This is a genomic window from Ruegeria sp. HKCCD8929, assembly GCF_013031405.1.
In the GTDB taxonomy this organism is placed as follows: Bacteria; Pseudomonadota; Alphaproteobacteria; order Rhodobacterales; family Rhodobacteraceae; genus Ruegeria.
Genome location: NZ_WPZY01000014.1, coordinates 57,672 through 115,342, shown reverse-complemented (window position 1 = coordinate 115,342; position 57,671 = coordinate 57,672). Strand labels below are relative to the sequence as shown.

Below are 57,671 nucleotides of genomic sequence, written 5' to 3'. Positions count from 1 at the left end.
ACACGCGGCGGCTGGTGCGGCGCGGCATGTCCTACGGCCCGGATTTCGACCCCCAAAACCCCGATGACCGAGAGCGCGGGCTGCTCGGCAGCTTTATCGGCGCCAATATCGGCGCGCAGTTCGAGGCGGTCATGTGCGACTGGATCAATCTCGGCTTGCATGATCCGACGATCACCGGCGCAAACGACCCGCTGCTTGGGGCAAACACGCCCGAGACCAGCTGGTTCGACATGTCGCTGCCCGACGGCAAAACGATCCGCCTGCGCGGTTTCCCGCGTCTGATCAAGGCGCGCGGCGGGGCCTACACGTTCCTGCCCAGCATCGCCGCCATCAAATACCTGTCGGAACTGACCGACTGAGCGATCCGCTTGGCCTGGACGCGTCAGGCCAGCTCCGCCAGCGCCGCGTCGATACGTGCAAGCATCGGCGACTGCCCGGCGGTTTCGACAATCAGACGCGCGTCGGTCAGGTGCTGCACGGCCAGAGGCTTTTTCTTCTTGGCCTTGTAGAGAAGGCCCATGATCATGTCGCAGCGGGCAATGTAATGGCCCTTGGTGTCGAATTGCGGGTTCTTCCGCACCCGCTCGATCAGGGAAATCAGCCGTTTCTCACCGGTCAGCATCACCCGGATGATCGTCCGGAGGTTCCTGAGCAGAACACCGATGGACCCGCCGCCCTCGCCCGTGAGAATGGCCAGATGCATTTCACACAGAAACAGCCGGCCCCAGTCGGCGGCAACCTGCGTTCCTTCTTCGTCGCGCCTCTGGATCACGTCCTCGATCTGACGCAACCCTTCGGCGATCTGCCCGTTCATGGCGTAGGCCACGCCCAACATCGTCTCGGGCCCCGCCGTGAACAGGGCCCAACCCTTGGCGCTGCACTCGTCTACGTGCCGCTGAACGGTCTCGAGCGCGCCCGGCTTCTCCAGCGGCACCAACGAGCCGACCCGCGCCGCTTCGGCGATTGCCAGCTCAAACTCGACCCTCGATGCGTTGCGCGCCTCTTCGGCCATCCTGAGCGCAAGTTCATGGTCGTCCGTCACCATCGCGATCAGGGCCTTCATCGCGGTGCCATAGCCCAGCGCGCGCGGGTCGTTCTTGGACGTGCCAAGGGCGATCATCTGGTCTGCGGTTTCATGCGCCTTGGCAACCCGCCCTCGGGTGAGCTCGTTCCACCCGACGGTGGCCAGAAAGAAGTTCTGGATATAGGCATCATCAATGCGCTTCAGAACCGCCTCGATTTCCCGCTTTTTCGCCTCGAACACCTCATTCGCGATGGGCGAATAGTAGATCGACACCGACAGCTCGTTCACCATGGCATAGGCCTTGGACGCCGGATCGCGAAGACGTTCGGCCATGGCCGTCAGTTCCTGCTGGATGCTGTGCGCCGCGTGATATTTGCCGTTGCACACAAGGCAGGACACGTAGTGATGCAGAAAGAGCGCGTGGTGACGATTGTCACCGACCTGTTCGAGGATTGGCCTGACCTTGTCCGCCAGCTCGATCATCGCCGTGACCCGCAGCGAGATATTCGAACACAGCGCGAAATCCGACAGGAACTCGGCGAATTGCTCTTTGGTCGCGCAGCCAGGGTCGCTTTGATACAGTTCCAGCGCCGAGACAAAGTACCGGTTGGCCTCGTCCAGTGAGTAAATACCAAGAGATTTGGCACCCGCCATCGCGCTATAGGTAAAGGCCAGATCCGTGCGATCCGTGTGGCGATAGTGATACGCCAGGGTTTCCGCGGCTTCCTGAAGACGGTTCGAGTTCCGTATCTCAAGGGCTTGGGCGATCGCCAGATGCAGTTCGGTCCGGCGCGTCGAGACCAGGCTCTGATAGACCGAATCCCGCAACAGGACATGCTTGAAGATATAGTCCGACGAGTTGATTTCGCGGTGCACGATGTCGAGTGTCTGCAACCTTTCCAGCGCCGCACCGGTATCGTCCGCATTGTCGACCAACAGGGACAACAGGCCCGGGTCGAAACGCCGCCCGATCACGGCCGCAGCCTGCAAAAGCTCCCGGTCTTCGGGGTGCAGCCGTTCCGTTCTGGCCGTGAGCAGGCTTTGCATGGTGACCGGCAGACCGCTTTCGCCCAGCTCGGCATCGAAATCCGCAGTACCCGCATCGATCCGCAAGGCGCCCTGATCCAGCAGAAAGCTCAGTATCTCTTCGCCAAACAGAGGATTGCCCCCCGCGCGTTCGGTCAACTGACGTTTCAGATCATCGGGCAGCAGGTCCACGCCCAGCCGCGTCTGAGCCATATGCGCGATATCGTCCGGCGCCAGCGGTTCCAGCGCGATGGTGGTCACTCTGGAATTGTCCAGCCAATCGGGCACATATTCTGGCCGCCGCGTCTGGATGATCAGCAGATTGTCCTGCTCGCCGCTCTCTATCAGCCTGCGCAGGATGTCCTCGGACGCGCTGTCAATCCAGTGACTGTCCTCGATCAGCAGAATTGTCTTGCCCTGGCTGCACTTGGCCTTCAGCAGCGCACGCAAAAGGTCGCGCGTGCGCAGGCCGATCAGAACGCCGTCCAGCCCGTCCAGCGCTCCACTCGGCGGTCTCAGGCCCAGCAGATTCAGCAAAAGGCCCAGATTCTCTTCCGAGTGCAATCCGGAAACCTGCAAACCCGCGTCCAGCTTGCGCGCCACTTCCGAGGGATCATCCGCATCCCTGATCCGGAACGAGCTGCGCACGATTTCGAGCAGCGGCAGAAACGGAACCTGCTGGCCGTCGGCAAAGCAATGCCCCGTGATGACCGAGGCTTCCTCGGACGGGACCCGTTTGAGAAACTCAAAGACCAGGCGCGTTTTGCCAAGCCCCGGCTCGGCAACCAGATCGATCACCGAAAGCGTGTTCTTGGCCCGCACCAGCGCGGCGGACATCGCCACCAGCTCGCCCTCACGCCCGACATAGCTGCTGAGCCCACGTGCGAGCGAGGCGTCAAAGCGCGTGGCGCTGTCGCGGATGGACTGGAGGTTCCACAGCTTCTGCGGCTTGGCCAGACCCTTGATCTGATGCTCGCCGTTAAAGCTCAGCTCGGCGACCCATTCGACCAGCCGCCGCGTCGTGTCGCAGATCAGGCTGCCACCGGGCGGTGCCAGGCTTTCGATGCGCGAGGCCAGGTTGACCGTGCTGCCCACCGCGGTCGCCGGCCCGTGTTCTCCGGTCACAGCCGCCATCAGGACGGTGCCCGAACTGATGCCGACCCGCATGCTGGGACGCACGCCGAACCGGGCTTCGATATCGTCAGCGGCCACCGCAAATGTCGCATGGATCGACAATGCCGCGCGGCAGGCGCGCAACGCGGCGTCCTCCAGCGCTTCGGGTATCCCGAAAAGGGCCATGATGCTGTCGCCGGCAAAGTCGCGCACCGTGCCGCCATGGTCCTCAACGGCGCTTGTCAGCTTCTCATAGACCAGACGGATGAATTCGAGCGCCTTTTCCTCGCCCAGCTCCGAAACGATGGCGGTGTAGCCAACCATATCAGCAAACAGAACCGACACCTGGCGCCGCTCGCCAAGGTTCTCCGGTTGTCGTGCTGTTATGTTGGTGGCTTCCCCCATTTGGGCGGCGAGCTTACAATACGAAATTTCGTCCGGCCACCATGCGCGGACATCCTGCCGCAACGGCACGAAAAAAAGGCAGCCAAAATGTCACGCCGCACACATCCTTGGGTTGAGCCCGTGATGACCCGCTCCGAATAGGTCCGGACCTCAGGCGGTATATGCCAGCTTCAGTCCCGGGCGCGGCCATCTGACCTTGTAGATCTTGCCCGTGCTCGACGCCGTGATCCACAGGTCGCGCATGTCGCTGCCGCCAAAGCACATGTTGGTTGTGAAGAGATCGGGGATCTCCACATGCTCGGTCGTGCCATCCAGACTGAAGACGGTTATGCCACCATTGAAGATCGTGCCGACACAGACCCGGCCACCCTCTTCGACCTTGAGGCTGTCGAGCCACTGATAGCCCGGAAGCGTCTGCACCACGTTCCCCGGCATTCCCGGCATCGGCCCCGGTTTTAACTCTCCCGGTCCGGTGATTTCCATGGCCCAGAGCCGCCCGTAGACCGTGTCGGACACATAGACCGTCTTGCCATCCGGCGACAGCCCGACACCGTTCGGCATCGGGATCGTCGCGGCCTTGACCAGCGTGCTGCCGTCGATGCTCGCATAATAAAGCCCGCCATAGCGCGTGGATTCCTCGTCCTGAATGCCGGTATCGGTGAACCAGAAGCCCCCGGACGTGTCGAAAACGATGTCATCCGGCGCAATCAGGCGCTTGCCTTCGTAGGCGTCGAAAAGAAGCGTGACCTCTCCGGTTGCCAAATCGACCCGGTGTACGGAGCCACCCGTGTAGTGCGGGCGGATCGGGGCAGGGACGGTGATCTGTTCCGGCCCGTAAGGCACGAAACTGTAAACGCCGCCGTTGTTGCAGACATAGGCCGCGCCATCAGGTCCGATTGCAACCCCGTTGGGCCCGCCCGGGATCTCGGCCACCACACTCAGCTTACCGTCGGTTCCAAGGCGCTCCAGCGTCTGGTTCTTGATGTCAACGAACAGCAGCGAGCCGTCATCCATCGCCACGGGACCTTCGGGAAATCCCAGGCCGCTGCACATTTCTTCCAGTTTCAATGACATCCTGTTGCTCCTCTGACCTGCCGGTTTTGGGTTCCGCATGTGACGGCGGAAGTGGAAATTCGTGTCTCGGCCCCCGCCTGGCAAACGCCAAAGGTTGAGCCTTTCCAGCAGCCTAGTTTCTGATCGCCGGTCGGGCAATGACTTGCGGCGTGGCCAGGCGACCTTTCCCAAACCAGCCGGTCCGGCACGGAAGGAGCATCAGGCCGCATGCGGTCAGCTTCGGTACTGGATCACAACCTTGGCTCGAAAATTGAAGGAACGGCCCAAACAGGTTATTTTTGCCAATCATATACTCGATTTTTGCGCACGCAGGCCTAGCTCCATGATCAAACCGGAAGGCTGGCACTTGCGTGCTGAAAAGGAGAAATCGACATGAGCATCCTGCGCCCGACCCGCCGTGAAATGATGGTGCTGACCGCCGCCGCTGCGGCTTCAGGCATCCTGGGTATGAGCGTGCCCGCCCGGGCCGCGGGGCTATCGCCGACGCGGACCATGCGCGGCGGGGCCAACAACTACCGCCCGGGTGCGCCGATCGTGGATCGTATTGGGGGCGGGGGGTTCTGGATGTCGGGGACCGTGCGCCGCGCCGGTGATGGCGCGCCGCTTGCCGGTCAGCGCATCCAGATCTGGGCCCATACGACTGAGGGGCATGAACGTGACGCCCGCAGTCATGGCGCGACGCTTACCAATGCAAACGGCGAGTTCCGCCTCGAGATGCCACAGATCGTTCCGGCATTCGGTCAGGCGCATGGCCACCTGGCCTATGACAGCGGCGATTTCAAAACCGTGTTTCTGCGCCCGGTAATGGCCAGCTCCAAGGATACCTCGCTCAGCGCACATTTCGTTCTGGAACCCGTCTGAGCCTCATGCGGACGGAAAAAAGCCCGGTGCGGGCCCTGCTGCCCTGGATCGGCCTGACCGTCGCAGTTCTGACGCCCCTCGCGCTGGCGTCCATGAGCCCACTGCTGCAATGGCGCGGACCGGTCTATATCGCATCCGGCTTCGCAGGCATCCTTGCGATGGGGCTGATGCTGGTCCAGCCGGTTCTGGTCGCGGGATACCTACCGCGCCTTGGCCCGATCATCGGCAGACGGGTGCATCGTTATGTCGGCGGTTGTCTGGTTCTGGCCGTCGTGGCGCATGTTGCTGGCCTGTGGATCACCAGCCCGCCGGATGTCATCGACGTGTTGCTGTTCCGGTCGCCTACCCCGTTCTCTGTCTGGGGTGCCCTCGCGATGTGGGCGCTGTTTGCTGCAGCCGGATTGGCCGTTTTGCGCATGCGCGTGCGTGTGCCCTTGCGGTTGTGGCGGCGGGGGCACGTCACACTGACCCTGGTCGCAGTTGGCGGCACAATCGCGCATGTGCTGCTGATCGAAGGGACCATGGAGACCGTGTCCAAAGTCGCCCTGTCGGTCCTGCTGGGTGTCATCGTCGCAAAAGCGGTCCGGGACCTGAAGATCTGGTCGCTGCGTCGATGATATCAGCCGGATCACCGGCGCCAGAAGAGAGACTTCACCCGCGCGATCCATCTGAATAGCCAAACCCTCAGGCAACGGGCAGTTCCCCGGCAAACTTGCTGCAACGTCTCGCGGGCAGTACCATCGTGAGCGGAAACGGAGTGTCATCAATGCGCATGATCACCCGAACTAGGTTTGCGCTCCGGCAGGTGCTGCGTCTGGGCACCGCCCTCTGCGCGTTGTGCCTTGCGCCCGGCAACCTCCGGGCAGAGGGGAGCACCGTTCAGACCGATCCGGCCGTATTTGCCGCCCCGGACAGCCCGTTTGCGCTGGTCCAGCTTCCCAATGGCGACCGGTTGCATATCGACCGCATGACCGGGCGCGCCACGGGCATCGTTTCCGATGCGCTGGGAGCCGAGGCATACGCAACCCGGATGCTCACGATAGACAACGCCGGTATGCGTGGTTTCGCCCGCTATGACGACACCGGACGCCTGTTCGAACTCGCGCGGCCCGTCGAAGGATTGGAATCCGCCAAAATCCCGCGCGGTGCGATGCAGGTCGGCGCCGACCCGGCGGGCAGGATCACCCATATTCTGGGCTCCGACGGGCAGGCGCTTGTGTTTCACCGGAACGCCGCTGGCCGGTTAACCTCCATCACGACACATTGGGGATATCTGGCGCTTGGCCCGCAAGGCTTGCCGCAAGAGGCGTGGATCTATCCCGGCATTCATGTGCGCCCGTCAACCCCGGGGGTGCACATCTTCGAAGCACCCGTCCTGCCGCGGCCAAACCCGTTGCAATTTATGTCGCTGTCGAACAATGACCGGTTCATCCGGCAGGCCTTCGCGCTGATCGACAGCAATCTCAGGAAACTGCCGCCCGAGCAAGCAATCGCTGACTGGGAGACCTACTGGACCTCTGGCCGCTACCTGGTCGAGGATTCCTATTACACCAAAACCATTGCTTCGCTCGGCCCGGTCAGGCCGCTGGAATACTGGGCATCGGGCGAGCCGTTGAAAGAATACATCGCGCTGCAAGCGGCGATGTTTGCAACGCTGCAGGCGCAGTTCGCCTTTTCATATTTGCAGACCGTCTCGTTGCGGACCGTTGGTGGGACAATCGGGTTTCAGGTCGGGCGTATCTTGGCCCGCGATCAATACATGTCTCACGTGTTTTCAGGCGTGCCCGGCATCGCTGATCCTGATCATTTGCGACAGTATTTCGATCGAACCGATGACTTCACCGACCTCGCCTCCAGCATGTGGGCCCTGTCAGTCGTCTGGCGCCGGGCCTTTCGTTACAGTGCTCGCCTGGGCGATGAACTACCAGAGCCGAGCCGTATCGTGCGGCGACAAAAAAAACGCATTGAAGCCCCCGACCAACCGAACATCCAACAAATCACGGCGAACGACCTCATTTTGGAGAGTGAAGCGGCGGAATTGGTCGATGGACAGCTCTATGCGGTCAACAGGGCCAATTCCGGCTTGTATGTCGCGACGGGAAAGCCCAGCACTCCTACGCCAATGATCGTTTCAGGGTCCAACTTTCTGCCGGATATCGAGATCGACGGAATTGCATATCGCCCTGTCGATTTCACCGAAGGGAGATTGCTCTACCGGTCATTCACTCCTTCTGAACGACTGCTGGCATTCTTGGACAAAGCCTATCCGGACACCAAAGGGATCATCCGCGTGGAAGCCGCGAAATACTTCACAAAGAGACTGATATCACCTCCGAAAGCGGAGGCTGCGGACGGCACCGCGCCAACCATCGGCGCACATCACGCGCCTGACCGGATATCTGAAGCAGGGTTCCTGACCCTGACAAAGCGCGGCGAAAACGGGCGTGGCGGCGTCCGCATCTCTCCGGTTTTCACAACCGGTGAACCCGGCACGACGGCCGGTGTCCGTGCCCTGCTGGGCCAGTGCGATTTCAACGCAAACGCGTCTTGCGACCTCAAGCCGTGACCTGGCGCGCGGTCTGCATATGCGCCTGTCTTGCTGCGGGTCTCAGCGCCCCGGTGAACTCACAGGACACCGCCTGCGAACCGCCCGAGATCAAGCGGCCCGAGATCGACCGCGCCGTATCGCTCAAGGGCCTTGAACGCGAGCTTGTCGAGTGCGGCGGCGATGCAGCTTGCACGGCCCCGGGCAGGTCGCTCTATGATTTGACTTCGATTGACGGGTTCGTTGTCGATACACAGGCGCAGGACATCATTCTGGTTGGCCACCGGGCCGAGGGCGGTCGCCCGCTCGACCTCGATGATTTCGTGGTGATGCTGCGCAATGCGCTCAACCTCTATGCGAGGCGTGAGGGCAATACGATCTGGTACACCGCGCCCGGCGTGTCGATCGATCCGCGTCCCGAGACAATCGCGCGTCTGCAAGAGCTCGACCAGCTCACCGGCGGGCTTGAAGACTACGCAGACGAATGGCCCGAGTTCTGCGAGGTGCCGCAGGATGTGCGCATCCTCGGAGTACCCGAAAGCCGCGCGGCGGCAATCATGCTCGAGGCCGACTACAAGATGAAGCGTTTCGTCAACGGTCAGGTCGCAATCGCCCTGCCGGGGTACGCATCGCTGTCGGATCTGTCCCTCGAGGCCGCGCGGAACGCCGCGCAGTTCGGCGAGGCAGAGCACGCAATCGGCGGGCTGACCCGGTTCTGGTTCTCCGCCGGCACCCACCGTGTGACGGCGGATGACCACGTCATCATGCTGGAAACCGCCAATGTCGTGCTGCTCGATGAGGCCGAGTTCCTGACCCGTGAAGGCGAAGTTGTCGCCGCGGCTGAGCCCAACGACCTCGCCCGCCAGTTTTCCTGCGCCTTCTCACGCAACTACCGCGCCATCGCGGCTGAGCCTGAGCACGCCGTTTATGCCGATCTCGAAGAAATCTTCCGCTGGGCCGCGCTCGCGCGGTTGATGGTCGACAGGGATGCCTTCGGCGCCGCCGGGTTTCGCCCGCGCTGGTTGATCGAAGACTATTCCGTGAGCCCGCAATCCTTGCCCGCAACCCTGGATGGGATTTCCGAAATCCGGCGCTGGCCGGAAAAGGACGACCCGGAATACGGGCAAAGCCGGGTCCGCCTCGTGCTGCCAAGCTGCGGCGGTGTCGCGGTTGACCACTCCGGGCTGCACGCCAGCGTACTGCCGGACCTCTCTGGCCGGCTTGCCCATATGGGGCAGATCGTCACCTTTTATCGTGAGACGCTGACCCAGGTGTTCTGGGATGTATTCCTCTGACCTTAATTCTCCGACGTCTCCGCAACCTTGGCGTGGCCCGCCTTGATCAGCCAGTCACCGACATCCGTGCCGCCACGCCGGCAATGGGCCAGTGGCCGGCCGGTGGCGTCGCGGCCCTGACCTGCCGACTCGCAGATAACGTCGGACCCGTCCAGCCACTCCGCCAGGCGCATCGCCGCAATGCGCCCGCACGGGCGCAGCGGACCCTGCGCATCGCGACAGGTGGCCTCGATATCCGGAGCTTCGACGTTGGACAGCCTCAGCTCGGCACTTTCCACCGAGATCACGCCCGCCTCGACGACCCGCGCCGGACCCGCATAGCGCGGCTTGATCGGCGGCAACTCCGGTTCCGGTTCAACCCGCGCCGGTGGCTCGGACGCGGGAGCCACTGCAGGCGCAGCCGGGGCCGGTTGACCCGCGATATTGCGCTTGATGTCTTCCAGCACCTGCTGCTTGTCGGTCTCGAAGCCAAAGACCACGCGGCGGCTGCGCACCCGGTCCTCCTCTCCGTTCTGCAGAACCGGGCGCGACGACGAATGACCGACGGCCACCAGCCTCGCGCGCGCCCATCCCGCAATGCCCGGCGACATCGGCTGTGACAGGCAAAACTGCACAACTTCCGCAGAACGCCGTTGCGAGAGGTCGAGATTGTTGAGATAGGCCGTGCCCGGCGTCGTGGCGCCAAACCATTCGGACGAGGCATGCCCCTCGATGCGCAGCTCGGCGATCCGATCGCTGAAACCGTGAATGGCGTTGATCCACGGGCCGCAGAATTCGATCAGAAATGAAAGCGTCTCTGGTGTGAGTTCGGCAGAGCCCGGCTCGAACAGAACGTCGTCCGGCAGCGATATCGAACCGCTGGCGCTGTCTATACTGCCACCTTTTTCGCTGACCAGATCGCCAAGCGCACGTTGCACGGCACCGGTGACGTCATCGCGCAGGGCGATGTCGCGGCCCAGCACCTCGCGGATACGGTCGATGGCGCGCTCATCGGCGCCGCGGGCAATCTCAAGCGCCAGATCCCGCTTTTCGGGCTCAAGGATCAGCCAGTCGGCTAGTTCGCCCGGAACCACACCCTGGGCCTTCTTGCGAATGAACTCGCCCGCTTCCAGGTCCGAGCGGACAAAGTCGATATCTTCCGGTGGGCGGTCGGCAACCGCCGACAGCAACTGTTCGAAGCGGTCGGGTTCGATGCCCTGGCTCCGCGCCGTCGTGATCGTCCGGCTGTAATCTGCAACCATCTCCGGATCCCTGAGATCCTCGGGAGCCAGCCCCTCGATGAGATGTTGCAGCGTTTTCGGGGGCACGTTCCTTTCCGTCGCGGCCTCGACCGCAGGTTCAAACGGGCGCAGGCCCGCAAGATCGGTACGATCGGCGCGGCGCTGAACTTCGAGCAATCCAAGCAGCAGCAGCAGGACAAAAGAAAGCAGCAGAAAGACCTCGCCAAAGGTCAGCCCCAGAACAGAGCCGCGCCGGAATTGGGCATCGTCTCGGTGTGCCGATCGGTCAAATCGCTGGCGCCACATGTTACCGCCCCCGCGAAATCCATCTGAATGGCCAGCGCCCCCGGCCCGCTGGTTCCGAGTATGGCAGATCCCGCTCGATCTGATCGGCGTGGCTCCTCAAGGTGGCCATTCGCGCGGAAACCGTCTTGCTCGCCGCCTCCAGATCGTCCAGCGCTTTCGAGATTGCATCGATATTGGCCTGCACCGCCGTCACAAGATCGCCGGTGCGCCGTGGAACACTTTCGGACAGTGTTGCCGCCGACGCATTCAGCTTGGTTGTCGCCTTGTCGAGCTTGGTCAGCATTTCGCTCAGCGTATCCACCGTCTCGGTTGCGCCCGATGCCGTGCGTTCCATCGCGTCATTGCAGTCTTCTCCAGTGGCCGCCGCTGCGGCCCGAAATTCGCGCATGGTCGCCGCAAGACGGGTGCGTGCCGTGCGCGATGCGGCCGAGATCGCCCGGTCGGTCGCGCCCTCCGCCTCCTGCCCCATGCGGGTGACCGCGCTGGTGAGTTGCTCGTTGAGTTCGGAATCCAGTTCGGCCAGCCGCGTCTGAAATCGCTTTTCGGCGTCGCCGATGATCTCCAGCGTCGTTTTCGTCCGCGCCTCGGCCTCGGTGCGAAGGTCGGCGTGGAACGCCTGGCGGAACTCGTTCAACGAGGCTTTCAGCCCCAGCGCGAACTGCTTGTTGGTCGCCGTCAGCGATGCGAGATCGCGCTGCATCAGGTCGTAATAGTGACGGATCGAGTTGAACGCCGCCTGTTCCTCTTCGACCATATCGACGCGGGCCGGGTTCAGGGCCACACGCAAAACGACACCGACTGCCGTGGTCAGCAGCGCTATGCCAAAGCCCGACACCACATTCAGTACAAAGTCCTCGCGCTCCTGCCCCTCGGACCCGACGCCATAAAGCGACCAGGCCAGCGAGGTCAGGGTGAAGATGAACCCCAGGTAATAGCAGTTGTCCCCGATCACGCCGGTCGACAGGGCCTTGGGTTTCAGCGGCATCGCCAGCAGTGCATACAGAAGGATCAGTCCACTGCCCGTACCGGCCGCAACCAGCGGATGGTAACCCAGCATCCGCAGGCTGATGATGACGGCACCGCCAGCGACTGCAACAACGACGAACAGCACGGCAATGCCGCGTCCTGTTGCGCGCTCCTTGCGCTTCGTTGTCTCTCGTATCGCCATGTCAGTCCGCTGGTATCCGCGCAATTGTCTTTGCTTCACTAGCACCGCCCGAAGCCAGAAGCTCGCGCCAGAAGAGGTTTACATCGTCCGTGTCGAAACCGGGCGAGCGGTCCCAAAACCCGGGCCGCAGCACACGCACAATCTCGACCCTGCTGCCCGCAAGCGGGATGCCAAGCGCCTCGCGGCTCTCGCCTTTTGTATCTTCCCATTTGTCGCCGCGGAAAAAGCTGAACCGCTCGCTGTTCTGTATCATGTCGGACACAACGATGATCTTGCGCGGGGCGTCGCTCTCCCCGAACGGCAGCAGATCCGTCGTCGCAAGCTGGATCGCCTCTACGATGGGCGAGGTGTCGGCCGCCTCGACATCAAGCATGCCGGACAGCTCCGCGCGCACAGGGGCCACGAACCCGGACTGAAAAACCTCCTCGGCCTCGGATTTGCTTTCCAGCCAGATATTGACGTCGGCACCGCTGGCCGGCCGGCACAGGGCGGTCACGCGTGCCGCGCCGTCGGGGTTGTCTCCGGTCTCATCGACCACAAGATACAGCCCGAGCTTGGTGCCCAGTGGCAGGCCGTTCACAGAGGCCTCCAGCACCCGCTCGACCTCTTTCTGCGCGCGCGATCCGATCTTGTCGGTGGTATCGATGACAATCGCCAAATAGCCCGTCGGCCCCGTGGGCGGGCAAAGATCGGCGGGCAACGGCGTCGGAAAACAACCTCCCAGGACGACGCAGACACCCGCAACCGCTGCGATCACACCCAAAGCGACCGCCCCCATAAGCAGCCCGAAAGCGGTCTCTACGGCAGTGCTCTTTCCCAGGGATCTGGATTTTCCTTTGCCGTAGCGTGCCATTGCCGTTACTCCCGTGCCCGATCCAGATCATCGAATTGAGGGATGCTCGTAACCGCACTTTGATAGGCTTCTTCAATAGCCTTGCGCGCCTTTTCGAGCGCCTTGTCGAACCCTTTCTTCAGCTTCTCCGACTCGACCGTGACATGTTCCGTATTGGCGACCTTCTGAGGTTCCGGCAGCTTGTGCAGCCGGTTGAAATACTCCGGCGGCGGGCAGTTGTCGGGGCGCGCGCTGCGATTGGCCTCGCGATAAACGCTCAGCGCGTAGTTGGTCGCGTCCTGAAGCTGCTGGTGGTAGGTGGCGTATTGCATCGCCAGCGAGCTTTGCTCGGTCAGGATCAGGGTCGTCTCGTTGAGCCCGATGATCAACCGCTCACGCGCGGCCTGCAGATCGTCCCGGCGCGCGGCGCGCACCGACCTGATCTCATCCATGGCCTCACTAGCCATATCCGCGAACCGGTCATTGGCCGCTTCACGGCGCCGGGCCAGGCTCCCGAAGCCTGGATAAAAGTCGTCCCACAATACCCCCTTGATGAAAACGATGACCGAGATCAGCGCGCCCAGCAGGGCCAGCATCCAGCTTTGAAAGTTTTCTAGGGTCCACGGCGACGCGATGAAATTCTGCACCGAGACAATCAACGCCTGTTCCCATTCGATGCCCTCGGCCGCATCGCGGAAATTGGCCACAAACAGGTTGTAGCCCGCCGCCCAGGCCAGAAAGAACAGGATCGCGACAAGACCCAGCAGACGCTTCACAAAACCGACATGTTGTACGTAGCGTGAGAATATCCCGCAGAGCAGCGACGCCAGCACGTTCACCGCCGAGATGCCAACGGCAAACAGGAACGCGATCAACAGCGCGCCACCAAAGATATGCGCAAGAAACGCACCGTTCAGAACGCTTTCGGCGACGATTGCAAACAGTAGCACGCCGACATTGAAGACATGGCTACGCCGGGGTAGGGCGGTGCGCTGCAACCGGTTCGCCTGACGAAAATGGCGGTATTCGTCCTCGAGGTCGGAAACCAGCACGCTTTGATTGTGAAGATGCAGCGCGGCTTCCTTGGTGATGGCAAGGAAGTCGCCGACGCTGCCAAGCGCCACCTCCTCGACGTTGCCCGCCATGTCGATGGCAAGATCGAGACGCCGCCGATACTGCGCCACATATGCGTGATAGGCCTCGCTCGCCGCCTGCCAGCGCTCTCGGAAATGGGCGGTAATCTGCATCTCGACAGCGTCGTCGGATGTCTGTCCATGCGGCGGTTCACATTTGGTGCCGCGCTCTTCACCCTTCTTTTTCACACCCAGCGAGGCGACTTCCTTTTCGACGTTCAAGGGGACGAAAATCTGCCCAGCCTCCGGTGCTGCCGGAAACAGTTTATCAATAAGTTCAGACAATTTACTCATACTAAAGCGCCACCCAACTGCCGCTCGATCCGTCTGCCAGACTATCGCCCACAGGGGCGAATTGACAACTTTCATTGCAAATCCGTCAATTTCGGACCCGATCTGTTCCGGGGTCCGAGCACTTGTCGGAGCGGTTTCGTCGCAAGAGATTTCGGAATGCGACGGCGCTCAGGTCGTCGTGACGATCAACAGCCGCCACGTTTCATCGACACGCTGCGCGCACCGTTTCACCCGACACGCTTGGCCAGCAGATTGGCAATCAGCCGAAACGCACCGGGGGTCAGTGTTTCCATCTGATGATGCAGGATCAGCGAGGTATGGACGTGCCGCCCGCGCCCCACATCGGCAGCCAACAGGGCCCCGCGCAGAGGCGCCTCCCCGGCATCGTTCATCGCAACAAGCGGGATGTAAGCCGCATCCCAATCCTTGGCGAAATACAGCCCCCGCTCCTTATCCCACCCCGCCCAGTCTGCGGCGGCAATGTGGTTCGGAGTGGTCAACAGCGGATGATCCGGGGCCAGTACTGTGACCGTGGCGTTTTCATCTGTCACGCGCCAGCGAAGAGAGGGCTGACCAATCTCCAGCCGGTAAGGGGCGGTCCGGTCAGGGTCCCAATTGTCCCAAGGGCGATGATACAGGGTGACCAGAGTGCCGCCCGCGCGCACCCACTCATGTATGCGCGGCATGGCGTCGGCCAGATCGGGGCAGGACTTCATCGCAAAAATACCGATCACTAGCGTGTCGCAAGCCGACAGCGCGGCATCGGTCAGTGGTGCGCTCGACAAATCCGTGACCGTCAGCCCCATCCGGCCCAGCCAGAGCCCCACCCGATCGTTCCCACCGCCGATATAGCCGACCGTTACGTCCGGAAGCCTGTCATCGACCACGCGCACCTGCGCAACCGCCGGGCGCGCCACGGCCCGGGGCGCCGTGTGATCGCGTCGTATCAGGTCCACGCTTTTCGCATCTTGCCCATCCAGCGTCAGCGCCAGTTCATAGAGCCCGGGCGCCACATCGACGGGTGCGGTCACGGTCAGGCGCCCTTCGTATTCAGTGACGCTCCAACCGCTTGGCACACGCAAACCCGGTTTCGCTGCGGATGGCGCGGTGCCACTGACCGCAATCTCCACCGTTCGGCGCGTATCGTCGAGATTGATCAAATCCGTCTCGGGTGAGACCGCAGCGGAGCGCCCTGGCAAGACCACCGGTGGCACCTCAAACGGCACCCCAAGGGTCGTGGTGACGCCATGCACCGTCAGGTCCACATCGACACGAGGGGCAGCCGCGCGGCCCGGCAGATAGACAGTCGGATACGGGTTACTGATGGCAGTCTCTGCGCTCAGCGTCACGGTCTCATCGCTCACCGACCACCCCTCCGGCAAGTGAGGGGTCGCCGTGACCTCACCGGTTTCTGCCGTGATCTCGCTCAGCCAATTCGTTCTGTCGCCGGGGTGTAGCACCTCGTCCTGCAAGGCCGCGCGCGCGTCCACGCCCGCTGCCAGATGGATCACGCGGGTCAATTGCTCGTCTTTTCGGGCCAGCTTGTGCCCGACCTCGCGCAGCGCCTCGGCGGGGCAAGCCTGCACTGCCTCGCGGAGCGCCTGCACCGCCGCACACGCATGGCTCAGAACCTCCGCGGTGTTTGGAAACGCCGCCATCGCGGCGTAGCACGCATCCTGCACCGCAACCAGCCCGGGCACATCCAGATCCCGCAAGGTAAGTGCCAGACCCGCGCCCAGATCCTGATCAGGCCCGGCCACATGGGATCGGGCCAGATGCAGGGGAAAGTCCGTTTCTGCCCCCGCCGGAACCCACCGGCCCATCCCCTGCGTTGCATGCAGCACGCGGCTTTGCTGGCTTATGCGGGCATAGCTCCACCCGGTCACGGGGTCCCGACCGGAGGCCGGAACGGTCAGGGTCGCAGGCGGCGGTGGCTCATCGTCGTCATAGGATTGCCCCGCCCCGGACCATGCAGGCAGATACATCTTCCTGACCTGCCACACCGGCAGATCGCTGCCCGTGAAGCCGGGATCGGCGGCAAGATCCATGACCCGATGCGCGGCTTCGGTCATCGCGCGGTGGTGACCGTGCTGGCCGGGCACATCGAGGAAGGTCGGGCAGATGATATCGGGCCGCTCGGTGCGGATCACATCGACGAACCGCGCAAGCGTCCGGCCGCGGTCCCATTTGGCCAGCGTCTCATCGCCCGACTTGGAAAACCCGAAATCACAGATCGAGTCCTCCGGGCCGGTCGACAGCCAGTACATCCGCAGGTCAAGCCGGTCGCAGGCAGCCTCCATCTCGGCGGTCCGCAGGGCACCAAGGGCCGCGCCGCTTTCCGTCCCGATGTCGTTTTGCCCGCCTTCGCCCCGGGTCGCGCAGGCATATGAGATGTCCACCCCGTCCCGAAACCGCAGGGCGGCCAGCATGGCCGAGGTTTCGTCATCCGGGTGCGCGCCCGTGTTCATGAAGGACACCGTGCTTTGCAGCGCGGTCAGCGCCTGCCACAGGGCGACAATGCGCGGGCGGTCCCGTTCTGCGGCAATGCGGGCCTGATCTGAAAGCGGCATGGCGGGTCCTTCAATGTATGTTGGAACCGGGCGCACCAAGCGCCCGGTTCAGGATCAGTGCCGCCGCCCCCAAAGTCGCCGTCATCCGCCCCGAGGCGCCGCGGATCAGGCGGGGATGAGGGGCGTGCGGACGGTTTGAAACCGACAGATCCGGCAAGGGTGTCCGGGTCACCAGATGATCCAGAATAGCGTCCGGCATGGCGCCGCCCAGCACCACGGCCTGCGGATCAAACATATTCTCGACAATCGCCATCGCGTGCCCCAACGCAGTGGTTGCGGTCTCAAGCCATGCCATCAGGTCGGGGTCCCGCTGTTGAAACAGCCGATCCAGCATATCGATGTCACGCGCCTCTTTCCCGGCGCGCCGCAGATGGCGCTGCACGGACAGGCGGCTTAGCGCGTCCTCCAGCTTGCCGCCAAGCCCCGGGATCGGGATATGACCGATCTCACCCGCGTTGCCATAGGCGCCGCGCACAAGCTGGCCATCATGCACCAGCCCCAGCCCCAGCCCGGCGCCAAAATAGAGATAGGCAAATGACGCGATGCCCTGCGCAACCCCGTTGATCCGCTCGGCCATTGCGGCGGCATTGGCGTCATTGCTGAGAACCACGGGCAAACCAAGCCTCTCGGCAAACAGGGCCTCGGCATCGATCTCCTGCCAGCCGGTCAGATCGGATCCCATCCCGGTTATCCCGGTCACACCAAACGGACCGGGCATCACCACGCCCGCGCCCAGCATCCTGTTTCGGGCCACAGGCTCCTGATCCAGCATCTGGGTGTGCAGGTGCGCGACATGGTCCATCACCGCGTCGGGCCGGTTGCCCCGCAGCGCAACCCGTTCGGTTGCCACCGCATTGCCCTGCATGTCCAAAAGCGCGGCAAAGATCGCGTCGGGGCGCACCTCGATCCCCAGCGCATAGCCGCCCTTCGGGTTCAGCGCGTATTGCATCGCAGGCAGACCGCGCCCGACACTCAGGCGGCCCTTCTCCAGCAGCATTCCATCCTGGCACAGCTCGGCGATGATGTTGCTGACGGTCTGCGTGGTCAGCGACAGGGCGCGGGCAATCTCGGCGCGGCCAATGGCGCCAGCCTCGCGAACCTGCCCCAGAACCGCTTGCCGGTTGCGGTACCGGGATCGCTCGGCATTGCTGCCTTTGGGTTTGGTTTGGACGATCATGTGACCGGATTAACTCAAATCATTTGAATTATCAATTCAATTGAGTTAACTCTGATCCATGAGTTCGAAAACGAACCGCGACGGCCATATGGGAGACTTAAGATGAAGACGCATTTCAGACGCCTGGCGCTGGCCGGGCTGACAACCTCTGCCGTGTTATTTTCCAGTGCCGCAAGTGCTGTTGAGATCGAATACTGGCAGTATTTCTTCGATGCCCGGGTCGAGGCGATGGAGACGCTGATCAAGAATTTCGAAGCCGCGAACCCCGACATCACCGTCAAGATGACCCACTTCCCCTACGCGGATTACCGCACCAAGGTCGCGGCGGCGATTCCGGCAGGTGAGGGGCCGGATGTGGTGCAACTGTTCTATGGATGGCTGAACGACTATGTCGATGCCGAGCTGATCCAGCCGCTGCCCGCCGACAGCTTTCCGGCAGACAAGATCGATGCCGAGTTCTTCCCGATGGTGCAGGCCATGAAAGACGGTGACGCCTATTGGGCACTGCCGACCGCCGTGCGCAGTCTTGCGTTGTTCTACAACCAACGCCTGTTCGACGAGGCCGGTATCGGCAGCCCGCCCGAGACGCTCGACGAACTGATGGAGGTCGCCCGCGCCCTGACCAAGACGGATGCGGCCGGGAACATCACGCAGGTAGGCATCACCGCCGGTATGACCGCGCAGGATCATCATTGGTGGCGCGAGGGCCTTGTGCGTCAGTTCGGCGGCGAGCCTTACGCCGATGACTACAAGACCGTGAACTACAACAACGAGGCCGGTGTTGCCGCCCTTGGGTTCTACACGGATATGTTCCTTGGCGATCCGCCGGTCACCGCCATCGGTTTCATGGATGAACCCCAGGCCGCGTTCAAAGCCGGGCGCGCCGGGATGCATATCGACGGGTCGTTCCGCATCGGGTCGCTGAACGGCACGCGCGGCCTCAAATGGGGTGTCACCGAGCTGCCCGCCAATGCGGACGGCACCCGGTCGAACTATTCGTCCTATTGGGTGAATGCGATCACCACCAAGGCCGAGGGCGAGAAATACGACGCCTCGGTCAAATTCATGGAATACGTCACGTCAGACGAGGCGATGCAGATCTGGCTGGATGTGGTGGGTGAGCTGCCGGCCAAACCGTCGGTCGGCCTGACCGATGCGAACAAGAATGACGAGACCTTTGGCCCCTTCATTCGCGGCCTGGCCTATGCCAACACCACCAAATTCGCCAACGAATCCGATCAGCGCCAGTTGATGGTGGAAATGGTCGAGCGGATTCAGCTTGAAAACATGGACCCGGCCGAAAGCCTGGCCATCGCTGCCGAAGCTGAACAAAAGTTGCTCGACGAATACTACGCCGACTAGGCGGACTTCGCCGCCCCGGTCTCTCCCGCCGGGGCGGTGTTCCATCAGGGCAGGGCATATGTATCAAAAACTGACCATCCGCCAGAAACAGATCGTCTGGGCCTGGGCGTTTCTCGCAGTGCCGGTTCTGTTTTACTGCGTGATCCGGTTCTACCCGACCGCCAACGCGATGCTGATCTCGTTTCAGGACTGGAACCTGCTGGGTGACCGGACATGGGCGGGCTTTGAGAATTACCAGAAGCTCTGGAACGATCCGGTATTCTGGAAGGTCTTCAGGAACACGTTTGTCTATCTGCTGCTGGGCACACCGGTCAGCCTCGTGCTGTCCTTCGTCATCGCCTACCACCTCGACAAGCTGCGGTTCATGCACGGCTTTCTGCGAATGCTCTACTTCCTGCCCTTCATGACCTCTGCCGTGGCCATGGCCTGGGTCTGGCGCTGGTTCTATCAGGACGTGCCGATCGGGCTGTTCAACAACATACTGGCGGGCTTCGGCATCCCGCAGATCTCATTCCTGAATTCCACCACCAACGCGCTCCCGGCGGTTCTGGCCCCCGCCGTGTGGGCCGGGCTGGGGTTTCAGGTGATCATCTTCATGGCCGGGCTGCGCGCGATCCCCACCAGCTATTACGAGGCCGCCAAGATCGACGGCGTGGGCTGGTTCACGGTGCTGACCCAGATCACCCTGCCGCTTTTGCGCCCAACCATCATCTTCATCGTGGTCTTCTCGTCTATCGGGTTCCTCCGGATTTTCGATCATGTCTTCAACATGACAACCAACAATCCCGGCGGGCCGCTGAACTCGACCAAACCCCTTGTCCTGATGATCTACGACACCGCCTTCAACGGTTTCGACATGGGCTATGCCGCGGCACAGACCGTCGTGCTGTTCACCATCCTGCTGATCGTCTCGCTCATTCAGCTGCGTCTGCTGAGGAGCGAATAGATGGCCGATATCGTCCCCTCCGCCGAGGCTCTGCTGACCACCCAACCCGCCAAACGCCCGCGCAACATGGGGCAGATCATCCGTTGGTTGCTGCTGTTCTTGGGCGGCGTGCTGATGGTGATGCCCCTCGCCTACATGATCTCGACCTCGCTGAAATGGCCGCATGAGGTCTATAACGTCAACCTCATCCCTGAGGAACCGACGCTGGAGAACTACACCTTTGTTCTTGAGGATGGCCGGTTCTACCTGTGGTTTCTGAACTCGATCATCATCGCCACGATCACGACGATCTGTAACCTCCTGTTCGACTCGCTGGTGGGCTACACCCTGTGCAAGTTCCGCTTTCCCGGGCGTCAGATCGTGTTCATCGCAATCCTGTCGACGCTGATGATCCCGACCGAGATGCTGGTGATCCCGTGGTACCTGATGTCCCAGGCCTTCGGCTGGCTCGACAGCTACTGGGGCATCATGTTTCCGGGGTTGATGACGGCCTTTGGCACCTTCCTGATGAAGCAGTTCTTTGAGGGCGTTCCCGACGATTTCATCGAAGCCGCACGGATCGACGGCCTGAATGAGTTGCAGATCTGGTGGACTGTCGCCATGCCGCTGGTGAAACCGGCGCTGGCGGCCCTTGCCATCTTTGTGTTCCTCGGCAACTGGACCGCGTTCCTGTGGCCGCTCATCGTCACCAATTCGGTGGACATGTACACGATCCCCGTGGGCCTGTCGGGCTTTGGGGACGAGGCCGACGTCGCATGGGAACTGATCATGACGGGCGCGGCAATTTCCACCATCCCGACCCTCGTCGTGTTCCTGATCTTCCAGCGGTTCATCATCCGAGGTGTTGTCATGGCGGGGCTCAAAGGATGACCGACGACAGCAAATTTCCCGACCCCACCTACAAGGACACCGTGCTTGCGCCGCTATTCGAAGGCGTCAAAACCCACTACGCCGCCCATATGATGGCGATCAATCAGGCCCATCTGGTGATGCTGGTCGAAACCGGAATTCTGACCCGGACAGATGGCGGCCTAATCGCCCATGCGCTTGACGCAATCGACAAGGAAACCGACGTCCCCGCGCTCGTCTACACCGGCGAGCATGAGGATTACTTCTTCTATGTCGAGGCCGAACTCAAACGCCGTTTGGGCGATCTTGGCGGCGCGCTTCACACGGCCCGGTCGCGCAACGACATGGACCACACCGTGTTCAAGATGGCGCTGCGGGAACGGGCCGAGGCTGTGCTGGCGCAAATCACGTCACTCACCGAGGCACTGATCGCCAAGGCCCGGGACGAGGCCGACACCCTGATCGTCGCCTATACTCACGGCCAGCCCGCTCAACCCACCACATTCGGTCACTACTTGGGCGCAATGATCGAGGTGCTGAACCGCGACGCACAGCGACTGTCTGCGGCCATCGACACCCTCGGGCACTGTCCCATGGGGGCCGCCGCCATCACCACATCCGGGTTCCCCATCGACCGCGCCCGCATGGCGAAACTGCTGGGCTTCGAAGGCCCGCAAGTGAACTCCTATGGCTGCATCGCGTCCGTCGACTATGTCACCGGGCTCTACTCGGCCATCAAACTGGTGTTCCTGCATCTGGGCCGCGTCGTGCAGGATCTGGCCTTCTGGTCCAGCTTCGAGGTCGGGCAGCTCTACGTCCCCAATGCGCTCGTCCAGATCAGCTCGATCATGCCGCAAAAGCGCAACCCGGTGCCGACCGAACATATGCGCCACCTTGCCTCGGTCACCTGCGGGCGCTGCGACATGGTGGTGAACACCATGCACAACACGCCGTTCACCGACATGAACGACAGCGAGGGCGAAGTGCAGCAGGCCGGGTACGCCGCGTTTGAAAGCGGCGGCCGGGTGCTTGAGCTGATGGCCGCATTCCTGCCCGCCTGTTCGATCAACTCGAACAGAGTGCGCCGGAACACGGATGCGGCCAGCATCACCATCACGGAGCTTGCCGACACGCTGGTCCGGGACGAGGGGCTGACCTTTCGCCAGGCGCATGACATCGCCGCCCATGTTGCACGGGATCTGGACGGCAAGCCGCTGTCCGGGGGGTTCGGCGCGTTCCAAACGGCCTTCCGCGCCGCCACCTCCCGCGCGCCCGCGACGGACGAGCAGGGGTTCCGAGCCGCCGTCAGCCCCGAAACCTTTGTTGCGCGCCGCGACCGCATTGGCGGCCCCGCCCCGGCGGCTCTGGACGCGGCCCTTGTGCAATACAGCACCGATCTCGATGCCCTGCGCGCACGGGCGAGCCAACGGGCAGCGCGGGTCTCGGCCGCAGCCACCGCCCGCGCCACCGCCTTCGCCCAATTGCTGGAGACCTGATTTTGGCCAACCTCGCCCTGCGCAACCTGACCAAATCCTATGGCACGACAGAAGTGCTGCACGGCATCACTCTGGACGTTGCCGACGGCGAATTCGTGGTCTTCGTCGGCCCGTCGGGATGCGGAAAATCCACCACGTTGCGGATGATCGCGGGGCTTGAGGAAACCACCAGCGGCATCATCGAAATCGGCGGGCGCGAGGTGAACAACCTTGAACCCAAAGAACGCGACATCGCGATGGTGTTTCAGAACTACGCCATCTATCCGCATATGTCGGTCAAGAAGAATATCGCCTTCGGCCTGCGATCCTCCAAGATGCCAAAGGCCGACAAGGAAAAGCGAATTCAAGAGGTTGCCGGCATCCTCGACATGACCGACCTGCTGGACCGCAAGCCCAGCCAATTGTCCGGCGGCCAGCGTCAGCGCGTGGCCATCGGGCGCGCCATGGTGCGCGACCCGGCGGTTTTCCTGTTCGATGAACCGCTCTCGAACCTCGACGCCCAGCTGCGTACCCAGATGCGGCTTGAGATCAAGAAACTGCACCAGCGGGTCGGCAACACGATCATCTTCGTGACCCATGATCAGGTCGAAGCGATGACCATGGCGGACCGGATCGTGATCATGAAGGATGGCCATATCCAACAGGTCGGCACCCCGACCGAGGTCTTTCACAAACCGGCAAACACCTTTGTTGCGCGTTTCATCGGAGCCCCGTCCATGAATCTGCTTTCTGGAGAGTTGGACGGTACTCTGGTGCGCCTGAACGCAGATCGGCAGGTCCGCATCCCCGGGGTGGCTGCCGGGGGCGCAACAAACATCCTGCTTGGCGTCCGGCCCGACGATCTCCACCTCGACAGCGCCAACCCGATCCTGTCCGGCAAGGTCACGCTGCTCGAACCCTTGGGCGCCGAGACCCTGATTTACGTCGACACCCCGTCGGGCGAAATCATCGCCAAGGCGGATGGCCGAAACCCGCCGCAGGTCGGCGACGCGGTGCAGCTGGGCGCCGCGCCTGAAAACCTGCATGTCTTCGACAGCGCAAGCGGCGAGGCTTTGACGTGAAAAAGCCGATCCTCTGCGCGGGCAGGCTCTATTGCGACCTGGTTTTCGTCAACACACCCCGCCTGCCCACACCGGGGACCGAGGTTTTTGTCCCGGGTCTCACGCTGCACGCCGGCGGAGGCGCGTTCATCACCGGGGCGAACATGGTGGCGCTGGGCCATGCGGTGTCGCAGTTTTCGACCCTGCCCGCAGCGCCCTTCGACGCCGTTGTCCGCGCGGACATGGCCCAATATCGCGTGGATGCCAGTGCCTGCGCGACAGCGGCGGACGGGATCGACCCGCAAATCACGGTGGCGATCTCCTGCGCCGAAGACCGCGCCTTTCTGACCCGGTCCGATGGCCCGGCAACGCCCGATCCCGCTGAAATCGACCTCGGCCAATATGCACATCTGCATATCGGCGAGTTACGCACATTACAGGAACAGCCCGATCTTTTGCGTTTGGCCAAATCGGCCGGTTTGACCGTCTCGCTCGATTGCGGATGGCAGGACGCATATGCCGAAAACCTGTCGGAATTGATCTCAGCGGTCGATGTGTTCCTGCCCAATGAGGCCGAAATGACCGCGCTCCGCGCCGCTGGTACTGATGCGCTCTGCGCACCTCTGACCGTCGTCAAAAACGGCAAAAACGGCGCCCGCGCACGATCTCGGTCCTGTAACGCATGGATCCTCAACGGCGCCACGCCCGTTGAAGTGTTGGACGCCACAGGGGCAGGAGACGCGTTCAACGCCGGGTTCCTTTCATCCTGGCTGGAGCGGGCACCGCTGGAGCAGTGCCTTGCAAACGGCAACGCATGCGGTGCGGCTGCCGTGCAGGCACTCGGCGGCGCGGGAAACCTGAAATAGCGGCGCACGGCTACGTCCAAGCAACGCCACTCCGCGTTCAAATCCGCATGCGTTCCCGCACGAAATCTTTTGATCTTCGCGCGCATTCCTATATAGAGGCGCATCCCTGCGACCAGCCCGAGTCCTTACCCATGTCTGCCAAAGCGCCGATCACTCAAGATGTCATGACCATCCCCCGCAAATTGCCCGAGGGGAAGTTGAACCTGGTGGGCCTCACCCGCGATCGTCTGCGCGAGGTGCTGATCGAACATGGCACACCCGAGAAACAGGCGAAGATGCGGGTGAACCAGATTTGGCAGTGGATCTACCAGTGGGGCGTGCGCAACTTCGCCGAGATGACCAACCTCGCCAAGACTTACCGTGCGCAACTGGCCGAGAGCTTCGTCATCGAAATCCCCGAGGTTGTGACCCGCAAACTGTCCGAGGACGGCACCCGGAAATACCTCGTCCGTATCGCAGGCGGGCACGAGGTCGAGGTCGTCTATATCCCCGAAGAGCGGCGCGGGACGCTGTGCATCTCGTCTCAGGTGGGCTGCACGCTGACATGTACATTTTGTCATACCGGCACTCAGAAACTCGTACGAAACCTGACAACTGCCGAAATCGTCGGCCAGATCATGATGGCGCGCGACGATCTTGACGAATGGCCGGTTCCGGGTGAACCCAAGGACGAAACCCGCCTTCTGTCGAACATCGTTCTGATGGGTATGGGCGAGCCGCTCTACAATTTCGAGAACGTCCGCGACGCGATGAAGATCGCGATGGACCCCGAGGGGATCTCGCTGTCGCGCCGCCGTATCACGCTGTCCACCTCGGGCGTAGTGCCCGAAATCGCGCGCGCAGCCGAGGAAATCGGCTGCCTGCTGGCGATCTCGTTCCATGCCACGACAGATGAAACCCGCGACGTTCTGGTGCCGATCAACAAGCGTTGGAATATCGAAGAGTTGCTGCAAGCGCTGGCCAGCTATCCCAATGCGTCGAACTCCGAGCGGATCACTTTCGAATACGTGATGCTGGACGGGGTGAACGACAGCGACGAGGATGCACATCGTCTGATCGAGCACATCAAGCGCCACAATATCCCTGCCAAGATCAACCTGATCCCGTTCAACGAATGGCCTGGCGCGCCATACAAGCGCAGCTCGAACAACCGCATCCATGCCTTTGCAAACATCATCTACCAGGCGGGATATGCCTCACCCATCCGCACCCCGCGCGGCGAGGACATCATGGCCGCCTGCGGTCAGCTGAAGTCGGCCACCGAGCGCGCCCGCAAGTCGCGCAAACAGATCGAGGCCGAGGCGGGTCTTTGAAAAACAAGGTGAAATCGGACTGAGGCCGGTCTAGTCTCGCATTCAACATTTATGCGAATTGAATGCGAGGTATCGTCTCATGTCCCGACGCATCATGTCGGTGCTTGCCCTGCTGGCGGGTAATGCCATCGGTCTGCTGCTGGCCGCATTTCTGCTTGACGGGTTCAGGATCGCGCCACTGTCGCTGATCATCGTGGTGGTTGTTTTCACGCTGGTGCAGGTGGTTGCCGAGCCGCTGATCGCGAAGCTGAGCGAGCAGAACATCCCGGCGCTCAAGGGCGGGATCGCACTGGTGGTGACTTTTGTGGGGCTGCTGGCGACCGACCTGATCACGACAGGCCTGACCATCGGCGGCATCGCCAACCTGTTGGCGGCGACGTTGCTGGTGTGGCTGGGCGCGCTGATCGCGGCGGTGGTGCTGCCGATCTATGTGTTCAAGGAGTTGCGGGCACCGAAAGCGAAATAACAGAGCGCGGCGCGGCGGTTACGTCGGTGATAATGCGAGGCTCTGCCTCGCGCTCCGGGATATTTTTGAACAGAAGAAGGGGCGGGCGAGTGCCCCTGTTCATATGGTGTCGAGGGCGTGTTTGATCGCTTGCCACAGTTCCTCGACCGGTTCGCACCCGACTGACAGGCGGATGAAGGCGGGATCGACCGCATCGCCCCAGCGCAGGCGGCGCTCGGCAGAGGTGTGGACGCCGCCAAATGAGGTGGCGGGCCGGATCAGAGGGCAGGCGTTGATGAAAGCCTCGGCCTTGTCTTCGCTTTCCAGCGTGATCGACAGCAGGAAGCCGAAGCGGATGCATTGCGCCTTGGCCAGCGTATGTGATGGGTCGGTTTCCAGACCGGGATAGCGGATCTGTTTCACCGCCGGGTGGGCGGCCAGACGCTTGGCCAGCACCTGCGCCGAGCTGCACATGCGGTCGAACCGGACATCCAGCGTCTCAAGCCCCCGGTGCAGGAGCCAGGCCTCATGCGGGCCGGGGATGCAGCCCGAGATTCTGCGCCAATCTTCAACGGCTTGCATGATCTCGGCATTGCGGCTGGCCACATGCCCCATCAGCAGGTCGGAATGGCCGCCCATCGCCTTGGTGTCCGAGGCCACAACCACATCCACGCCCAGATCCAGCGGGCGCTGGCCCAGTGGGGTCAACGTGGTGTTGTCGGCGATGGTGATGCCGCCGGCCGCGCGCACGGCCTGCGCCACGGCGGAGAGGTCGATCATGTCGAGGCCGGGGTTCGACGGGGTTTCAAGGAACACAACGTCGAACCCGTCAAAGCCGCCCTCGGAGAAGGCCGTCGTCGGGCGCTGCTCGACCGTCACGCCCAGATTGAACAGGAACCGTTCGGCCAGCAATCGGGTGACGTAGTAGCCGTCGGACGGGATCAGCACCCGGTTCCCGGCCTTGAGCGTGGCAAAGAGGGCTGCCGAAATCGCGCCCATGCCTGACGGGAAGGCCAGACAGGGGGCATCTTCGAGATGGCTCAGCAAATATTCCAGATGCTGCCAGGTTGGGTTGTCCACACGCCCATAGGTCGCGAAATCCTCGGGCTGGCCGGGCAGGTGGAACATGCTGCTCTGGGTCAGCGGGAGAGCAACCGCGTCACCCTTGTCCAAAGCGTTGCCGCGCAGATGCAGCATCGCGCCGGTGCGCGGGGGCGTCTTGTGGGGCGTGCTCATCAGGTCCGGCTCTCGTCGAATTGCTGTCCCTTGCCCTCTAGCACTCAAAAGCGTTTGCAGAAAGTGGAATGCCTGCGCCCGGGGTGGCTGGTGAGAGCCAATAGCGTCAGATCGACACCAAGGCCGGGCCGTCCACGGCGCCGGTATTCGTGCCGCCTTCACTCGGTCTGGTGTCGGTGCGCATATGCTGCACGGCTTCGCGCACCCGGTTCCAGGTGCCTTCGTCCGGATAGACCATGACAATCAGCCCCTCGGTCGGGCCGACCCGGACCAGATGGCCGCTCTTGGCGCCCATCGCTTTGAGCTGACTCAGTTTTTCCTTGGCGCTGGAAATCAGCGCCGCCTCGTCCAGGGTCTCGTCATAGGTCCAGTTGGACACGGTTACATATTCCATCGGCCTCTCCCTTGGATGTCGGTTGGCCGAGTGTAGCACGAATCGCTTCAGCGCCCCGGAATCACGTCGCGCGGGGGGGCCGGGGTCCAGTTGTCGATCAGTTCCATCGCCTCTTGCGCGGTATCGACATAGCGGAACAGGTCCAGATCCTCTTCCGAGATGGTGCCTGCATCGGCCAGCGCCTCCCAGTTGATCACCCGCTCCCAGAACTCGCGGCCGAACAGCAGGAACGGCACCCGGTCCATGCGCCCGGTCTGGATCAGGGTCAGCGATTCAAACAGCTCGTCCATGGTGCCGTAGCCGCCGGGGAAGATGGTGATGGCACGGGCGCGCATCAGGAAATGCATCTTGCGGATGGCGAAATAGTGGAAGTTGAAGCTGAGCTCGGGCGAGACATAGGCGTTTGGCGCCTGCTCATGTGGCAGCACGATGTTGAGCCCGATGGAACAGCCCCCGGCATCCTGCGCGCCGCGGTTGCCCGCCTCCATCACGCCGGGGCCGCCGCCGGTGACGACCACGTTCTCGCGGCAGCCGCTGTGCTTGGATTTCTCGGTCATCAGCCGGGCGAATTCGCGCGCCTCGTCGTAGTATTGCGACAGGTCGGCCAGAGTCTGCGTGCGTGCCTTGTGCTTCTGCGACGGCTCGGGGATGCGGGCGCCGCCGAACATCACGATGGTCGAGGTGATCTCGCGCTCGGCCATTATCATCTCGGGCTTGAGCAGTTCCAGCTGCAGGCGCACCGGGCGCAGTTCATCCCGGCACAGGAAATCCTCGTCCGCAAAGGCCAGCTTGTAGGCGGGTGACCGGGTCTGCGGGGTGTCGGGCACATGGCTCGCGGTCGAGCGGTCGGTATGCGCGTCGCGGAAGGGGCTCAGGCGGTCTTCTTTCATTGCGGGGGATCCCTGCTTGCTTGTTTTCCCAACAGCTATAGGGTTCGCGGCCGGAGCGCCAGTGTTCGGCGGTGACAGGCCAGTGACAGGGATGTGAGCATGGATTGGAAGGCAGAGATTTCGGCGGCGGCAGATCGCATTGCGGGCCATGTGCAGGTGACTCCGGTGATCGAGGCGCGGGGGTTCGGGCTGCAATTTCCCGTCGAGATGAAGCTTGAGCACATGCAGCACACCGGCAGTTTCAAGGCGCGCGGGGCGTTCAACACGCTCTTGTCCCGCGAGGTGCCCGGGGCGGGTGTGGTCGCGGCCTCGGGCGGCAATCATGGCGCGGCGGCGGCGTATGCGGCGCGGGCGCTGGGTCATCCGGCCAAGATCTTTGTGCCAGAACTGGCGGGCCCATCCAAGATCGCGCTGATCGAGGGGATCGGGGCGGATCTGACCGTGGTGCCCGGTGAATACGCCAACGCGCTGAGCATGGCGCAGGCGCATGAGACCGAGAGCGGCGCGATGCAGATCCACGCCTATGATGCGCCCGCAACCGTGGCTGGGCAGGGCACCTGCTTTGCAGAGTGGGAGGCGCAGGGGCTCTCTGCCGACACCGTTGTGGTCGCCGTTGGCGGCGGGGGTCTGATCGGCGGCGCGCTGGCCTGGCTTCAAGGTGCGCGCAAGGTTGTGGCGGTTGAGCCCGAAACCTCTTGCGCGCTGCATGCGGCGTTGCGGGCGGGCGCGCCGGTGGATGTCGAGGTTTCGGGTGTTGCCGCCAACGCGCTGGGTGCCCGCCGGATCGGGGATATCTGTTTTGGGCTGGCGCAGGGGATGGCTTCGGTTCTGGTCTGTGACGAGGCGATTGTGGCTGCGCAGCAGGCGCTTTGGGCCGAGCGGCGGGTACTTGTCGAGCCTGCAGGTGCGACGGCTTTGGCCGCGCTCATGAGCGGGGCATACCGGCCTGAACCGGGCGAGCGTGTTGCGGTTCTGGTTTGCGGCGGGAATATCGCGCCGTCGCCGGTTTTTGCGTGAATTATCCGCTTGAGGCGGCTGCGCGCCGATTTTATCTATAATCTATGACAGCCACCATCGCCGACACCATCTATGAACGTCTCAGCCAGCAGATCGTTACCGGTCAGCTGGTGGCGGGCGAAAAGCTGCGGCAGGACCATATTGCCCGCGCCTTCGAGACCAGTCATGTGCCGGTGCGCGAGGCCTTGCTGCGGCTCGAAGCGCATGGGCTGGCCCACAGCGAGCCCCGGCGCGGCATGCGGGTGACAGCGCTGGACCCGGCCGAGATCCGCGAGGTGATCGAGATGCGGGTGGCGTTGGAAACACTCGCCCTGCAGCACGCGGTGCAGAATATGACCCCGGCTGAGGTCAGGGCGGCGGATGACGCACGCATCGCTTGTGATGCGGCAGCGGATATGCCGGCTTGGGAGGCGCGCAACCGCAGCTTTCACCGGGTGATCCTGGCGCCTTGCGCGATGCCACGCCTGCTGCACGCGATCGACGATCTGCACATCGCCAGTGCCCGGCATCTGTTTGCCCATTGGCGCCAGAAATGGGCGCAGCGCAGCGACGCGGATCACGCCGCCATCGTGCAGGCGCTGAAGCGCAAGGACGCCGCTACGGCCTGCGAGATTCTCAAGCGGCATATCCGGCGGGTGCGGTAAGGCGGCCACCCCGCCGCAAAGGGGTCGATCTTCGTCGCATTGCGCATTGGCCGTCGCTTCCTTATAGGCCACACAAACACGACGGGATTCTGCAGGGAGCACAGCCATGTCCAACGCACAACTGGAAGCCGCCATCGAAACCGCCTGGGAGGCTCGTGACACGATCACCCCCGCCACCACTGGCGAGCAGCGCGAGGCCATCGAGGACACGCTGAACGCGCTGGACAGCGGCTCGTTGCGGGTGGCTGAAAAGCAGGGTGATGGCAGTTGGCATGTGAACCAGTGGGCCAAGAAGGCGGTTCTGCTGGGTTTTCGCATCAAGGACATGGAGATTCAGATCGGCGGCCCGCAGGAGGGCGGCTGGTGGGACAAAGTGGACAGCAAGTTCGCCGGTTGGGGCGAGAACCAGTGGCGGGCGGCGGGTTTCCGTGCGGTGCCGAACTGTGTGGTCCGCAAATCGGCCTATATCGCGCCGGGCGTGGTGCTGATGCCGTCCTTTGTCAATCTCGGCGCCTATGTGGACGAGGGGACCATGGTCGATACCTGGGCCACCGTCGGGTCCTGCGCGCAGATCGGCAAGAACGTGCACCTGTCGGGCGGCGTGGGTATCGGCGGCGTGCTGGAGCCCATGCAGGCCGGGCCGACGATCATCGAGGACAACTGCTTCGTCGGAGCCCGGTCTGAGGTGGTCGAGGGCTGCATCGTTCGCGAGGGCTCGGTCCTTGGCATGGGCGTGTTCATCGGCAAATCCACCAAGATCGTGGACCGCGAGACCGGCGAAGTGATGTATGGCGAGGTGCCGCCCTATTCGGTGGTCGTAGCTGGCTCGATGCCGTCGAAGAACAACATCAGCCTCTATTGCGCGGTGATCGTGAAGCGGGTGGACGAAAAGACCCGCTCGAAAACCGGGATCAACGAGCTGCTGCGCGACTGATCTGTCAGAAGAAGTTCAAGTTTGCCGGGCCGTGGAGGGGCGTTCTTCGCGGCTCGGTTTCGGTTGACCGCTGAGGTGCCGGTCGTTAAGGCGGCGGCCATGGAAAAGCAAAAGAAACCATCACGCCAGCAGGTCTATACGCTTCTCGTTCAGATCGGACGAAAGGACGGGGACGGCCTGCCCGAAGGCGCCACAGGGGCGGCGCTAATGTGCTTTGCCAGCGGCGTGGATGAGGCCGAGGCGGTGCGCGAGACCGTGGCGATCCTCAAGCAGGCCGATACCGCCCCGCTGGACGTGACTGGCTATGGCACTCTGGCCGAGCGCGAGGCCGAAGGGCATGAGATCGGTGATGAGGAGCGCGCGCTGATGCAGCGGGCGCTTGAAGAGAACGCGGTGATCGTCGCGCAGATGACGCCGTTCTTTGATGACCCCGGGCAAGCCTAGGCAGGTCTAGTTCGGTATCCCGAACCATTTGCGGTAAATCTTGTCATAAGTACCGTCCTCCCGCAGGCCGAGCAGCGCCTGATTGACCTCTTCGATCAGAGGTGAGCCGGTGGGGAAGGCAATCCCGTAGTTTTCACGCAGAAAGATGCCGCCTGCCATGGTGGCGATATCGCGGCCTTCGTGGTTGGCGTAATAGGACAGGACAGGGGCGTCGAACACGACCGCATCCAGCTTGCCTTCCTGAAATCTTTCCAGCATCGGGTCCAGCCCGGCAAAGCTGTCATATTCAACCTCGCGCCGATCCAGAAACGCGGCGGCGGTCGAGTCGCTGATCGTGCCGACGCGCTTGCCGTAAAGGTCATTCACCGAATTGACGGTTCCGGTGATCGCGTCCACCGTCATGACCGAGGTGATCCGGGCGGTGAAGACGGATACGATGAACAGGGATGAGATCACCAGCACAACGCCGAACAACCGCCCGAACACGGTGCGCGGCACCCGTTCCTCGAAACCTCCGTTTACCACCAGGTTCAGGGCCCACCAGAATGAGGGGAACCAGGCCTCGTTCAGGGTTCGGTCGAAATAAGGCTGGGCGCGACGCTCGAAATACCACATCAGCATCCCGCCGGTCAGCAGGATCGCAAAGGCCAGTCCGATTGCGATGAACAGATCACGGGACAAAAGCGCCTGCATCAGTGACGGGCGTCGGGTCGACTCCGAGGGCACCATGATCTGCAGCCCCGCTTCGAAGATGGGCTGGCTGAAGTCCATCTTGGATTCACGCGCGGCGGTGATCGAGATATTGGCGATGGCAAGGTCCGCGCGGGCCTGCTGAACCCGGGTCAGCATGTCCGAGAAGCCATCCGAACGCACGATCCGAAAATCCCACTCCAGCGACTCGGCAAGGGCGTCAAACAACTCCACCGAAAACCCGGTCTCTTTCCCATCCTCGACAAATGAGAACGGGGGCCGTGTCACGGTCGATACCGTGAGGGTCTGAGCCTGACTGGCCTGAGCAAGGGCCGTAACAGTCAGAATAAGCAGGACGAGGATAACGCGCATCTGGAGTGTCTACCTGTTTAGTCGCCCACTAGCGCAGATTTTGTCGCCCGAGCAAGGCGGCCCCTGGGTAAACAGGCCGGATTGTTGCAGGAATTCCTGCAATTGGGCGGTGTCCGCGGCTTTATTCCCGCGTTTTCTGCCCGGCGGGCTTGGCATCGGGGGTATTTCATAGAATGAGTGAGGGAAATGAGGCCACCATCTCCGGAGTTCAAATGACGCCTATCGACCCCGCCCGGCTGACCGCAGATCTGATCCGTTGCCCCTCGGTAACACCCGAGGAGGGCGGGGCGCTGGGCGTTCTGGAGCAGGTGCTCGGCGCGGCGGGATTTAACTGTGTGCGGGTGGATCGTGGCGATGTGTGCAACCTGTTTGCCCGGTGGGGGCAAAAGGACCACGCGCGCACGTTCGGCTTCAACGGCCACATCGATGTAGTACCGGTCGGGGATGAGGCGGCGTGGACTCTGCCGCCTTTTGGCGCCGAGGTAAGGGACGGCGTGATGTATGGCCGGGGTGCCACGGACATGAAGTCGGGCGTCGCGGCCTTTGCCGCCGCTGCCGTCGATTTCGTACAGCAGACGCCGCCGGAGGGGGCGGTTGTCCTTACTATCACCGGGGACGAAGAAGGTGATGCCGTGGACGGCACCACCGCGCTGCTCGATTACATGGATCAGGCGGGCGAGCGCATGTCGGTCTGTCTGGTGGGCGAGCCGACCTGTCCGGATCGAATGGGCGAGATGATGAAGATCGGGCGCCGCGGCTCGATGACCGCGTGGTTCACGGTCACCGGCGTTCAGGGGCATTCGGCCTATCCGCACCGGGCGAAAAACCCGCTGCCCGCCATGGCGCGGCTGATGGACCGTCTGGCGAGCCACGAACTGGACCGGGGAACAGACCATTTCGACGCCTCTACATTGGCGGTCGTCACCATCGACACCGGCAACCCGGCCACCAACGTGATCCCGGCGCAGTGCACCGGCACCGTGAACATCCGCTTCAACGATCTGCATACGGGCGCGGGCCTGACCGGCTGGATGCAGGCCGAGGCGGACCGGGTGGCCGAAGAATTTGGTGTCGAGATCGGGATCAAGGTGAAAATCTCGGGCGAGAGTTTCCTCACTCCGCCCGGCCCGCTCTCGGATCTGGTGGCAGCGGCGGTCGAGGCCGAAACTGGCGTGACGCCTGAACTCTCGACCACTGGCGGCACCTCGGATGCCCGTTTCATCAAGAGCCATTGCCCGGTGGTTGAATTCGGCCTTGTGGGCCGGACCATGCATCAGGTGGATGAACGGGCCGAGGTGGCGCAGATCCATCAGCTAAAGGCGATTTACGGGCGTATTCTGGCAGACTATTTCGCGTGAAATGGATCATCGGGCGGACCAGGAATCACGTACCGCGACGCACTTCTTGATCCGTAACCGCGCGTGACCCACGGCATTGCCCGTTTTTTGGTCATGACGCGGTCGTATCGCCGTGCTAGGGCGGAAACATGAAACGCATCCCCTCCAAGCAGGAGGTCCTCGACTGGATCTCGGCGAATCCCACTCTTACCTCGAAACGCGACATCGCCAAGGCCTTTGGCATCAAGGGCGCGGACCGGATCGACCTCAAGCGCATCCTCAAGGAGCTTGAGGCCGAGGGGCACTTGGAGAAACGCAAGCGCAGTTATTGCGATCCGGACCGGTTGCCGCCGGTCAGTGTGCTGCAGGTCAAGGCGCCCAATGCCGATGGCGATCTGTTCGCCCGTCCGTTGGAGTGGCATGGCGAGGGAGTCGAGCCCATCGTGCTGATCATCCCGCGCGCGAGCGATCCGGCGCTGGGCGAGGGTGACCGCATCCTGGCGCGCCTCACGCTGGTGCATGAGGAGGATCACAACTATGAGGCCCGGCTGATCCGGCGCATCGGCACCAACCCGCGCCGCATCCTCGGCCTGTTCCGCAAGGGCGCGGAGGGCGGGCGGATCGTGCCAATCGACAAGGCCGCCTCGAAAGAATGGCAGGTGTCCGAGGGTGCCACGCAAGGCGCAAAAGATGGCGAGTTGGTCGAGGCCGAGCAGGCGGGGCCCAAAAACCGCATGGGCCTGCCACGCGCGCGGATTGTCGAGCGGTTGGGCGATCCTTCGGCGCCCAAGGCGGTGTCCTTGATTGCCATTCACCAGCATGGCATCCCCGACGATTTCCCGGACAAGGTGATCGACGAGGCCGACAAGGCCAAGCCGGTGGGCCTGAGCGGGCGCGAGGACCTGCGCGACATGCCGTTGCTGACCATCGACCCCTCGGATGCGCGCGATCACGATGATGCGTGTTACGCCCATGCCGATGACGATCCCAAGAACCCGGGCGGCCATGTGATCTGGGTCGCGATCGCCGATGTGGCGGCCTATGTGCGCCCCGGCGCGGCGTTGGACCGCGAGGCGCGCAAGCGCGGCAACTCCACCTATTTTCCCGACCGCGTGGTGCCGATGCTTCCGGACCGGCTGTCGGGCGATCTGTGTTCGCTGCACGAGGGCGTGCCGCGCGCCTGCATTGCGGTGCGGATGCAGATCGACGCCGAAGGCAACAAGATCGGTCACCGGTTCGTGCGCGGGCTGATGCGCTCGGCCGCCTCGCGGAACTATGCCGAGGTGCAGGAGGCCATCGACGGGACCCCAAACGACCGCACAGGGCCTTTGCTAGAGCCGGTTCTGAAGCCGCTTTACGCGGCTTATGAGGCGCTGAAAAAGGCGCGCGCGGTGCGGCAGCCGTTGGATCTGGATCTGCCCGAGCGCAAGATCGTGCTGAGCGATGCGGGCGAGGTCCTGAGCGTGGCCTTCCGCGACCGGCTGGACGCGCATCGTCTGATCGAGGAATTTATGATCCTCGCCAATGTCGCGGCCGCCGAGACCCTGATTGCCAAACGCCGCCCGCTGCTGTTCCGGGTGCATGAGGAACCCGCGCCCGAAAAGCTGGAGTCCCTGCGTGAAACCGCTCAGGCGGCGGGGCTGAACCTGGCCAAGGGGCAAGTGTTGCAGACCCGGCACCTAAACGCGCTGCTGAACGCCGCCGCCGGGACCGACGAGGCGGAGCTGATCAATCTCAGCACGCTCCGGTCGATGGCGCAGGCCTATTACAATCCTAAAAACTTTGGCCATTTCGGGCTGGCGCTCAAAAACTACGCCCATTTCACTTCACCCATCCGGCGCTATGCCGACCTGATCGTGCACCGCGCGCTGATCTCGGCTCATGGCTGGGGTGAGGACGGGCTGACAGAGGATGAGATTGACCGGCTGGAAGACACCGCCAATCACATATCGGATACCGAGCGCCGCTCGATGATGGCGGAACGGGACACCAATGACCGCTATCTCTCGGCCTATCTCAGCGAGCGGGTGGGCAACGAGTTTTCGGGACGGATCAGCGGTATCGCCCGGTTCGGGGCCTTCGTGAAGCTGGACGAGACCGGTGCTGATGGGTTGGTTCCGGTGCGTTCGCTGGGGCGCGAGTTCTTCCATTTCGACCGCGAGGCCGGGACACTGATGGGGTCGGACACCGGGATGCTGATCGCCATCGGTCAACGGGTGACCGTGCGCCTGACCGAGGCGGTGCCGGTGACCGGTGGGCTGGAACTGGAGCTGCTGTCCATCGACGATCAGGCCTTGCCACGCGGACGCGGTCCGGCGGGCCGCGCGCCCCGACGCAAAGGTGCCAGCACCAAGCGGAAGAAAGACAAGATCAAACGCAAGATCGAGCGCAAGCGCCGTCAGAGGTGATAGGTCAGCGCCCGGGCGATCAGCCAGCCGTGCCGCGTCGGGTCGATCTGGCCCGGCGCATCGAACAGGATCGCCCGGTTGCCCTCGATCCGGTCTTCTCTGGGAAAGGCCGAGGTGAAATCGCCCATCAACCGGCTTTGACAATGTACGAACAGGGCAAACCGTGCCGATTTGTGCGCGCCTAGCCGGATGGTCGAGCCGCGCGGCGCCAGATAGGCGGGCTGGCCCCAGCGCAGCGCCTCGGTCAAGGGCTGCGCGTGGGGCACGGTGTCGGCTGTGTCGAAAATCAACTCGCGCAGCTCCATCAACCCGTCGCGGGTTGCGTCGGGAAAGGCGGCGAAGGCGTCAGCGACGGCAGGGTCTGCAAAAGGCCTCATGGCAGGCGTATCGTTTGTTCAATCCGGTCGATGTAGTCGCACAGCATCTTATCGTCTTCGATCCGCCGGGTCAGCGGTGTTTCCGCGGGCGTCGCGCGCATCGCGGCCAGCATCGGACCCACGCTCAGATCGGCGGAGGTCGGGGTCTCGCCCATCAGGAACGGTGATTGCCAGAGAAAGGCGGAGATTGCCTGCAGGTCACGCTCGACCCGATCCAGCCGTACAGTTTCCGAGAACCGGGAGACGCCTTGCATATCCAGCCCCTTCAGCACCGACTTGCGGATCGAATTCGAGACCGGTTTGCGGATCAGCGCCGGGATCGTGGTGAAAAAAGTGTCCCGCAGGACCGGCCAGACCGCATCATTGCCCCAGCGGTCCATCACGATGTGGAAATAGAGGTGATCCTCGGCCATCCGGATCAGGGCGCGGGACTGGCCCTTTTGCACGTCGCTGAGGCCCGCGTCGAATTCGGCCCCCTGCGCCTCAAGCCAATCGCGGATGGCGTCGCTGTCGGGCATCAGCCGTTCGGGCGTGCGCAGGACCGGGAGCTTGCGGTGGGGCATCTTGCGCGGGTCCAGCAGGTCGGAGCGTTGCCATGGCTGACCTGAAAGTTGCAGCATGTACGCCGCCTTGACGCAGAAGGGGCTGGCGCTGAACTGGCCGAAGGCAGAGGGGAAGGTGAGCAGTGTCAGCATTTCGGGGTCTCCGTATTGGGGGTCGGTCCCGAGGTTAGACGCTTCTCATGACAATTTCTGTCATCAGGGATAGGCTAGGCTATGTCATGACCCGTACCGCCCGCCTGTTCCAACTGATGCAAGCCCTGCGCTCGGGCACGCCGCCGCGTACCTCGGTCGATCTGGCGCAGGATCTGGGGGTGTCGGCGCGCACGATCCACCGCGATATCGACGCACTGCGCAGCCTTGGGGCCGTGATCGACGGTGAGGCCGGGTTCGGCTTTACCCTGATCGAAGACGCCACGCTACCGCCTTTGGGTTTCACCGATGATGAGCTTGAGGCTCTGGTTCTGGGCCTGCGCGAGGTCGAGCTGATCGGCGATCCATCGCTGTCCGCCGCCGCCGGGGCGGCGCTGCGCAAGTTGCAAGGGCGGCTACCGCAGCGCCAATCGCACCGGCTGAGCCACGCCATTCTGGCCGCTACACGGTTCGACCGCCCGGCCGCCCCCACAATCGAGGTTGCGGCGCTGCGGCAGGCCACTTGGGACGAACGCGCGGTCGAGTTCGCCTATACCGATGTGAAGGGCGCGCAAACCTTTCGCCGGGTTAATCCGCTGAGCATCGTCTACATGGACCGATCCAGCGTGCTGTTGTCCTGGTGCCATCTGCGCCGGGATTTCCGCATCTTCCGGCTGGACCGGATGCGCGGGATGGTGGTGACCGACGAGAGCTTTCGCCCCCAGCGGGTTCCGCTGCTGCGCTCGGCGCTCGAACGGCTCCGGGCGGAACGGGCGGAAGATTGCGGGCCGGACGCTTAGACGCTTTGTCGATGGCCGGTTTCGCGTTATCCTGATCCCGAGCAGACAATCGGGAAAACCGGAATGCGAACATGCGTGAGTGGCGCCGTCCTCGCCGTGATATGGGCTACGAATGTGTCGGGTGGCACAGTCAATCAAAAAATCCGGCCGCAGGAGCGGCCCCAAACACAGACCGGGCAGGGCGAGATCGTGCTGGCCGCAGCCGAGATCACATCTTCGGTTCGGCCGGTTTTGCGCCCAGTGCGTGAGGTGCAGCAGGTGACGGCAAGCAGTTCGAATGCACGGTTTGAGGCCTGGGTCGGCGCGTTCAAGCGCCGCGCGCTGGAAAAGGGAATTTCCAGCTCGACGCTGGATGCCGCGTTGCGCGGGGTGACATACGATCCCAAGGTCGTGAAACGCGACCGCAACCAGTCGGAATTTACCAAGACGATCTGGGATTATCTGGACAGCGCTGCCTCGGATGCGCGGATCAGGAACGGTAAGGCGGCGCTGGCCAAGCATCGCGCGACGCTGGAAGAGATCGAAGCCAAATACGGTGTTGAGAAAGAGATCGTGGCGGCGATCTGGGGGCTGGAAAGTGCCTATGGAACCTTTCGGGGCAGCGACAGCACCATCCGCTCGCTGGCCACGCTGGCCTTTGACGCGAGGCGGTCGGCGTTCTTTGAGGAACAGTTGATCGCGGCGCTGCGGATACTGGACGCGGGCGATGTCTCGGCCAGCAACATGCAGGGCAGTTGGGCCGGCGCGATGGGGCATACCCAGTTTATGCCGACCTCTTATCTGGACCACGCGGTCGATTTCACCGGCGACGGCAAGCGCGATATCTGGTCGGGCGATCCGACCGATGCGCTGGCCTCAACCGCGGCGTATCTGGCCGGGTTCGGCTGGACCAGTGGGCAGCCCTGGGGTGTCGAAGTGCGCGTGCCGGAGGGGTTCGATTATTCCAACGCCAAGCGCGAGTTGACGAAGAAGCCCTCGGATTGGGCCAGGCTCGGAGTCGTTGGGATGGATGGGCGGCCGGTGGCGGATCACGGACTTGCCTCGATTCTGTTGCCGGCGGGCGGGCAGGGTGCGGCCTTCATGATCTTTGACAATTTCGAAGTTCTGGAGCGCTACAACACCGCCGATGCCTATGTGATCGGGGTGGGTCATCTGGCCGACCGGATCGGCGGCGCCGGACCCATCCGCGCTAAGTGGCCGCGTGGCGATCGCGCGCTGAGCTTTGCCGAGCGCAAGGAGTTGCAGCAGCGGCTGACGCAGGCGGGGTTCGACACGCAGAAGATCGACGGACGGATCGGGCCGCTGACCATCAACGCGGTGCGGGCCTATCAACTGGCCGAGGGGCTTTTGCCGGACGGTTATGCGTCGCTGAGGTTGCTCGAGCGGTTGCGGTAGGTTGGGGGCTCTGCCCCCGCTGCCCTTGGGCATCCGGGGCTTCGCCCGTTCACAGGCGAAACTGTCCACTGGACAGTTTACGGGAAGCCTGTTCACCCCACCGGGATATTTTTGAACAGAAGAAGAAAGGGCGCCTTTTAAAGGCGCCCTGTCGTTGTCAGCTTGGTGACATGCCGCGCAGGCGTTCCGAGCGGCGGCGCAGCATTTCAACCGTCGTGAGTAGCAGGATTGAGATGGCCACAAGGATCGTCGCCACGGCAAGGATGGTGGGTGAGATCTGTTCGCGCAGGCCGGTGAACATCTGCCAGGGCAAGGTCTTTTGTCCGGCAGAGCCGACAAAGAGCACCACCACCACCTCGTCGAAGGAGGTGATGAAGGCAAAGAGACCCCCCGAAATCACTCCGGGTAGGATCAGCGGCATCTGTACCCGGAAGAAGGTGGTGACCGGTCCCGCTCCCATATTGGCGGCGGCCCGGGTCAGGGAACGGTCGAAGCCCACCAGTGTTGCAGTCACGGTGATGATCACGAAGGGGATACCCAGCGCCGCATGGGCCAGCACCACGCCGAAGTATGTGCCCTGCAGGCCGATCCGGCTGTAGAAGAAATACATGCCCGCCGCCGAGATGATCAGCGGCACGATCATGGGCGAGATCAGGATCGCCATGATCGCGCGGCGGAAGGGCACATGCGGTTGGCTGAGGCCGATGGCGGCCAGCGTGCCGAACCCGACCGACAGCAGCGTCGCCATGGGTGCGATCTTGATCGAGTTCCACAGGGCATTCTGCCAGTCGGAGTTACTGAAGAAATCCTCGTAGTGCTTCATCGAGTACCCGGCGGGGTCGAACCGCAGCATCTCGGGCGTGAAGGTAAAGAAATCCTGCGCGTTGAAGCTGAGCGGCATCACCACAAGGATCGGCGTGATCAGGAAGACGAAGATCGCACCGCAGATCACGCGGAACGTATAGTGCCACAGCACCTGCCCCGGCGTCAGGTAGGGCGCCAGATGTGCGCGGTAGCGCGATGTAGCCAGCCAGAAGATGAACCATCCGGCAAACCAGCCAAAGAGCGCCCCGACGATAGCAGCCGATATACCGCCCAGAACGAGGCCCGCGATCAGGAACCCGGCGGTGATCAGCCAGCGCAGCGGTTTTTCACGCTCGCGCATACCCGAGAGGACAAATCCCAGCGCCGCCAGCAGGGCCGCGCCGATCACGATGCCGATGAAGCCCGAACCTTGCGCGGTCCCGACGAAGAGGCCGAAGAGCGCTCCGGCCCCCGCAGACACGGCGGCGACGAAGCCGGGGGTTTGTGGTTGGACGGTATTGAGTGCCATGTTCGCTTACCCCAGCTTCACGTTGTCGATGCCGACGATCTGGTCGTAGGCCCAGTAGAGCAGCAGAACGACCACCAGCAGGATTGTCCCCAACGCCGCCGCCAGCCCCCAGTTGAGCGAGGACGAGATGTGGTAGGCGATCCGGTTCGAGATGAAGACACCCTTGGTGCCGCCCACGATCTCAGGCGTGATGTAGTAGCCGATGGCCAGGATGAAGACGAGGATGCTGCCCGCACCGATCCCCGGCACCGATTGCGGGAAATAGACCCGCCAGAAAGCGGTCCAGTTGGTGGCGCCCAGCGACTTGGCCGCGCGCAGGTAGGTCGGGTTGATCGTTTGCATCACCGAGTACATCGGCAGGATCATGAACGGTAGCAGGATGTGGGTCATCGCCACGATGGTGCCGAACTGATTGTTGATCATCACCAGCCGCGCCTCATCCGGGACCATACCGAGCCAGACCAGAACCTCGTTGATCACGCCTTGCTGTTGCAGCATCACTTTCCAGGCCGATGTCCGCACCAGGAGCGAGGTCCAGAAGGGCAGCAGAACCAGGATCATCAACACGTTTGCCGTGCGCGTCGGCAGATTGGCCAGAATCCATGCCACCGGATAGCCCAGCAGGATGCAGGATCCGGTGATGATCAGCGACATGATCAGGGTGCGGGTAAAGAGCGTGATATAGATCTGCTGGTTCTCGGGCCGTGCCTCGATGCCGTCGGTGCCCTTTTGCAGGTCCACGGCGTTCAGGAAATAGCCGTTGGTGGTGCGCGGGCTGTAGATCTGGATCGTCTTCCAGTTTTCGCTGTCGCCCCAATCCTTGTCGATATCCAGAAACGCTGGCTTGAAGGCAATAGGCTCCAGCCCTGCAACCGCCTCAGCCGCCGCTTTCAGCGCGTCGGCGCCGGGGCCGGCATAGCCGTCAAGCCGTGCCGGATCGGCTTGCAATTCGGTGGCGAGGGCCACAAAGGCGGTCTCCCACGGGTCTTCCTCGGCCACGACATCGTTGTCCGCGACAGCGGTGAACAGAGCGAAATCGGTGTAGGCTTGGGTGGTTTCCGGCAGGATTTCCGAGATTGCGGAACCAGGCACGAATCCGATATCGCCGCTGAAACTGGTGTCGGTCAGGTTGCTCAGCCGCTGGCGCCCGGCGCTCAGCGGGGCGTCATTGGTTTCGGCACCCGCGCCGCCGGTCATGATCTCGAACCAAAGCGCCTCATCCTTCAGCGCCTTGTCGGACGCATTCTCGATCGCTTTCACATGGTCTTCGCCGATATCATCAACCTTGCGCCCGGAACTGCGGAACAGCGACGAGATGCCGGTGCGTTCATAGTTTAGCCGCGTGCCCAGCTTGGTGTGTTCCTTGGCCTCGGCGGCTACGAACATGTCGTAGTACAGCTCCTGAAACACCGCCTCGCCGGGGGCTTCACCGGAATTGCTGTCCCATTCCTGCAGGGCCTGCACCGTGCGCGGCAGGGTGGTGACGACGATCTTGTTCTCGACCGAGCGGAACAGCATGTCTGCAATCGGCGCGATGAAGGTGAGCAGGACAAAGAGGAGCAGCGGCGCAATCAGCATCAATGCGCGCAGCTTTTGCATGCGTAGTGCGCGGGCCAGGCTGCGTTTCAATGGTGTGCCGTCGGCGGCCAACACCGGTCCAGAGGCGGTCGAATCGCTCATCTTTTCCCCGTTGGTGTTTGTTCTTTGAGGGTGGATAGGGCCCGGCGGGCCCTATCCGTCACTATCCGATCAAGCGATCAGGCGATCACTTGGCCAGCCAGGCCTGGAACTTCGCGTCGATATCGTCGCGGTAGTCAGCCCAGAACTCGTAGTTGTAGAGGAACGTGTTCTTGGCGTTTTCCGGATCGGTCGGCATATGCGGTGCCATGTCGATGCCAAGATCGGCATGCTGGCCCACCAGCGGAGCCGACGAGGCGCGTGCCGGGCCGTACGAGATGTACTTGGCCTGATCCGCCAGACGCTGGGTGTCGGTCGCAAAGTAGATGTAGTCCAGCGCGCGGGCCTTGCGTTCGTCGGACAGGCCAGCCGGAATGATCCAGCCATCGAGGTCGAACACCTGCGCGTCCCACAGCATGGCAACGGGCTGTTTCTGCTCTTCGATCACGCTGAACAGACGGCCATTGTAGGTCGAGCCCATGACGATCTCGCCATCGGCCAGCAGTTGCGGCGTGTCGGCGCCCGCCGACCACCAGATCACCTCGTCCTTGATGGTGTCGAGCTTGGCCAGAGCCTGCTCTTGCCCTTCTTCGGTGGCCAGAACATCATAGACGTCTTCCTTGGCGACCCCGTCACAGAGCAGTGCCCATTCCACGTTGTTGATTGGGCGTTTTTCCAGTGCGCGCTTGCCGGGGTAGGTTTCGAGGTCGAAGACGGCGCAGACATCTGTCGGCGGGTTATCCCCAACCAGATCGGTGCGATAGCCGAAAGTGGTCGAGTAGACGATCTGCGGGATGAAGCAGTCGCCGACCAGCAGGTCGCCGAAATCATCCTCGGCCGAAGTCCCATCGGGCGCCGCGGCCAGATGCTCTTCGGGGTCGATCTCCATCGCCAGACCTTCGTCGCACAGGCGCAGCGCGTCTGCGGCCACCACGTCAACCACGTCCCAGGTGACGTTGCCCGCTTCGTTCATCGCGCGCAGCTTGGCCACCGCTTCGGCCGAGCTTTCATCGTTGATGATCTTGACGCCGGTCTTTTCCGAATAGGGCTCGTGATAGGCCTTGAGCTGCGACTTGGAATAGGCGCCACCCCACGAGACGATGGTCATCTCGTCGGCCATGTCCGCTGCCATCGCCATCGGGGCGACCAACGCGGTGGTTGCGACCAGTGCGGTCAGGTTCATTAGCTTCATTTGGTTCTCTCCTTGTTGATTTTCTTGCGTTTTTGCAATTGTCGTTTCTTCCCGACCCTGGTCGGAAAGGGGGCACTGTTGCCGGCCTCAGGCGTCAAGCGCGCGGCAATCGTCAGGCAGCCAGCCAATCTCGATCTGCTCGCCGCGCTGAAGACGGGTTTGGTCGGGTGCGTTCCGGGTCTTGATGATGAACTCATCATTTCCGGCCACCCGCAGACGGGTGCGGAAGATATCGCCCATATAGATGAACTCAAGCACCTCGGCCTTCAGCGTGTGGGCGCCTTCCTGCAGGCGGTCCTTGTTGTATTCGACGCGTTCGGGCCGGATCGATACGCGGGTACGCTCACCCGGCTGTCTGACATTGATCGGCTTGCAGTCGATCAGTTCGCCATCGTCCAGTTGCACCACGGCAATGCCGTTGTTGATTTCCTTGACCTGCCCCTCCAGCGTGTTGTTCTCGCCGATGAACTGGGCAACGAAGCTGTTCGAGGGTTCCTCGTACAGCTTGTCGGGTGGCGCCAGTTGCTGAATGCGGCCGTCGTCGAACACGGCGACGCGGTCGGACATCGTCAGCGCTTCGGTCTGGTCGTGGGTCACGTAGACCACGGTAATGCCCAGGCGGTGGGCCAGATGGGTGATCTCGAACTGCATCTTTTCGCGCAGTTGCTTGTCGAGCGCGCCCAGCGGCTCGTCCATCAGCACCAGTTCGGGTTCGAACACCAGCGCACGCGCCAGTGCGATCCGCTGTTGCTGACCGCCCGACAATTGCGCCGGACGGCGACCACCGAAGGCCCCCATCTCGACCATGTCGAGCGCGCGCATCACCTTTTCCTCACGCGCGGATTTGCCCAACTTGCGGACCTCCAGCGGAAAGCTGAGGTTTTCGGCAATCGTCATGTGCGGAAACAGCGCGTAGTTCTGGAACACCATGCCAATGCCACGCTTGTGCGGCGGGATGTTGTTGATCGAAACACCGCCCAAACGGATATCGCCATGGGTCGCAGTCTCGAACCCGGCCAGCATCATCAGGCACGTGGTCTTGCCGGAACCCGACGGCCCGAGCATGGTCAGAAACTCGCCTTTTGGCATTGTGAGGTTAAGGTCTTTGACGACGAGCGTTTCGCCATCATAGCTTTTCTGAACGCGCTCGAATTCTACGAACGCGTCTTCGGTGGACGCTTCAGCCAAGTCAGGCTCCCCATTGATTGTGTCCGGCGGGTTGTCCCCGCGCTTGTTCTTCGATCTAATCATACCCACTATATGAAACGCTAGGTACGAATTTAATAATTTTCAGTTACCCCCGGGACGAAATTCGTAACGCCGATTGGGTGATCTCCTGAAAACTCTTCGCTACATCTTTGCTGAACTGTCCGGGTTGAACGTCGGCATTTTACGACGCGTTGCGGCGTCGTTACGACATCGGAGTGTCGCTTTTGATATTGAATCAGGCAGAGGCCAGTGGCCGTGCGCGCCTTCATCTTCGGTCGCCTGACTGCGGATTCGCCGGAATAGAGGCGAAGAAAATGGGGCCAATCTCATTCTGAGATCGGCCCCCGGCAAAGACTCCACCGCAATTCAATTTGGCGTTACGACGCCTCTCTCATCAGCCCTTTTTCCAGGATCTCGGTATGTGCTTCGTCCAGCGATCTGCGGATGCGAACGAACATCTCGTCAATATCCGCCGGTGTGAGGATCAGTGGGGGAGAGATGATCAGTCGGTCGCCCACATGGCGCATGATCAGGTTATTGGCAAAACAGCGGTCCCGGCAGATATTGCCGATTGTGCCTGGCTCGGATGCGAATTTCGCCCGGGTTGCCTTGTTCGGGGTCAGTGCGATTGATGCCATCATGCCGACGATCCGTGCCTCGCCCACCAACGGATGGTCGACGAGTTCCTCCCACTTTTCCTTGAGATAAGGCGCGGCGACATTCTGAACGTGGCCGATGATGTCCTCTTCCTCGAGGATGCGCAGGTTCTCCAGCGCCACGGCGGCGGCGACGGGATGGCCGGAATAGGTGTAACCGTGGTTGAAATCGCCGCTGCCAATGACCTCGGCCACCTCGTCACAGACGATCGAGCCGCCGATGGGCGCGTAGCCGGAACTCAGGCCCTTTGCGATAGTCATGATATGCGGCTTGATGCCGACGGTCTGCGAGCCAAACCAGTTGCCGGTGCGGCCAAAGCCGCAGATCACCTCGTCCGCGATCAGCAGGATGTCGTATTTGTCGCAAATGCGCTGGATCTCGGGCCAGTAGGTGTCGGGTGCCACGATCACGCCGCCCGCACCCTGCACCGGTTCGGCGATGAAGGCGGCAACGCGATCTTCGCCCAGTTCCTCGATGGCCTCTTCCAGTTCGCGGGCCCGGGCAAGGCCGAATTCTTCGGGCGTCGTGTCGCCGCCTTCGGCCCACCAGTTGGGCTGATTGATATGGTGAATATCGGGGATCGGAATGCCGCCCTGCGCGTGCATCGCCGCCATACCGCCCAGCGAGGCCGAGCCGATGGACGAGCCGTGATAGGCGTTCTTGCGGCTGATGATGATCGACTTTTCCGGCTTGCCTTTGGTCGCCCAATAAGTGCGTACCAGACGGATATTGGTATCGTTCGCCTCGGACCCACCGGCGGCAAAGAAGACGTGGTTTAGATCCCCCGGCGCCAGGTTGGCGATCTTGTCGGCCAGGGCGATGGCCGGCACGTGGGTGGTCTGGAAGAATGTGTTGTAATACGGCAGCTCGCGCATCTGTCGCGCGGCGACATCGGCCAGTTCGTCACGGCCGTAACCGACATTCACGCACCAAAGCCCGGCCATTCCGTCCAGGATCTCCTCCCCCTCGCTGTCGGTCAGGTAGACGCCCTTGGCGCGCGTGATGACGCGTGCGCCTTTTCGGCCCAGTTCGCCATTGGCGGAAAACGGGTGCATGTGATGAGCGGCATCCAATGCCTGCAACTCGGCAGTGGGCATGTGGTTGGTGATGGTCGACATCGGAATCTCTCCTCCGGAAAAGGGGCCAAGAGACACAATATGATCAAATTTTACGGTGTCAATCGAATGATGATTGAGGGGTGCGTTTCGTCGAGACGCCGCCCATCAGTTCCATACCCTGTTCTACATCCTGCGCCACGGCCTGTGCGACGTCATCCGGCGTGCCGCCCCTGAGGGCGCTAATGATGTCCTTGTGCCGATCTGGCAGGCTCTGGGTGCCAAATCGCCCGCAAACCATGCGTAGCGAAGGCCCGAACCGTAACCAGAGTCGTTCGGCCAGATCGCTCAGAACCGGTGCATTGGCCTGGGCATAGAGCGTCGCGTGAAAGGCATGGTTGTAACGCAGATACCCGCTAACATCACCGGCCTGAATGGCGGCGTCAAGGGCGCGGTCGATGGCTTCGACCTGATTGATTTCACTTGTCCCCATGTGCTGTGCTGCGCGGCGGGAAAGTTCAGATTCGATTGATTTCCTTACGTAAATCAGTTGCTCGATATCGCCATCGGACAGCACCGGCACGCTGACCCTCCGGTTGCCCTGGAACATCAAGGCCCCGTCCGAGATCAGACGGCGGATTGCTTCGCGCACCGGGGTCATGCCGACGCCGAGCGAATCAGTCAGCCCCTGAATGGTCACCGCCTGCCCCGGAACCAGCTCTCCGAACAGAATCTGGGACCTGAGAGTTTGGTAAACCTGCTCGTGCGCAGGGCGTTTGCCCTCTTCACGATCTGTTTCCTGAGCCTTATTTTTGATCATATTCAACAGGGTTACCTCGGTCCGGAGGGCTGAAACGGCGGGTGTTACACCCATGAAACCATAAATTTTGTTGCCGCAGAAGGCAAAACTTGATCAAATCCCGGCAGACGGGAGAATACCCGTCAAATCGCAGGGAGAAGAATATGAAGATCAAGACGCTGACACTCACAGCTGTGATTGCGTTGGGGACTTCGGCGGCCTTTGCCGAAGAGGTGCGGGTCTACAACTGGTCCGACTATATTGATGAAGAGTTGCTGAAGAAATTCGAGGAAGAGACCGGCCTGACGCTGATCTACGACGTCTTTGACAGCAACGAGTTGCTGGAAACCAAGATGCTGGCAGGCGGGTCCGGCTATGACGTGGTGGTGCCGACGGGCACCTTTCTGCAACGGCAGATTCAGGCGGGGGCCTTTCAGAAGCTCGATGAGGCCAAGCTGTCCAACGCCGGAAACATGTGGGAGGTCATCAAAGAACGCACAGCGCAATACGACCCCGACAACGCCTATTCGATCAACTATATGTGGGGCTCGACCGGGCTGGGCGTCAATGTGAACAAGGTCAAGGAGGTTCTGGGCGAGGACGCGCCGCTGAACTCGATGGACCTGATCCTCAAGCCCGAGAACATGGAAAAGCTCAGCCAGTGTGGTGTGCATTTCCTGGATGCCCCGACCGAGATCATTCCGATGGCGTTGCAATACATCGGTGAGGACCCCGACAGCCACGACAAGGACGTGATCGCCAAGACCGAACCGGTGCTGATGGCAGTGCGCCCCCATATCCAGAAATTCCACAGCTCGGAATACATCAACGCACTGGCCAATGGCGATATCTGCGTGGCCGTGGGCTGGTCGGGTGACGTGCTGCAAGCGCGGGACCGTGCGGCCGAAGCCGAGAATGGTGTCGAGATCGAATATCACGCCTTCAAGGAAGGCTCGCTGATGTGGTTCGACCAGATGGCCATCCCGGTGGATGCCCCCAATCCGGAGGGCGCGCACAAGTTCCTGAACTTCATCATGGAAGGGCAGAACATGGCGGCGGCATCGAACTATGTCTACTACGCCAATGGCAACAAGGCCGCGCAGGAGTTTCTGGAAGAGGGCGTGATCGGCGACAGCGCGATCTATCCGGACGACGCGACGATGCAGAACCTCTACACCACCACGCCCTATCCGGCGAAAACGCAGCGCACGGTGACGCGGCTGTGGACCAAGATCAAGTCGGGCACCTGATCCGAACCTGACGCGGCGGGGCGGCAGTCTGCTGCCCCGCCAGCCTGACCTCAATCGACACAGTCAGCTCGCGGGGATTCGATTTGAACACTTCAGTTTTTGCGCCTTGGGACGATCCCGGGGAGAAGCCGCTGATCCAGTTCCGTAACGTGACAAAGCGGTTCGGCGAATTCACCGCTATCGACAATCTGTCGCTGGATATCTTCGAAAAGGAGTTCTTTGCCCTGCTCGGCCCGTCGGGCTGCGGCAAGACCACGATGATGCGGATGCTGGCCGGGTTCGAGACGCCGACCGAGGGCCAGATTATGCTGGCCGGGCAGGATATCGACCCGATTCCGCCAAACAAGCGCGCGGTGAACATGATGTTCCAGTCCTATGCGCTGTTCCCACATCTCAGCGTCTGGGAAAACATCGCCTTCGGCCTGCGCCGGGACAGCATGCCCAAACACGATCTGGAAGAGCGGGTGGAAGCGATGCTGCGGCTGACCCGGCTGGAGCAGTTCGCCCGCCGCAAGCCGCACCAGATTTCCGGTGGTCAACGCCAGCGGGTGGCGCTGGCGCGGTCGCTGGCCAAGGCGCCCAAACTGCTGTTGCTGGACGAACCTCTGGGGGCGCTCGACAAGAAGCTGCGGCAGGATACCCAGTTCGAGCTGATGGATATTCAGGAAAAAACTGGCACCACCTTCGTGATCGTGACCCACGATCAGGAAGAGGCGATGACCGTGGCCAGCCGCGTCGCCGTCATGGATCAGGGTCAACTGATGCAGGTGGCGACACCGGACCGGATCTACGAAACCCCGAATTCGGTCTACGTGGCTGATTTCATCGGAGACGTGAACATCATTCGGGGCCGCGCGCGGCAGAATGGCGGCGACGGCTATCACATCGACTGGGCCGAAGGGCAGGAGGCGCTGACCGCCGCCTCAGACAACGGTTTCGACACCGGGCAATCCTGTCATCTGGCTATCCGGCCGGAGAAGGTGGCTATCACCGCCGAACGTCCCTCTGACGCCGCCAACGCGGTGCAGGGTAAGGTGCATGACATCGCCTATCTGGGCAATCTCTCGACCTACTATGTCGAACTGCCCAACGGCATCATCATCAAGGCGCAGACCGCCAATACCCGCCGCATCTCGCGCCGGTCCTACACCTGGGAAGACCCTGTCTGGCTGTCCTGGACCGCCACCGCAGGCGTTCTGCTGGCGAATTGATGCGCCGCGCCTTTCTGATCGCCGTTCCCTATCTGTGGCTGTTGGCCCTGTTTCTGGTACCCTTTGTCATCGTCCTCAAAATCTCGCTGTCCGATGCGGCCATCGCCCGCCCGCCCTACATGCCGCAATTCGACTGGGCCGAGGGTATCTGGGCTTTCTTGCGCGAACTGGATTTCGAGAATTTCATCTTCCTGACCGAGGATGACCTGTATTGGAAAGCTTACCTCTCCAGCGTCAGGATCGCGGTGGTCTCGACCCTGCTGACGCTGATTGTCGGCTACCCCATCGCCTACGCCATGGGCCGCGCGCCCGAGGAATGGCGCCCCACGCTGATGATGCTAGTGATCCTGCCCTTCTGGACCTCATTCCTGATCCGCGTCTATGCATGGATGGGCATCCTCAGCAACGAAGGGGTTCTGAACCAGTTCCTGCTGTGGACCGGGATCATCTCGGCCCCGCTCACCATTCTGAACACGCCCACGGCGGTCTATATCGGCATCGTCTACACTTATCTGCCGTTCATGATCCTGCCGATCTACGCCGCGCTCGACCGGCTGGACGGATCGCTGATCGAAGCGGCCGAAGATTTGGGATGCTCACGGGTGCAGGCGTTCTGGCTCGTCACCATCCCACTCTCGCGCCCCGGCATCATCGCGGGCTGTTTTCTGGTTATGATCCCGGTGATCGGTGAATTCGTCATCCCCTCGCTTCTGGGTGGTTCGGGCACGCTGATGATCGGCAAGGTGCTGTGGGAGGAGTTCTTTTCGAACCGCGACTGGCCGGTCGCCAGCGCCGTGGCGGTGGTGCTGCTGCTGATCCTGGTGATCCCCATCGTGCTGTTCCAGCGCAACCAGCAGAAACAGGCGGAGGCTGAGCAATGAACAGACTAAGCTGGTTCAACGCGGTCTCGCTGACGCTGGGCTTTGCGTTTCTCTACATCCCGATGATCATCCTGATCGTCTACAGCTTCAACGAAAGCAAGCTGGTGACGGTCTGGGCCGGGTTTTCAACCAAATGGTATGGTGAACTGATCCGGAACGAGGCGTTTCTGAACGCCGCGTGGGTCACGCTCAAGGTGGCGGTGTTCTCATCCACGCTGGCGACGATCCTAGGCACCATGGCGGCTTACGTGCTGGTGCGCGGCGGGCGATTTCTGGGACGCACGCTGTTCTCCGGCATGATCTACGCACCGCTGGTGATGCCCGAGGTGATCACCGGCCTGGCGCTGCTGCTCCTGTTCATCGGCATCGGACTGGACCGGGGCGTGCTGACTATCGTGCTGGCGCATACGACCTTTTCGATGTGTTACGTCTCGGTGGTTGTCTCCTCGCGGCTGGTAACTTTTGATCGCTCACTGGAGGAGGCGGCGTTGGACCTCGGGTGTTCGCCGGCCGAATCGTTCCGTTTGGTGACCCTGCCGATCATCGCCCCGGCGGTGATCTCGGGCTGGTTGCTGGCCTTCACCCTGTCGCTTGACGATCTGGTTATCGCGTCCTTCACGTCCGGTCCGTCAGCGACCACGCTGCCGATCAAGATCTTCTCAGCCGTGCGTCTGGGCGTGAGCCCCGAGATCAACGCACTTTCGACCATCATGATTGCCATCGTGACCATGGGTGTAATCACTGCCTCGCTGGTGACCAAACGCGCCATGGTCCGGCAGAAACAGGAAGAGCAGGCTGCCGTGCGCGCATGATGATACGGATCTTCCCTTCCTACACCTACGGCCCCGGTCCGCGTGAGGGCTGCTGGTGGAACGAGACCATAGCTGCGCCGCATTGGCCGGTGCTGGCTGGGAAAGTTAACGCGGATGTCGCTGTGATAGGTGGCGGTTTCACCGGCCTCTCGGCAGCTTTGCATCTTGCCCAGGAAGGGGCCTCGGTTGTTGTGCTTGAGGCCGAGACGCCCGGTTGGGGCGCCTCGGGCCGAAATGGTGGCTTCTGCTGTCTGGGCGGCTCCAAACTCGACTATCCCGCCATGGCCCGCAGATATGGAGCCGACGCCGCAGATGCCTACGCACAGGCCGAGCGTGACGCGGTCGCTTTGGTGGCCGATCTTCTGGCCCGGTACAGGATCGAGGCGGACACCCATTCCAAGGGCGAAACCCAGTTGGCCCATACCCCGCGCGCGATGGAGGCGTTGCGGCGTTCAGCCAGCGACGAAGGTGTTCTGCACGAGGCTGAAGACCTGCCCGGCCTTGGCTTTGGCGGGCCGTTTCATGGTGGGTACACAACCCCTGTTGGCTTCGGTTTGAACCCGCGCAAATATCTGTTCGGGCTGGCGGACGCGGTGCGGAATGCCGGGGGCAGCCTGTTCGCCCAAAGCCCGGCCACTGCGATTACACGAACGGATCAAAGGCACGCTGTTGCGACGCCGAAGGGCCGGGTGGAGTGCGAGACGGTCCTGATCTGCACGAATGGCTATTCTAGCGAGGATGTGCCGGATTGGCTGGCCGGGCGCTACATGCCCGCACAATCGACGATAATGGTCACCCGCCCGCTCAGCGATGCCGAGTTGCAGGCGCAGGGGTGGATCTCGGACCAGATGTGCTACGACACACGCAACCTGCTGCATTATTTCCGGCTCATGCCCGACCGCCGGTTCCTGTTTGGGATGCGCGGCGGGCTGATGTCTTCACCCCGGGCCGAGGCCGCGATCCGCGCCCGGGTCCGCCGCGATTTCGACCGGATGTTCGCGGCCTGGACCGGTGTCGAGGCCAGCCACATGTGGTCGGGCCTTGTCTGTCTGTCGCGCGACCTCAAGCCCTACGTTGGCCCGGTTCCCGGTCGGCCCGGCCTGTTCGCCGGACTGGCTTATCACGGCAACGGTGTCGCTATGGGCACTTATTGTGGGCGGGCGCTGGCGCAACTGGCGCTGGGCGGGCCAACGGCCCTTCCCTCGGTCCTGTCGCAGCCGCCAAAGCGATTCCCGCTGGGTCGCTTTCGCCGTGTCCTGATGCCGCCGATCTACGCCGCTCTCGCGTTGAGCGATCTCTGACCGTTTACCCTATTTTGAGCGTTTCCAGCTCCAACTCGAACCCGGACGCATAGTCTGATGCCCCGTTCCGGCTGCGCCACAGGCAATAGGCGGCCATACGCCATGCATACCAGGGGCGAAGCGCATGATATCGATCTACGACTTCCGTTGCGCCGTAGGCGGCGAGAAACCGGCCGATCTCGGCCTGGGTCAAAGGATTGCCTCGGTATAGTCGCTGCATGGCGGGAGAAAGGAATAGCGCCAGATCCTCACAGGGATCGCCCAGCGCCGGGCACTGCCAGTCGATCAGGGTCGCCTTCCCGTTCGCCACCAGAATATTGCCCGCCACCGGGTCGCCGTGGATCAAGCAGAGTTCTTGTGCAGGAGGTATAACAACGTCGGGGCGCAAGGCGTCGAGGGCGTGGCGGTCATCCGGATCGCACAAACACGCGATCCGCGCGCCATGCCGGGCCAGATCGTCGCTGCCATCGCAACCCTTTGGTGCCTCGACCCGCGTCGGGTGCGCATGTACCTGCCGAAGAACACGGGCGGCTGTTTCCGGGTTTTTCCGCCAGGGAGTTCCGGGCGCGTGATCATAAAGCACCCAACTTTCTGCGCCGATCTGCCCTGCCGCTCTTAGGCGCGGTGCAAAACCGGTGCCCTCGAATGCCCGCAGACATGCCGCCTCAAGCCTCGCATCGTTGCGGAATAGCGGGTTCCTAAAACCGGTCTGATAAAGCTTCAGCACCCGGTCGCATTCAGTGCCCAATAGCCTCCACACCCGGTTGGTTCGCCCGCCATAGAGCGTCTCGAACCGGTCGGAATCGCCAGCCAACCCCTGCGCGTGGAGCTGGGCGACAAGGGCACTCGGAGGAGGTGTGTCGGGTTGCAGTGTCGTGCTCCGCAGCTTGAGCGGGCAGATTGCCCGGGAACAGGTATGGTTTGACCTGTCCCGGTGCCCAGATCAACTCCCTGCGCGCACGGCGGTAACCACTGAAGACTGGATGACCTGCCCGCCCGCCAGTGTCAGGATAATGTCACCATCCTGGATCTGCGCTTCGGTCACCCGGTTATAGGTTGCGACAGGATCGTCGGCGATCATTGTCCCATCCTTGTGACTTTCGACCGAAAACGTGTAGAGGCCGGACGGATAAGATGCCCCGGCATCATCGGTTCCATCCCAGGTGATGGACTGCGCCGAGACCGGAATTTCATAGCGTTCGACCACAGTGCCCGTGCTGTCGCGGACATTCAGATACGCCTTGTCCGCCGTATTGTGCACTGTGGGTGAAACCGTAACCGGCGCGCCGGAAAAATGCGCGGGAGCCAGCGCGCGCACGTCCATGCCGACCCATCCGGCCAGTTCCGTCATGTCGGATGCGCCAAGCTGGTTGACGAGATTGGCCAGCATGTTGTTGGTCTGGACCTGCTGCTCGACCATCGAGAATTGCGCAAGCTGTGCGGCGTATTCCGATGAATCCAAGGGCTCCAACGGGTCCTGATTCCGTGCTTGTGCGGTGAGCATCTTCAGAAATGTTTCAAAATCCGATGTCAGCGCCGAAGTGTTGCTTGCCGGAGCGGGGGCAGGGGTTCCGGTGGTGTTCCCAACCGGATTTCCAACAGGTGTGGTCATAGATCAAAGCCTCAGGTCAACGCCTGGCCCGCCGATTCGCTGCGGGGCGTTGGGCGATGGTTGCTGGTCACCCGGATCGTGCCCGGATTTGGTCGCTTCACCTTCAGGGTTTTGCGGAGCGTTCTCGGTATCTCCGGTTGCCGTACCGAACTCGAACGCGACTGATTCGTATCCCAGTTCTCGGAATTCAGTGGACAGTTCCGCGATATGGCGCCGCATCAGATCCAAGGTTTCCGGCCGTTCGGACGAAATCGACAAGATCAAAGCGTCGTCGCGCGTGCTCAGTGCCATCGAGACCCGCCCCAACTCTTCCGGATTGAGCGTGATGTCCACGACACCCGCTCCGGCGCGCGCCGAGACTGCGGCCGACAGCTGGCCGGCTACAGCCCGCGCCAATTCGGCTCGCGTCGAAGGAAGCTGCGCGAGCGGAGCCCGGTCAGCACTATTTGCTTGCGACGATCCCAAAATACCGCTGGTTTCTCCCGGGTCTGCCGTCTCTAGCCAGAGATCCTCGGCAAGCGACGCGGCAGTAGAGGTGCGTTGTTCTTGGTCAGGCACAACTGCCGGAGAGGGTGCTGCTGGTCCTGACGAAACTTGCGGTCTGACAGGCTGGACGCTGGCAGAGTGGGAAGACGTTTCGGCGGCCTGACCGGCTTTTGGAGACAGCGGACCGATAGGCTCAACGACAGCACTCTCAGAGCGCGCTGTGGATTCCGCAAGCGAGCCGCGCACGCTGGAACCAGTTGCCAACTGAGCTTCAGGCCGCGTGTGGCCCGCGCCTGATCTGGTGGTCATTCTTAACGCCGCGACGTTTTGTGTAGTGGCTCCGGCGTCCGCTGCGAACGCAGTCTTGTCGTGCATCTTAACAGTGCCGGACAGATCGGTGGAACTAGAGTGAACCTCGTTACCCTTTCCGCCCATCGGTCCAGTGAGAACAAATTTGCCACTCGCCGAGTCCAGTTCCGGGTGAACCTTCCCGTTGCTGAATTGCGCGTTCTCGGATGAGCTCGTAGCGCCAGGATGCGCCTGCGCGGCTGGCGGCGCGCTAATGTTCGGCGCTAATTGAGGGTCCGCACGCTTCGTGCCTTTTGCACTGTCGTCAGCCCCGGAAGCCACCCGCGCGCGCGTAATCTCCCTTGCATTGGCTGGTACGTTAAGAAACAGCGCATCCGGCGCAGGTTCCTTGGCGAGTTCGGTCGGCCCCCGGACTGTATCCGGACTGGTATCGCCCTCCACATCGGGCGAATCGGTTGCCACCTCCCGCGCCTGAAGATCTGGACGCTCGTCCTCCGGCGCATCCATGAACCGGTCGAACGAGTCCTTCCCGCTGGATTTTCCCTTGGATTCCTCCACGTGGGGACGATCCCTTTGCAGGGCGGCACCGCCATTCGCAGAGGAGGTTGTGTTCAATAACGGCGTCAACATCGGTATCCGGTGATTTGAAGTGTTCGCCCAACCATTGCCCGCAACGGGTTACGTTTATTTTAACCGCTTTCCATTTTGATCGAGACAGTTCGAGACAAATCCCGAGGGAAACGATGAAGATACAGCCCCCTTCAACCGTAACCGCGCAGCCGCCACCCACCCCGGCAAAAAATGAGGCATTGCGGGATGCCGCCGTGGAACTGGAGGCGGCCTTTCTGGCCGAGATGCTCAGATCTGCGGGCCTCGGAAAAACACCCGAGGCATTTGGCGGAGGCGCGGGCGAAGATCAGTTCGCCTCGATGCTGGTGCGCCAGCAGGCCGAGCAACTGGCACGCGCGGGCGGCATCGGACTGTCGGAAACTTTGTTCAACGCATTGATGGAGAGCGGCAATGCCACATGATTCGTCAAAGGGCCTGATCACGGCGCTTGAGGAACTGCTCGATCTTGAGCGTAGCGCGCTGATCGATGGTGAGCTGGACCGGCTGGGCAATATGATGTCCGAGAAGGAAAAGCTGATCGAGGCGATCAACGGGCAAGATGATATAGAGGGGCGGCGCCTGACGCGGGTTCACGAGAAGATCACTCGCAACCAGGCGCTTCTGAACAGCGCGATGGAGGGGATTCGCGCGGTTGCCAACCGTATGGCCGAATTGCGCCGGGTCAGTCAGGGGCTCGAGACCTATGATAGTGCCGGCCAGAAACAGCGCTATCCGGTGCGCCTGCAGGCCAAGCTGGAAAAACGGGCTTGAGCGTCCGCTTTGAATCAAATTCGAACAACGCGACCTGCCCGTTTTAGCAATCCGTTAGGGGAAAGCGGCCAAAGGTGAGCCCGCACCTTGAACAACGGGTGGCGCGAACACCGAACCGGTAACTCGCAGACGTCAGAACGACATAGCGCCCGCTTTGCTGCGGGATGAAACCTGGGTGGTGAACCGCCCAATGACTGAAGGAACAAAGAAACATGTCCAGTATTCTGACAAACAACGGCGCAATGGTGGCGCTGCAGACCCTGAAATCGGTCAATAAGAACCTGGCAATGACCCAGAATGCCATCTCGACCGGCAAGGACGTCGCTACTGCCAAGGACAACTCGGCCGTTTGGGCGATCTCCAAAGTAATGGAGTCGGATGTCAAAGGCTTCAACGCCATCAAGGACAGTCTGGCGCTGGGAGAATCGACGGTGGCGGTGGCGCGAAACGCCTCTGAAACCGTGACCGATCTGCTGACCCAGATGAAGGGCAAGATCGTTGCGGCGCAGGAAGACAA

General features: G+C 62.2%; 53 protein-coding genes (2 of these 53 cut by a window edge). 29 read left to right on the top strand and 24 right to left on the bottom strand.

The window, feature by feature from the left end; translation table 11 throughout:
* A protein-coding gene (locus tag GOX53_RS19400; protein ID WP_171179264.1) for a peroxidase crosses the window boundary here: on the top strand, positions 1-359 show its 3' portion. 1,039 nt of this gene lie to the left of the window's left edge; 359 of the gene's 1,398 nt are visible here — the last part of the coding sequence; the start codon falls outside the window, past its left edge; its stop codon occupies positions 357-359.
* A 23-nt stretch (positions 360-382) separates the two neighbouring features.
* On the opposite strand, the gene GOX53_RS19395 is transcribed toward GOX53_RS19400, so the two are convergent.
* Positions 383-3,508 (bottom strand): adenylate/guanylate cyclase domain-containing protein, encoded by a 3,126-nt coding sequence (locus GOX53_RS19395; protein WP_171179263.1) that lies wholly within the window; start codon positions 3,506-3,508, stop codon positions 383-385.
* A gap of 210 nt (positions 3,509-3,718) precedes the next feature.
* On the bottom strand, positions 3,719-4,642 hold the full coding sequence (locus GOX53_RS19390) for an SMP-30/gluconolactonase/LRE family protein (protein ID WP_171179261.1): 924 nt from the start codon (positions 4,640-4,642) through the stop codon (positions 3,719-3,721).
* Between the two features lie 402 nt (positions 4,643-5,044).
* Here GOX53_RS19390 and GOX53_RS19385 point away from each other — a divergent pair, with 402 nt between their 5' ends.
* The gene (locus GOX53_RS19385) at positions 5,045-5,503 is read left to right on the top strand and encodes a twin-arginine translocation pathway signal (protein WP_371810366.1); all 459 of its coding nucleotides are present in this window, start codon (positions 5,045-5,047) and stop codon (positions 5,501-5,503) included.
* Positions 5,504-5,508: 5 nt separating this feature from the next.
* Positions 5,509-6,120 (top strand): ferric reductase, encoded by a 612-nt coding sequence (locus GOX53_RS19380; protein ID WP_171179257.1) that lies wholly within the window; start codon positions 5,509-5,511, stop codon positions 6,118-6,120.
* Between the two features lie 146 nt (positions 6,121-6,266).
* Here GOX53_RS19380 and GOX53_RS19375 read toward each other — a convergent pair whose 3' ends face one another.
* Positions 6,267-6,692, bottom strand: coding sequence for a hypothetical protein (locus GOX53_RS19375; RefSeq protein ID WP_171179255.1), 426 nt, complete (start codon positions 6,690-6,692; stop codon positions 6,267-6,269).
* A gap of 105 nt (positions 6,693-6,797) precedes the next feature.
* Between GOX53_RS19375 and GOX53_RS19370 the strand changes: the two genes are divergently transcribed.
* Together GOX53_RS19370 and GOX53_RS19365 are read left to right on the top strand one after the other, a co-directional pair.
* A complete protein-coding gene (locus GOX53_RS19370) occupies positions 6,798-8,069 on the top strand; it encodes a hypothetical protein (RefSeq protein ID WP_171179253.1) in 1,272 nt (423 codons plus the stop codon).
* Positions 8,066-9,343: a DUF1598 domain-containing protein gene (locus tag GOX53_RS19365; RefSeq protein ID WP_171179251.1), complete on the top strand. Its 1,278-nt coding sequence runs from the start codon at positions 8,066-8,068 to the stop codon at positions 9,341-9,343. The genes GOX53_RS19370 and GOX53_RS19365 overlap by 4 nt, the downstream gene beginning before the upstream one ends.
* 2 nt (positions 9,344-9,345) lie before the next feature.
* Here the strand turns inward: GOX53_RS19365 and GOX53_RS19360 are convergent, their stop codons facing one another.
* The 6 genes from GOX53_RS19360 to GOX53_RS19335 form a co-directional block, all read right to left on the bottom strand.
* A complete protein-coding gene (locus tag GOX53_RS19360; RefSeq protein ID WP_171179249.1) occupies positions 9,346-10,869 on the bottom strand; it encodes an OmpA family protein in 1,524 nt (507 codons plus the stop codon).
* A 1-nt stretch (position 10,870) separates the two neighbouring features.
* A complete protein-coding gene (locus GOX53_RS19355; RefSeq protein WP_171179248.1) occupies positions 10,871-12,037 on the bottom strand; it encodes a hypothetical protein in 1,167 nt (388 codons plus the stop codon).
* A 1-nt stretch (position 12,038) separates the two neighbouring features.
* Positions 12,039-12,890, bottom strand: a complete 852-nt coding sequence (locus GOX53_RS19350; protein WP_171179246.1) for a hypothetical protein — start codon at positions 12,888-12,890, stop codon at positions 12,039-12,041.
* A gap of 5 nt (positions 12,891-12,895) precedes the next feature.
* Positions 12,896-14,296 (bottom strand): hypothetical protein, encoded by a 1,401-nt coding sequence (locus tag GOX53_RS19345; protein ID WP_171179244.1) that lies wholly within the window; start codon positions 14,294-14,296, stop codon positions 12,896-12,898.
* Between the two features lie 227 nt (positions 14,297-14,523).
* Positions 14,524-16,866 (bottom strand): PIG-L family deacetylase, encoded by a 2,343-nt coding sequence (locus GOX53_RS19340; RefSeq protein WP_171179242.1) that lies wholly within the window; start codon positions 16,864-16,866, stop codon positions 14,524-14,526.
* Positions 16,867-16,876: 10 nt separating this feature from the next.
* A complete protein-coding gene (locus GOX53_RS19335) occupies positions 16,877-18,043 on the bottom strand; it encodes an ROK family transcriptional regulator (protein ID WP_171179240.1) in 1,167 nt (388 codons plus the stop codon).
* A 102-nt stretch (positions 18,044-18,145) separates the two neighbouring features.
* Here GOX53_RS19335 and GOX53_RS19330 point away from each other — a divergent pair, with 102 nt between their 5' ends.
* The 8 genes from GOX53_RS19330 (at position 18,146) to GOX53_RS19295 (ending at position 26,381) form a co-directional block, all read left to right on the top strand.
* Positions 18,146-19,405: an extracellular solute-binding protein gene (locus tag GOX53_RS19330; RefSeq protein ID WP_171179238.1), complete on the top strand. Its 1,260-nt coding sequence runs from the start codon at positions 18,146-18,148 to the stop codon at positions 19,403-19,405.
* A gap of 58 nt (positions 19,406-19,463) precedes the next feature.
* Complete coding sequence (locus tag GOX53_RS19325) at positions 19,464-20,351, top strand: carbohydrate ABC transporter permease (protein WP_171179236.1); 888 nt, start codon at positions 19,464-19,466, stop codon at positions 20,349-20,351.
* A complete protein-coding gene (locus tag GOX53_RS19320) occupies positions 20,352-21,221 on the top strand; it encodes a carbohydrate ABC transporter permease (RefSeq protein ID WP_171179234.1) in 870 nt (289 codons plus the stop codon).
* Positions 21,218-22,696, top strand: a complete 1,479-nt coding sequence (argH, locus tag GOX53_RS19315) for an argininosuccinate lyase (protein WP_171179232.1) — start codon at positions 21,218-21,220, stop codon at positions 22,694-22,696. Before GOX53_RS19320 ends, argH begins: the two co-directional genes overlap by 4 nt.
* Before the next feature lie 2 nt (positions 22,697-22,698).
* Complete coding sequence (locus GOX53_RS19310) at positions 22,699-23,757, top strand: ABC transporter ATP-binding protein (RefSeq protein ID WP_171179230.1); 1,059 nt, start codon at positions 22,699-22,701, stop codon at positions 23,755-23,757.
* Positions 23,754-24,602 (top strand): carbohydrate kinase family protein, encoded by an 849-nt coding sequence (locus tag GOX53_RS19305; RefSeq protein ID WP_171179228.1) that lies wholly within the window; start codon positions 23,754-23,756, stop codon positions 24,600-24,602. Before GOX53_RS19310 ends, GOX53_RS19305 begins: the two co-directional genes overlap by 4 nt.
* Positions 24,603-24,733: 131 nt before the next feature.
* Positions 24,734-25,915 carry a 23S rRNA (adenine(2503)-C(2))-methyltransferase RlmN gene (gene rlmN / locus GOX53_RS19300; protein ID WP_171179226.1) on the top strand — a complete coding sequence of 394 codons (1,182 nt, stop codon included), beginning with the start codon at positions 24,734-24,736 and terminating at the stop codon, positions 25,913-25,915.
* Between the two features lie 79 nt (positions 25,916-25,994).
* The gene (locus tag GOX53_RS19295; RefSeq protein ID WP_171179224.1) at positions 25,995-26,381 is read left to right on the top strand and encodes a phage holin family protein; all 387 of its coding nucleotides are present in this window, start codon (positions 25,995-25,997) and stop codon (positions 26,379-26,381) included.
* Positions 26,382-26,480: 99 nt separating this feature from the next.
* Here the strand turns inward: GOX53_RS19295 and GOX53_RS19290 are convergent, their stop codons facing one another.
* From GOX53_RS19290 to GOX53_RS19280, 3 genes are all read right to left on the bottom strand, one after another.
* Complete coding sequence (locus GOX53_RS19290; protein ID WP_171179222.1) at positions 26,481-27,596, bottom strand: cystathionine gamma-lyase; 1,116 nt, start codon at positions 27,594-27,596, stop codon at positions 26,481-26,483.
* A gap of 106 nt (positions 27,597-27,702) precedes the next feature.
* Positions 27,703-27,990, bottom strand: coding sequence for a hypothetical protein (locus GOX53_RS19285; RefSeq protein ID WP_171179220.1), 288 nt, complete (start codon positions 27,988-27,990; stop codon positions 27,703-27,705).
* Between the two features lie 47 nt (positions 27,991-28,037).
* Complete coding sequence (locus tag GOX53_RS19280; protein WP_171179219.1) at positions 28,038-28,880, bottom strand: LOG family protein; 843 nt, start codon at positions 28,878-28,880, stop codon at positions 28,038-28,040.
* A 99-nt stretch (positions 28,881-28,979) separates the two neighbouring features.
* Here GOX53_RS19280 and GOX53_RS19275 point away from each other — a divergent pair, with 99 nt between their 5' ends.
* The 4 genes from GOX53_RS19275 to GOX53_RS19260 all read left to right on the top strand — a co-directional run bounded on the left by GOX53_RS19275 (position 28,980) and on the right by GOX53_RS19260 (position 31,919).
* Positions 28,980-29,897: a threonine/serine dehydratase gene (locus GOX53_RS19275; RefSeq protein ID WP_171179217.1), complete on the top strand. Its 918-nt coding sequence runs from the start codon at positions 28,980-28,982 to the stop codon at positions 29,895-29,897.
* 44 nt (positions 29,898-29,941) lie between these two features.
* Positions 29,942-30,541, top strand: a complete 600-nt coding sequence (locus tag GOX53_RS19270; RefSeq protein ID WP_171179215.1) for a GntR family transcriptional regulator — start codon at positions 29,942-29,944, stop codon at positions 30,539-30,541.
* A 106-nt stretch (positions 30,542-30,647) separates the two neighbouring features.
* Complete coding sequence (dapD, locus tag GOX53_RS19265; RefSeq protein WP_171179213.1) at positions 30,648-31,475, top strand: 2,3,4,5-tetrahydropyridine-2,6-dicarboxylate N-succinyltransferase; 828 nt, start codon at positions 30,648-30,650, stop codon at positions 31,473-31,475.
* A 99-nt stretch (positions 31,476-31,574) separates the two neighbouring features.
* Positions 31,575-31,919: a hypothetical protein gene (locus GOX53_RS19260; RefSeq protein WP_171179211.1), complete on the top strand. Its 345-nt coding sequence runs from the start codon at positions 31,575-31,577 to the stop codon at positions 31,917-31,919.
* A gap of 6 nt (positions 31,920-31,925) precedes the next feature.
* Here the strand turns inward: GOX53_RS19260 and GOX53_RS19255 are convergent, their stop codons facing one another.
* Positions 31,926-32,981 carry a transporter substrate-binding domain-containing protein gene (locus GOX53_RS19255; RefSeq protein ID WP_171179209.1) on the bottom strand — a complete coding sequence of 352 codons (1,056 nt, stop codon included), beginning with the start codon at positions 32,979-32,981 and terminating at the stop codon, positions 31,926-31,928.
* Positions 32,982-33,193: 212 nt separating this feature from the next.
* On the opposite strand from GOX53_RS19255, the gene dapE reads away from it, so the two are divergent.
* Both dapE and rnr read left to right on the top strand, forming a co-directional pair.
* Positions 33,194-34,339: a succinyl-diaminopimelate desuccinylase gene (gene dapE / locus GOX53_RS19250; protein ID WP_171179207.1), complete on the top strand. Its 1,146-nt coding sequence runs from the start codon at positions 33,194-33,196 to the stop codon at positions 34,337-34,339.
* Between the two features lie 128 nt (positions 34,340-34,467).
* On the top strand, positions 34,468-36,726 hold the full coding sequence (gene rnr, locus GOX53_RS19245) for a ribonuclease R (RefSeq protein ID WP_171179205.1): 2,259 nt from the start codon (positions 34,468-34,470) through the stop codon (positions 36,724-36,726).
* Here rnr and GOX53_RS19240 read toward each other — a convergent pair.
* On the bottom strand, positions 36,717-37,103 hold the full coding sequence (locus GOX53_RS19240) for a DUF1801 domain-containing protein (RefSeq protein ID WP_171179203.1): 387 nt from the start codon (positions 37,101-37,103) through the stop codon (positions 36,717-36,719). The two genes, rnr and GOX53_RS19240, sit on opposite strands and share 10 nt — an antisense overlap.
* A complete protein-coding gene (locus GOX53_RS19235; protein ID WP_171179201.1) occupies positions 37,100-37,798 on the bottom strand; it encodes a glutathione S-transferase family protein in 699 nt (232 codons plus the stop codon). Before GOX53_RS19235 ends, GOX53_RS19240 begins: the two co-directional genes overlap by 4 nt.
* Positions 37,799-37,884: 86 nt before the next feature.
* Between GOX53_RS19235 and GOX53_RS19230 the strand changes: the two genes are divergently transcribed.
* The gene (locus GOX53_RS19230; RefSeq protein WP_171179199.1) at positions 37,885-38,595 is read left to right on the top strand and encodes a YafY family protein; all 711 of its coding nucleotides are present in this window, start codon (positions 37,885-37,887) and stop codon (positions 38,593-38,595) included.
* Positions 38,596-38,658: 63 nt separating this feature from the next.
* Complete coding sequence (locus GOX53_RS19225; protein ID WP_171179197.1) at positions 38,659-39,990, top strand: lytic murein transglycosylase; 1,332 nt, start codon at positions 38,659-38,661, stop codon at positions 39,988-39,990.
* 157 nt (positions 39,991-40,147) lie between these two features.
* Here the strand turns inward: GOX53_RS19225 and GOX53_RS19220 are convergent, their stop codons facing one another.
* From GOX53_RS19220 to GOX53_RS19195, 6 genes are all read right to left on the bottom strand, one after another.
* On the bottom strand, positions 40,148-41,323 hold the full coding sequence (locus tag GOX53_RS19220; RefSeq protein WP_171179195.1) for an ABC transporter permease: 1,176 nt from the start codon (positions 41,321-41,323) through the stop codon (positions 40,148-40,150).
* 6 nt (positions 41,324-41,329) lie between these two features.
* On the bottom strand, positions 41,330-43,003 hold the full coding sequence (locus GOX53_RS19215) for an ABC transporter permease (protein WP_171179193.1): 1,674 nt from the start codon (positions 43,001-43,003) through the stop codon (positions 41,330-41,332).
* Positions 43,004-43,088: 85 nt separating this feature from the next.
* Positions 43,089-44,192 (bottom strand): extracellular solute-binding protein, encoded by a 1,104-nt coding sequence (locus GOX53_RS19210; protein ID WP_171179191.1) that lies wholly within the window; start codon positions 44,190-44,192, stop codon positions 43,089-43,091.
* Between the two features lie 87 nt (positions 44,193-44,279).
* Positions 44,280-45,380 (bottom strand): ABC transporter ATP-binding protein, encoded by a 1,101-nt coding sequence (locus GOX53_RS19205; protein WP_171179189.1) that lies wholly within the window; start codon positions 45,378-45,380, stop codon positions 44,280-44,282.
* Positions 45,381-45,778: 398 nt separating this feature from the next.
* Positions 45,779-47,176, bottom strand: coding sequence for an aspartate aminotransferase family protein (locus GOX53_RS19200; RefSeq protein ID WP_171179187.1), 1,398 nt, complete (start codon positions 47,174-47,176; stop codon positions 45,779-45,781).
* Between the two features lie 58 nt (positions 47,177-47,234).
* Complete coding sequence (locus GOX53_RS19195) at positions 47,235-47,933, bottom strand: GntR family transcriptional regulator (RefSeq protein WP_171179284.1); 699 nt, start codon at positions 47,931-47,933, stop codon at positions 47,235-47,237.
* Between the two features lie 143 nt (positions 47,934-48,076).
* Here GOX53_RS19195 and GOX53_RS19190 point away from each other — a divergent pair, with 143 nt between their 5' ends.
* The 5 genes from GOX53_RS19190 to GOX53_RS19170 all read left to right on the top strand — a co-directional run bounded on the left by GOX53_RS19190 (position 48,077) and on the right by GOX53_RS19170 (position 53,367).
* Positions 48,077-49,162: a polyamine ABC transporter substrate-binding protein gene (locus GOX53_RS19190; protein ID WP_171179186.1), complete on the top strand. Its 1,086-nt coding sequence runs from the start codon at positions 48,077-48,079 to the stop codon at positions 49,160-49,162.
* 83 nt (positions 49,163-49,245) lie between these two features.
* Positions 49,246-50,373, top strand: a complete 1,128-nt coding sequence (locus GOX53_RS19185; protein WP_171179184.1) for an ABC transporter ATP-binding protein — start codon at positions 49,246-49,248, stop codon at positions 50,371-50,373.
* Complete coding sequence (locus GOX53_RS19180; RefSeq protein WP_171179182.1) at positions 50,373-51,254, top strand: ABC transporter permease subunit; 882 nt, start codon at positions 50,373-50,375, stop codon at positions 51,252-51,254. Before GOX53_RS19185 ends, GOX53_RS19180 begins: the two co-directional genes overlap by 1 nt.
* Positions 51,251-52,066: an ABC transporter permease gene (locus tag GOX53_RS19175; protein ID WP_171179180.1), complete on the top strand. Its 816-nt coding sequence runs from the start codon at positions 51,251-51,253 to the stop codon at positions 52,064-52,066. The genes GOX53_RS19180 and GOX53_RS19175 overlap by 4 nt, the downstream gene beginning before the upstream one ends.
* Complete coding sequence (locus GOX53_RS19170) at positions 52,066-53,367, top strand: FAD-binding oxidoreductase (protein ID WP_171179283.1); 1,302 nt, start codon at positions 52,066-52,068, stop codon at positions 53,365-53,367. The genes GOX53_RS19175 and GOX53_RS19170 overlap by 1 nt, the downstream gene beginning before the upstream one ends.
* A 4-nt stretch (positions 53,368-53,371) precedes the next feature.
* Here GOX53_RS19170 and GOX53_RS19165 read toward each other — a convergent pair whose 3' ends face one another.
* The 3 genes from GOX53_RS19165 to GOX53_RS30315 all read right to left on the bottom strand — a co-directional run bounded on the left by GOX53_RS19165 (position 53,372) and on the right by GOX53_RS30315 (position 56,332).
* Positions 53,372-54,181 (bottom strand): aminoglycoside phosphotransferase family protein, encoded by an 810-nt coding sequence (locus GOX53_RS19165; protein ID WP_254446633.1) that lies wholly within the window; start codon positions 54,179-54,181, stop codon positions 53,372-53,374.
* 129 nt (positions 54,182-54,310) lie between these two features.
* Positions 54,311-54,979: a flagellar hook capping FlgD N-terminal domain-containing protein gene (locus GOX53_RS19160; protein ID WP_171179178.1), complete on the bottom strand. Its 669-nt coding sequence runs from the start codon at positions 54,977-54,979 to the stop codon at positions 54,311-54,313.
* A 3-nt stretch (positions 54,980-54,982) separates the two neighbouring features.
* Positions 54,983-56,332 carry a flagellar hook-length control protein FliK gene (locus GOX53_RS30315; RefSeq protein ID WP_171179176.1) on the bottom strand — a complete coding sequence of 450 codons (1,350 nt, stop codon included), beginning with the start codon at positions 56,330-56,332 and terminating at the stop codon, positions 54,983-54,985.
* Positions 56,333-56,517: 185 nt separating this feature from the next.
* Between GOX53_RS30315 and GOX53_RS19150 the strand changes: the two genes are divergently transcribed.
* The 3 genes from GOX53_RS19150 to GOX53_RS19140 all read left to right on the top strand — a co-directional run.
* Complete coding sequence (locus tag GOX53_RS19150; RefSeq protein WP_171179174.1) at positions 56,518-56,805, top strand: rod-binding protein; 288 nt, start codon at positions 56,518-56,520, stop codon at positions 56,803-56,805.
* The gene (locus tag GOX53_RS19145) at positions 56,795-57,154 is read left to right on the top strand and encodes a flagellar biosynthesis protein FlgN (protein WP_171179173.1); all 360 of its coding nucleotides are present in this window, start codon (positions 56,795-56,797) and stop codon (positions 57,152-57,154) included. The genes GOX53_RS19150 and GOX53_RS19145 overlap by 11 nt, the downstream gene beginning before the upstream one ends.
* Positions 57,155-57,366: 212 nt before the next feature.
* Positions 57,367-57,671 carry the beginning of a flagellin gene (locus GOX53_RS19140; protein WP_171179172.1) on the top strand. Its footprint extends 940 nt past the window's final position, so the window shows 305 of its 1,245 coding nt (coding positions 1-305); it begins with the start codon at positions 57,367-57,369; its stop codon lies beyond the right edge, outside the window.

Coding starts and splice junctions, on each gene's coding strand:
- GOX53_RS19390 (WP_171179261.1), bottom strand. CDS start 4,642: ATGTCATTGAAACTGGAAGAAATGTGCAGCGGCCTGGGATTTCCCGAA.
- GOX53_RS19385 (WP_371810366.1), top strand. CDS start 5,045: ATGATGGTGCTGACCGCCGCCGCTGCGGCTTCAGGCATCCTGGGTATG.
- GOX53_RS19380 (WP_171179257.1), top strand. CDS start 5,509: ATGCGGACGGAAAAAAGCCCGGTGCGGGCCCTGCTGCCCTGGATCGGC.
- GOX53_RS19375 (WP_171179255.1), bottom strand. CDS start 6,692: ATGGGTGATCCTGCCCGCCGGGTCGGCGCCGACCTGCATCGCACCGCG.
- GOX53_RS19360 (WP_171179249.1), bottom strand. CDS start 10,869: ATGTGGCGCCAGCGATTTGACCGATCGGCACACCGAGACGATGCCCAA.
- GOX53_RS19355 (WP_171179248.1), bottom strand. CDS start 12,037: ATGGCGATACGAGAGACAACGAAGCGCAAGGAGCGCGCAACAGGACGC.
- GOX53_RS19350 (WP_171179246.1), bottom strand. CDS start 12,890: ATGGCACGCTACGGCAAAGGAAAATCCAGATCCCTGGGAAAGAGCACT.
- GOX53_RS19345 (WP_171179244.1), bottom strand. CDS start 14,296: ATGAGTAAATTGTCTGAACTTATTGATAAACTGTTTCCGGCAGCACCG.
- GOX53_RS19340 (WP_171179242.1), bottom strand. CDS start 16,866: ATGCCGCTTTCAGATCAGGCCCGCATTGCCGCAGAACGGGACCGCCCG.
- GOX53_RS19335 (WP_171179240.1), bottom strand. CDS start 18,043: ATGATCGTCCAAACCAAACCCAAAGGCAGCAATGCCGAGCGATCCCGG.
- GOX53_RS19330 (WP_171179238.1), top strand. CDS start 18,146: ATGAAGACGCATTTCAGACGCCTGGCGCTGGCCGGGCTGACAACCTCT.
- GOX53_RS19325 (WP_171179236.1), top strand. CDS start 19,464: ATGTATCAAAAACTGACCATCCGCCAGAAACAGATCGTCTGGGCCTGG.
- GOX53_RS19320 (WP_171179234.1), top strand. CDS start 20,352: ATGGCCGATATCGTCCCCTCCGCCGAGGCTCTGCTGACCACCCAACCC.
- argH (WP_171179232.1), top strand. CDS start 21,218: ATGACCGACGACAGCAAATTTCCCGACCCCACCTACAAGGACACCGTG.
- rlmN (WP_171179226.1), top strand. CDS start 24,734: ATGTCTGCCAAAGCGCCGATCACTCAAGATGTCATGACCATCCCCCGC.
- GOX53_RS19295 (WP_171179224.1), top strand. CDS start 25,995: ATGTCCCGACGCATCATGTCGGTGCTTGCCCTGCTGGCGGGTAATGCC.
- GOX53_RS19290 (WP_171179222.1), bottom strand. CDS start 27,596: ATGAGCACGCCCCACAAGACGCCCCCGCGCACCGGCGCGATGCTGCAT.
- GOX53_RS19285 (WP_171179220.1), bottom strand. CDS start 27,990: ATGGAATATGTAACCGTGTCCAACTGGACCTATGACGAGACCCTGGAC.
- GOX53_RS19280 (WP_171179219.1), bottom strand. CDS start 28,880: ATGAAAGAAGACCGCCTGAGCCCCTTCCGCGACGCGCATACCGACCGC.
- GOX53_RS19275 (WP_171179217.1), top strand. CDS start 28,980: ATGGATTGGAAGGCAGAGATTTCGGCGGCGGCAGATCGCATTGCGGGC.
- GOX53_RS19270 (WP_171179215.1), top strand. CDS start 29,942: ATGACAGCCACCATCGCCGACACCATCTATGAACGTCTCAGCCAGCAG.
- dapD (WP_171179213.1), top strand. CDS start 30,648: ATGTCCAACGCACAACTGGAAGCCGCCATCGAAACCGCCTGGGAGGCT.
- GOX53_RS19260 (WP_171179211.1), top strand. CDS start 31,575: ATGGAAAAGCAAAAGAAACCATCACGCCAGCAGGTCTATACGCTTCTC.
- GOX53_RS19255 (WP_171179209.1), bottom strand. CDS start 32,981: ATGCGCGTTATCCTCGTCCTGCTTATTCTGACTGTTACGGCCCTTGCT.
- dapE (WP_171179207.1), top strand. CDS start 33,194: ATGACGCCTATCGACCCCGCCCGGCTGACCGCAGATCTGATCCGTTGC.
- rnr (WP_171179205.1), top strand. CDS start 34,468: ATGAAACGCATCCCCTCCAAGCAGGAGGTCCTCGACTGGATCTCGGCG.
- GOX53_RS19240 (WP_171179203.1), bottom strand. CDS start 37,103: ATGAGGCCTTTTGCAGACCCTGCCGTCGCTGACGCCTTCGCCGCCTTT.
- GOX53_RS19235 (WP_171179201.1), bottom strand. CDS start 37,798: ATGCTGACACTGCTCACCTTCCCCTCTGCCTTCGGCCAGTTCAGCGCC.
- GOX53_RS19230 (WP_171179199.1), top strand. CDS start 37,885: ATGACCCGTACCGCCCGCCTGTTCCAACTGATGCAAGCCCTGCGCTCG.
- GOX53_RS19225 (WP_171179197.1), top strand. CDS start 38,659: ATGCGAACATGCGTGAGTGGCGCCGTCCTCGCCGTGATATGGGCTACG.
- GOX53_RS19220 (WP_171179195.1), bottom strand. CDS start 41,323: ATGGCACTCAATACCGTCCAACCACAAACCCCCGGCTTCGTCGCCGCC.
- GOX53_RS19215 (WP_171179193.1), bottom strand. CDS start 43,003: ATGAGCGATTCGACCGCCTCTGGACCGGTGTTGGCCGCCGACGGCACA.
- GOX53_RS19210 (WP_171179191.1), bottom strand. CDS start 44,192: ATGAAGCTAATGAACCTGACCGCACTGGTCGCAACCACCGCGTTGGTC.
- GOX53_RS19200 (WP_171179187.1), bottom strand. CDS start 47,176: ATGTCGACCATCACCAACCACATGCCCACTGCCGAGTTGCAGGCATTG.
- GOX53_RS19195 (WP_171179284.1), bottom strand. CDS start 47,933: ATGATCAAAAATAAGGCTCAGGAAACAGATCGTGAAGAGGGCAAACGC.
- GOX53_RS19190 (WP_171179186.1), top strand. CDS start 48,077: ATGAAGATCAAGACGCTGACACTCACAGCTGTGATTGCGTTGGGGACT.
- GOX53_RS19180 (WP_171179182.1), top strand. CDS start 50,373: ATGCGCCGCGCCTTTCTGATCGCCGTTCCCTATCTGTGGCTGTTGGCC.
- GOX53_RS19175 (WP_171179180.1), top strand. CDS start 51,251: ATGAACAGACTAAGCTGGTTCAACGCGGTCTCGCTGACGCTGGGCTTT.
- GOX53_RS19170 (WP_171179283.1), top strand. CDS start 52,066: ATGATACGGATCTTCCCTTCCTACACCTACGGCCCCGGTCCGCGTGAG.
- GOX53_RS19160 (WP_171179178.1), bottom strand. CDS start 54,979: ATGACCACACCTGTTGGAAATCCGGTTGGGAACACCACCGGAACCCCT.
- GOX53_RS19150 (WP_171179174.1), top strand. CDS start 56,518: ATGAAGATACAGCCCCCTTCAACCGTAACCGCGCAGCCGCCACCCACC.
- GOX53_RS19145 (WP_171179173.1), top strand. CDS start 56,795: ATGCCACATGATTCGTCAAAGGGCCTGATCACGGCGCTTGAGGAACTG.